At 44.0% G+C, this 57671-nt stretch carries 48 protein-coding genes, 10 tRNA genes and 1 riboswitch; of the genes, 44 read left to right on the top strand and 14 right to left on the bottom strand.

Annotated elements, in window-relative coordinates; translation table 11 throughout:
- Window positions 1-204: 204 nt before the first annotated feature.
- Together KHZ77_RS07870 and KHZ77_RS07865 are read left to right on the top strand one after the other, a co-directional pair.
- Window positions 205-1398, top strand: coding sequence for a hypothetical protein (locus KHZ77_RS07870; RefSeq protein WP_295197582.1), 1194 nt, complete (start codon window positions 205-207; stop codon window positions 1396-1398).
- A gap of 111 nt (window positions 1399-1509) precedes the next feature.
- Window positions 1510-2352: a hypothetical protein gene (locus tag KHZ77_RS07865; RefSeq protein WP_295197580.1), complete on the top strand. Its 843-nt coding sequence runs from the start codon at window positions 1510-1512 to the stop codon at window positions 2350-2352.
- A gap of 248 nt (window positions 2353-2600) precedes the next feature.
- Here the strand turns inward: KHZ77_RS07865 and KHZ77_RS07860 are convergent, their stop codons facing one another.
- From KHZ77_RS07860 to tadA, 7 genes are all read right to left on the bottom strand, one after another.
- Window positions 2601-3224, bottom strand: a complete 624-nt coding sequence (locus tag KHZ77_RS07860) for a methylated-DNA--[protein]-cysteine S-methyltransferase (RefSeq protein WP_295197579.1) — start codon at window positions 3222-3224, stop codon at window positions 2601-2603.
- Between the two features lie 68 nt (window positions 3225-3292).
- On the bottom strand, window positions 3293-4540 hold the full coding sequence (locus tag KHZ77_RS07855) for a hypothetical protein (protein WP_295197578.1): 1248 nt from the start codon (window positions 4538-4540) through the stop codon (window positions 3293-3295).
- A gap of 526 nt (window positions 4541-5066) precedes the next feature.
- Window positions 5067-5837 (bottom strand): hypothetical protein, encoded by a 771-nt coding sequence (locus KHZ77_RS07850; RefSeq protein ID WP_295197576.1) that lies wholly within the window; start codon window positions 5835-5837, stop codon window positions 5067-5069.
- A 54-nt stretch (window positions 5838-5891) separates the two neighbouring features.
- The gene (locus KHZ77_RS07845) at window positions 5892-6245 is read right to left on the bottom strand and encodes a hypothetical protein (protein WP_295197574.1); all 354 of its coding nucleotides are present in this window, start codon (window positions 6243-6245) and stop codon (window positions 5892-5894) included.
- Window positions 6246-6880: 635 nt separating this feature from the next.
- Entirely contained in the window at window positions 6881-7498 is a 618-nt protein-coding gene (locus tag KHZ77_RS07840; RefSeq protein ID WP_295197572.1) for an NUDIX hydrolase, read from the bottom strand.
- Between the two features lie 186 nt (window positions 7499-7684).
- Window positions 7685-7773: transfer RNA gene (locus tag KHZ77_RS07835), tRNA-Ser, on the bottom strand.
- Window positions 7774-8235, bottom strand: a complete 462-nt coding sequence (gene tadA / locus KHZ77_RS07830; protein WP_366664940.1) for a tRNA adenosine(34) deaminase TadA — start codon at window positions 8233-8235, stop codon at window positions 7774-7776.
- A gap of 337 nt (window positions 8236-8572) precedes the next feature.
- Here tadA and KHZ77_RS07825 point away from each other — a divergent pair, with 337 nt between their 5' ends.
- Entirely contained in the window at window positions 8573-9277 is a 705-nt protein-coding gene (locus KHZ77_RS07825) for an RraA family protein (RefSeq protein WP_295197570.1), read from the top strand.
- A 143-nt stretch (window positions 9278-9420) separates the two neighbouring features.
- Here KHZ77_RS07825 and pflA read toward each other — a convergent pair whose 3' ends face one another.
- From pflA to pflB, 3 genes are all read right to left on the bottom strand, one after another.
- Window positions 9421-10188: a pyruvate formate-lyase-activating protein gene (pflA, locus tag KHZ77_RS07820; protein ID WP_295197568.1), complete on the bottom strand. Its 768-nt coding sequence runs from the start codon at window positions 10186-10188 to the stop codon at window positions 9421-9423.
- Window positions 10189-10605: 417 nt separating this feature from the next.
- A complete protein-coding gene (grcA3, locus tag KHZ77_RS07815; RefSeq protein ID WP_295197566.1) occupies window positions 10606-10845 on the bottom strand; it encodes an autonomous glycyl radical cofactor GrcA3 in 240 nt (79 codons plus the stop codon).
- Window position 10846: 1 nt separating this feature from the next.
- Entirely contained in the window at window positions 10847-12991 is a 2145-nt protein-coding gene (gene pflB / locus KHZ77_RS07810; protein WP_295197563.1) for a formate C-acetyltransferase, read from the bottom strand.
- Between the two features lie 381 nt (window positions 12992-13372).
- Between pflB and KHZ77_RS07805 the strand changes: the two genes are divergently transcribed.
- From KHZ77_RS07805 to KHZ77_RS07755, 11 genes are all read left to right on the top strand, one after another.
- Window positions 13373-13984 (top strand): superoxide dismutase, encoded by a 612-nt coding sequence (locus tag KHZ77_RS07805; protein ID WP_295197560.1) that lies wholly within the window; start codon window positions 13373-13375, stop codon window positions 13982-13984.
- A 401-nt stretch (window positions 13985-14385) separates the two neighbouring features.
- On the top strand, window positions 14386-15192 hold the full coding sequence (locus KHZ77_RS07800) for a DUF4116 domain-containing protein (protein WP_295197557.1): 807 nt from the start codon (window positions 14386-14388) through the stop codon (window positions 15190-15192).
- A 100-nt stretch (window positions 15193-15292) separates the two neighbouring features.
- Window positions 15293-16414, top strand: a complete 1122-nt coding sequence (locus tag KHZ77_RS07795) for an AAA family ATPase (RefSeq protein WP_295197554.1) — start codon at window positions 15293-15295, stop codon at window positions 16412-16414.
- On the top strand, window positions 16414-17955 hold the full coding sequence (locus KHZ77_RS07790; protein WP_295197551.1) for a VWA-like domain-containing protein: 1542 nt from the start codon (window positions 16414-16416) through the stop codon (window positions 17953-17955). Before KHZ77_RS07795 ends, KHZ77_RS07790 begins: the two co-directional genes overlap by 1 nt.
- A gap of 774 nt (window positions 17956-18729) precedes the next feature.
- The gene (locus KHZ77_RS07785; protein WP_295197548.1) at window positions 18730-20124 is read left to right on the top strand and encodes an MFS transporter; all 1395 of its coding nucleotides are present in this window, start codon (window positions 18730-18732) and stop codon (window positions 20122-20124) included.
- 122 nt (window positions 20125-20246) lie between these two features.
- Complete coding sequence (locus KHZ77_RS07780; protein WP_295197545.1) at window positions 20247-21767, top strand: UxaA family hydrolase; 1521 nt, start codon at window positions 20247-20249, stop codon at window positions 21765-21767.
- 131 nt (window positions 21768-21898) lie between these two features.
- Window positions 21899-23239: an enolase C-terminal domain-like protein gene (locus KHZ77_RS07775; RefSeq protein ID WP_295197542.1), complete on the top strand. Its 1341-nt coding sequence runs from the start codon at window positions 21899-21901 to the stop codon at window positions 23237-23239.
- A 209-nt stretch (window positions 23240-23448) separates the two neighbouring features.
- On the top strand, window positions 23449-24384 hold the full coding sequence (garR, locus tag KHZ77_RS07770) for a 2-hydroxy-3-oxopropionate reductase (RefSeq protein ID WP_366664943.1): 936 nt from the start codon (window positions 23449-23451) through the stop codon (window positions 24382-24384).
- Between the two features lie 570 nt (window positions 24385-24954).
- Window positions 24955-26277: an enolase C-terminal domain-like protein gene (locus tag KHZ77_RS07765; protein WP_295197536.1), complete on the top strand. Its 1323-nt coding sequence runs from the start codon at window positions 24955-24957 to the stop codon at window positions 26275-26277.
- A gap of 173 nt (window positions 26278-26450) precedes the next feature.
- Window positions 26451-27362, top strand: a complete 912-nt coding sequence (locus KHZ77_RS07760) for a dihydrodipicolinate synthase family protein (protein WP_295197533.1) — start codon at window positions 26451-26453, stop codon at window positions 27360-27362.
- 23 nt (window positions 27363-27385) lie between these two features.
- Window positions 27386-28528 carry a glycerate kinase gene (locus KHZ77_RS07755; protein ID WP_295197530.1) on the top strand — a complete coding sequence of 381 codons (1143 nt, stop codon included), beginning with the start codon at window positions 27386-27388 and terminating at the stop codon, window positions 28526-28528.
- Window positions 28529-28962: 434 nt separating this feature from the next.
- Here KHZ77_RS07755 and KHZ77_RS07750 read toward each other — a convergent pair whose 3' ends face one another.
- Window positions 28963-30270, bottom strand: a complete 1308-nt coding sequence (locus tag KHZ77_RS07750) for a lactate racemase domain-containing protein (RefSeq protein ID WP_295197528.1) — start codon at window positions 30268-30270, stop codon at window positions 28963-28965.
- A 235-nt stretch (window positions 30271-30505) separates the two neighbouring features.
- On the opposite strand from KHZ77_RS07750, the gene KHZ77_RS07745 reads away from it, so the two are divergent.
- The 18 genes from KHZ77_RS07745 (at window position 30506) to KHZ77_RS07660 (ending at window position 45058) form a co-directional block, all read left to right on the top strand.
- Window positions 30506-31684 (top strand): sugar diacid recognition domain-containing protein, encoded by a 1179-nt coding sequence (locus KHZ77_RS07745; RefSeq protein WP_295197526.1) that lies wholly within the window; start codon window positions 30506-30508, stop codon window positions 31682-31684.
- A gap of 128 nt (window positions 31685-31812) precedes the next feature.
- A tRNA-Leu gene (locus tag KHZ77_RS07740) sits at window positions 31813-31896 on the top strand.
- A 293-nt stretch (window positions 31897-32189) separates the two neighbouring features.
- Window positions 32190-32265, top strand: a tRNA-Asp gene (locus KHZ77_RS07735).
- Window positions 32266-32321: 56 nt separating this feature from the next.
- Window positions 32322-32397: transfer RNA gene (locus KHZ77_RS07730), tRNA-Phe, on the top strand.
- A gap of 12 nt (window positions 32398-32409) precedes the next feature.
- Window positions 32410-32495 (top strand) — tRNA-Leu (locus KHZ77_RS07725).
- A gap of 210 nt (window positions 32496-32705) precedes the next feature.
- The gene (locus KHZ77_RS07720; RefSeq protein WP_295197523.1) at window positions 32706-33104 is read left to right on the top strand and encodes a hypothetical protein; all 399 of its coding nucleotides are present in this window, start codon (window positions 32706-32708) and stop codon (window positions 33102-33104) included.
- Window positions 33105-33216: 112 nt separating this feature from the next.
- Window positions 33217-33843, top strand: coding sequence for a trimeric intracellular cation channel family protein (locus tag KHZ77_RS07715; protein WP_295197520.1), 627 nt, complete (start codon window positions 33217-33219; stop codon window positions 33841-33843).
- A 167-nt stretch (window positions 33844-34010) separates the two neighbouring features.
- Window positions 34011-35762, top strand: a complete 1752-nt coding sequence (locus KHZ77_RS07710; RefSeq protein ID WP_295197517.1) for a DUF4127 family protein — start codon at window positions 34011-34013, stop codon at window positions 35760-35762.
- Window positions 35763-35821: 59 nt separating this feature from the next.
- Entirely contained in the window at window positions 35822-36925 is a 1104-nt protein-coding gene (locus KHZ77_RS07705) for an acyltransferase (protein WP_295197514.1), read from the top strand.
- A gap of 205 nt (window positions 36926-37130) precedes the next feature.
- On the top strand, window positions 37131-37988 hold the full coding sequence (gene dat / locus KHZ77_RS07700) for a D-amino-acid transaminase (protein ID WP_295197512.1): 858 nt from the start codon (window positions 37131-37133) through the stop codon (window positions 37986-37988).
- A 34-nt stretch (window positions 37989-38022) separates the two neighbouring features.
- Window positions 38023-38535, top strand: coding sequence for a hypothetical protein (locus tag KHZ77_RS07695; protein ID WP_295197510.1), 513 nt, complete (start codon window positions 38023-38025; stop codon window positions 38533-38535).
- 101 nt (window positions 38536-38636) lie between these two features.
- Window positions 38637-38739: riboswitch (SAM riboswitch) on the top strand.
- A 70-nt stretch (window positions 38740-38809) separates the two neighbouring features.
- The gene (locus KHZ77_RS07690; RefSeq protein WP_295197507.1) at window positions 38810-39856 is read left to right on the top strand and encodes a methionine ABC transporter ATP-binding protein; all 1047 of its coding nucleotides are present in this window, start codon (window positions 38810-38812) and stop codon (window positions 39854-39856) included.
- The gene (locus KHZ77_RS07685; RefSeq protein WP_295197504.1) at window positions 39837-40490 is read left to right on the top strand and encodes a methionine ABC transporter permease; all 654 of its coding nucleotides are present in this window, start codon (window positions 39837-39839) and stop codon (window positions 40488-40490) included. The genes KHZ77_RS07690 and KHZ77_RS07685 overlap by 20 nt, the downstream gene beginning before the upstream one ends.
- A gap of 101 nt (window positions 40491-40591) precedes the next feature.
- Complete coding sequence (locus KHZ77_RS07680; protein ID WP_295197501.1) at window positions 40592-40894, top strand: YerC/YecD family TrpR-related protein; 303 nt, start codon at window positions 40592-40594, stop codon at window positions 40892-40894.
- 53 nt (window positions 40895-40947) lie between these two features.
- Window positions 40948-41721, top strand: a complete 774-nt coding sequence (locus KHZ77_RS07675; protein ID WP_295197498.1) for a TSUP family transporter — start codon at window positions 40948-40950, stop codon at window positions 41719-41721.
- Between the two features lie 22 nt (window positions 41722-41743).
- The gene (locus KHZ77_RS07670; RefSeq protein WP_295197495.1) at window positions 41744-42511 is read left to right on the top strand and encodes an SDR family oxidoreductase; all 768 of its coding nucleotides are present in this window, start codon (window positions 41744-41746) and stop codon (window positions 42509-42511) included.
- Between the two features lie 339 nt (window positions 42512-42850).
- A complete protein-coding gene (locus KHZ77_RS07665) occupies window positions 42851-44665 on the top strand; it encodes a hypothetical protein (protein ID WP_295197492.1) in 1815 nt (604 codons plus the stop codon).
- Window positions 44666-44713: 48 nt separating this feature from the next.
- Complete coding sequence (locus KHZ77_RS07660) at window positions 44714-45058, top strand: YkvA family protein (protein ID WP_295197490.1); 345 nt, start codon at window positions 44714-44716, stop codon at window positions 45056-45058.
- 256 nt (window positions 45059-45314) lie between these two features.
- Here the strand turns inward: KHZ77_RS07660 and KHZ77_RS07655 are convergent, their stop codons facing one another.
- From KHZ77_RS07655 to KHZ77_RS07645, 3 genes are read right to left on the bottom strand one after another with little or no spacing between them, the layout of a single operon-like run.
- On the bottom strand, window positions 45315-45545 hold the full coding sequence (locus KHZ77_RS07655) for a hypothetical protein (protein ID WP_295197488.1): 231 nt from the start codon (window positions 45543-45545) through the stop codon (window positions 45315-45317).
- Complete coding sequence (locus KHZ77_RS07650) at window positions 45542-46264, bottom strand: metallophosphoesterase (protein ID WP_295197485.1); 723 nt, start codon at window positions 46262-46264, stop codon at window positions 45542-45544. The genes KHZ77_RS07655 and KHZ77_RS07650 overlap by 4 nt, the downstream gene beginning before the upstream one ends.
- A 9-nt stretch (window positions 46265-46273) precedes the next feature.
- The gene (locus KHZ77_RS07645; protein ID WP_295197483.1) at window positions 46274-47041 is read right to left on the bottom strand and encodes a DUF4931 domain-containing protein; all 768 of its coding nucleotides are present in this window, start codon (window positions 47039-47041) and stop codon (window positions 46274-46276) included.
- Window positions 47042-47239: 198 nt separating this feature from the next.
- Between KHZ77_RS07645 and KHZ77_RS07640 the strand changes: the two genes are divergently transcribed.
- From KHZ77_RS07640 to KHZ77_RS07585, 12 genes are all read left to right on the top strand, one after another.
- The gene (locus KHZ77_RS07640; protein ID WP_295197482.1) at window positions 47240-47761 is read left to right on the top strand and encodes an 8-oxo-dGTP diphosphatase; all 522 of its coding nucleotides are present in this window, start codon (window positions 47240-47242) and stop codon (window positions 47759-47761) included.
- 161 nt (window positions 47762-47922) lie between these two features.
- Window positions 47923-49092, top strand: a complete 1170-nt coding sequence (gene mutY, locus KHZ77_RS07635) for an A/G-specific adenine glycosylase (RefSeq protein WP_295197667.1) — start codon at window positions 47923-47925, stop codon at window positions 49090-49092.
- Between the two features lie 108 nt (window positions 49093-49200).
- Entirely contained in the window at window positions 49201-50400 is a 1200-nt protein-coding gene (locus KHZ77_RS07630) for a metallophosphoesterase (RefSeq protein ID WP_295197480.1), read from the top strand.
- Between the two features lie 244 nt (window positions 50401-50644).
- Window positions 50645-51448, top strand: coding sequence for an undecaprenyl-diphosphate phosphatase (locus KHZ77_RS07625; protein ID WP_295197478.1), 804 nt, complete (start codon window positions 50645-50647; stop codon window positions 51446-51448).
- A gap of 273 nt (window positions 51449-51721) precedes the next feature.
- On the top strand, window positions 51722-54778 hold the full coding sequence (locus KHZ77_RS07620) for a YadA-like family protein (RefSeq protein WP_295197476.1): 3057 nt from the start codon (window positions 51722-51724) through the stop codon (window positions 54776-54778).
- Window positions 54779-55233: 455 nt separating this feature from the next.
- Window positions 55234-55309: transfer RNA gene (locus KHZ77_RS07615), tRNA-Thr, on the top strand.
- Window positions 55310-55319: 10 nt separating this feature from the next.
- Window positions 55320-55404 (top strand) — tRNA-Tyr (locus KHZ77_RS07610).
- Window positions 55405-55409: 5 nt separating this feature from the next.
- Window positions 55410-55485: transfer RNA gene (locus KHZ77_RS07605), tRNA-Met, on the top strand.
- A gap of 15 nt (window positions 55486-55500) precedes the next feature.
- Window positions 55501-55576 (top strand) — tRNA-Thr (locus tag KHZ77_RS07600).
- 12 nt (window positions 55577-55588) lie between these two features.
- Window positions 55589-55665, top strand: a tRNA-Met gene (locus KHZ77_RS07595).
- An 81-nt stretch (window positions 55666-55746) separates the two neighbouring features.
- A complete protein-coding gene (locus KHZ77_RS07590; protein WP_295197474.1) occupies window positions 55747-57126 on the top strand; it encodes an amino acid permease in 1380 nt (459 codons plus the stop codon).
- A 197-nt stretch (window positions 57127-57323) separates the two neighbouring features.
- Window positions 57324-57671: GTP-binding protein (locus KHZ77_RS07585; protein WP_295195124.1), on the top strand; the 348-nt coding region annotated here is incomplete at its 3' end.

The following is a 57671-nucleotide window of genomic DNA, read 5'->3' as shown; positions in this document are numbered from 1 at the left end:
TACGAGGCCTAGCCGGTCTGCAATTAATAAGATGCTTATCTAGCATATAATTAGTAAAACGGAAATTTAGATTCGATAATAAATAGCGCATAATACATGGTTAAAGAAGCGTTAGGGGTGAGAAGGCATTTGCGTATTAGGATAGAGTGTTAGCATAGAGGATTAAAAAGCTTATAACTTATTTATAAAGAAAGGGAGTCATTTATGAAGTCACGTAAAATGAAGTTTGCTTTATTGGGGGTGCTCTGTGTTGCTTGTACATCATGGGCGGCAGCACAAGGAGAAACGACGGTTACGCCGGGGGATATGAATCCGTCGATATTTACTACCGTTAATAATCAGCAGGTCCTTATGCCGAAAGGCGTTACGGAGCGGGACCTTAAACATGTAAAGGTTTCTACAGGTGTTATCGACTCGCAGACCGGGGATTATCATAAAATTACATCCGGCACAGCGGATATGACGCCCGAGATTGATCTGAATACTCGAAAATTCAGCAACCAGATCCGTGAGTTGGCCGCACCGGATCGCTTGAATGTACCGGAATTGCAGAACTTTGAATTTAAGCAAGTTCGCGATTGGAATATTCACCAATGGACTACGCGACATGTATTGACTTGGCATTCGGCATATGTAGTGGAAGTCGGTATTGATAAGGATTATTTGCAAGGTGTCCGTGCAGTAGCTCAGCTGGACTTAAAGGCGAAAGAGTTGTATGGTCAGGATACTACATTTAGCGCGTCCGAGGAAATTCAAAAAGGAATACAGCGAGAGTTTGCCGATGAACTGACCGAGGCGAATCGAAATAATGAAGATGTGAAAGGACGCCGTGACGTACAACAGATGTTAAAGGATTTACAATATGTTTACGGGTATGAAGAACTTTCACCGGAAGAAATTTTAGCGAAATATCCTGCTGTGTATTCCGCTGACGAGGCCTATGCAAGAATGGCTAAGGATTTTGCCGAAAATAAGCGAACTAATACGGCGGCGGGACTGAATAAGGACATTCAAGCCGTTAGAGTAAAGCTAATGGATGCTGCGAATGCAGATATAAATAATCTGTTCAATGCGGTGAATAAAAAGGCATCGTTAAATAATTCGGATTTAACCAAGGAGAACCAACAGGAGCTATTGGTTGTGCTGAATAAATATATGGAAAATACCGATGTTATTGTGGATGATTATAGCGGATCTTTGGTAACCACTCGCTTCGGCAAAGGCCAATACAGTGAAACACGTTTAGCCCTGATCGTGGATGGTTTTGAAATGCCTATGGCTGTATTCACGCTCATTTACCTTACCGATGAAGGTCCTACGATTCAAATGATCTTCACAAGCGATAAGGACTATGCTCTGTGGAAACCGATTGTGAAAGAAGTGTTCCAGATTCGTTAATGTATACCGGTTAATACCGGATGCTTAATATTGATGAATTGAGTAGTACACAATTTTTACTGCGCGTTTTCAACAAAATAAAATGTTTTCAAGACAATAAGGAGAATTTTTATGAAACAATGGAAGCAATGGGCCATGGCCGCAGTTGTCGTGGCAGGCGCCTTCATGCCGGCCGCTTCATTTGCAGCGGACATGTCATCGGTTAAGGTTGATGTAATCGGTGGCAAAGCCATGTTGCCAAAGGCTGTAAACGTGGTAACCTTATCGAAGACCAATATGATTCCGTATGCGCTTAAAGAAGCGGAATCTAATATTAAAGAGGCAGCCAAGTATGATCCAAGTAAGGTGAGCGAGAAGACATCACAAAAGGATAGCAATATCTTTTTATCGGAACAGAATCGCCGTCAAGATATTATGGACTTTAATAATGCCAACAAAATACTAAATGTGATCAATTCATTCCGTTTAGGTGAATATACTGATGTATATCAATGGCAATTAAAGAATGAAGATGGTCGTCAAACAGCGGTGGTGGCAGCGGTGGCACTAGATCAGAACAATCCGCTCACACGTTTTGAAACACTTAACGAACCAACTATCGACTCGGCCCTGTTATTCGTAAATTATTCAATTAATAAGAAACTTCAGAACGGTGAACCTTTAGTGGAAGGACAAGGATTTTTAGGCGATAATCCTGACGGAACACACGTGGACTATACTATGAAAGTAACAGGCATGCAGCCGGTTGTTAAATTGACCGGTACAAAATATCCTACCTATGTGTCCGGCGCCGATATGAATTATGCAGTAGGTGGATTTGAACAGCTATTTCCTGTGTATGTGGCACTCGTGTTAGAGCCTAACTCAACCGTGGCATACATTATGACCACATCCGATTCAGAACGGGCTACATTTGCACCAATCTTTAGAAACTTTGTAAGCTCTATTAAGTAAAATTAAAGCGTAGACTTGTAAAGCTAATGCAGGCAAATGCGAATCTCAATAATAAAACAAAATAATAAAAGAAAACTGCGTGTCAGTTCGAATTTACTTTCGTTCCAACACGCAGCTTTTTTATATCCTTAACTTATTTTTATCGTTAGCACACTGTTATTTGTACCGTTAAGGCATGTATATTTTTCGCCTTGACGCACGATTAAGTTTTCATTTCAGTGAAACTTTTTATGTTCACTCATATAGACCTAATCTTTATATTCCGTTAAATCAACGCCTTCCATAGCAAGGAGTGTTTTCTTTACATCGAGACCACCGGTATAGCCGGTCAGTTGTTTTTGACTGCCTACAACTCGATGGCACGGAATCATAATCGGCAACGGATTGTGGCCGACCGCACCGCCTACAGCACGGGCCTGTATGCCCCGAATATCAGAGCTGTTGTAAACGGCTTTGGCAATGTCACCATAGGTAGTAAGTTTGCCATAGGGAATGGTGAGCAAATGACGCCATACCTTTTTGCGGAATTCTGTACCTTCCAGTTCAAATGGAGGGAGTGTGTCAGGTCGTTCACCGTTTATATAAGCGGTCAGCCATTCAAAGCCGGCCTTAAATTCAGGACGTTGAAGGCCTTCTGTATGGGACAGTTCGTTTAAAGAAGGTTGTTTAGATTTGCCGTTCATGGCCGGCAACACATATTTTTGGCTTGGCATTGTTAAACCGACTAAACGGTTATTGTGACTGTACAGGGTAACGGCGCCCAAGCGAGGAAATTCGCAGGTGCAACTGTAGTAAATATCCTGTGACGCGGTACTATTTTTAACTTCCGTATGTTGAGCTGTTACTTGGTGTTTAGTGCGTTGGCTGGTCATAAGCAATCCTTCCTTCCGTATGTTCCGGTAATATGTACCTTTAGTATAACTAGAAAGTATGTTCTTGTCTATAGATTTTTAATAGAACCTACGTTCGCATCAGGGTGAAGCCATTCACTCCAGGTTGTGGAGAAGTTGGAACTCTTATTCTGCTGAACATAGCGGTAGAATTTCTGAATCATCAGGGCCCGTTCCAACGTATATGGATCTTGCCAAGAGTCGTTTGAATCTGCATCATCGCCGTCTGTATTTGGTGTGTTAGCGGAGGATAAGTCAGTATTGGTGCGGTAAGGTGGCAATAAATCTTCATCAGGAACCAACTGAATGCCGCCGATCATATACTGACGATCCAAAATATCTTTTAGCGGAACTTGTGGATTATTTAATATATCATACAAGGTCATGAAGGTGGTAGTGCGGCCGTGACCGGCTTCGCAGTGGAAATGAATCCACGCATTGGAAGGAAGTTTTTTATAAAAAGCAATGAACTGGTCGATGTTTTCAGCACTGGGCCAAATGTGGTCGGTCGCGGTGATGCGCATGTAGTGCAGACCTAGTTCACGAGCTACCTGTTCTTCAGTTTGTACTTTGTTGACTACCATGGACTCCTGTTTTACAGGGCCTTTTTTACCGGACTTGGCGCCTGCAGGACGGGCAATTTCAGCCGTTTCAATCGTCGTTCCCGGCAATGTTTTAGTCAATTGACGCTCATTCTGTAAAATGGAAGTTCTACTTTCACCTACATTGCCCCAATCGCGGTCGCCGTAGAGACTGACAGGCATATCGTTTACATATAAGTGCGTTTCCTGTCGTAAATCCACTACGTAAATAGGACCGGATGCCTTAGTTTTTAATACTTGAGCCAATTCCTTGTATTGTTCCATCGTAGGCTGTGCGCTGCCTGACATTTGCAGTGTATTTAAACCGTCCCGGTCAGGCAATGACTCCGATGTACGGTTTGGTACATCTTTAAAATAACTTTGCGATGTACGGAACGCAGTAGGCAATGTGGCCTTTTGGTTATGAGCGGTTACATCACGGCGCCAAACATAGGCTTTATACGGATTAGGCAACCGTTTATCTGAATAGAGCGCATTCGGATCCACGGCTTTTGCTGATAACATTTGACCTTCCGAAGAGATTCTGGCACGTTCTACCCGTTCTTCCTCTTTAGTAATCTGAGTGGGCAATTTTAAATTAGGCACTGCATTGGCAGGGAGCATGCTTTCATTAGCAAGGGCGGAACTGCATAGAGCGGTTCCCAATATAGTCATCAAGGCGGCACGGCGCCACGTATTACGAGTTGTAGGCTTCATAGAAACCTCCTTTCACAGGCAGTTATAATATAGTTACCGTATACATTATTACAAACGTTAAAATTCATAGATAATAGTTATAGTTCATATAATAAGACTATATAAATACTATACCGTAAAATTTTAAAATAAGTATAAAAATTTGGACCTAAAATATAAACTATTTTAAAACCATGACATGGTTATACGCCCCTTGTATGGATAGATAATGAAAAAGGGAGAAGTATTAAAAGGGCGAATAAATAGAAGGGATACAGAGAGGATACAGAGAGGATACAGAGAGGATATAGAGAGGATACAGAGAGAATACAGAGAGGATATAGAGGGAAATGAATATGTGGGATAAATAGTAAAACCCGCAAGATTTACTTGCGGGATACTGTTACGGGACTTATAATCCCGTGTGTTGTGTGTTGTGTGTTGTGTGTTGTGTGTTGTGTGTTGTGTGTTGTGTGTTGTGTGTTGTGTGTTGTGTGTTGTGTGTTGTGTGTTGTGTGTTGTGTGGGAGTTTACTATTTAGTTAGAACTAAAAATCGTAATTAGGAGTTTCATTGTCCTGTGGAGTGTAAGGACGTTGTTCTGTGGAATGATGCTTACCATTCTTTGGGTGTTCACGATCCATTCGGGAATCTTCTTGCGGTGGCATCATAGGACCGTAACCATTTCGTTCTTCGGAATGACGTTTATGGTGTTTGTCACCTTTGTGGTGCTCACCATTCATATGGTTACCTTGAGGTGGCATCATAGGGCCATAGCCGTTTTCTTCGGAATACCCTTTATGATGTTTACCGTTCTTATGATGTTCACCGTTCATGCGAGGGCCGTCAGGAGGAGGCATCATATGACCGCCTTGTTGACCGTTCATGCGAGGGCCGTCAGGAGGAGGCATCATGTGACCGCCTTGTTGACCGTCCATACGAGGGCCGTCAGGAGGAGGCATCATGTGACCGCCTTGTTGACCGTCCATGCGAGGGCCGCCTTGAGGAGGCATCATGCGTTCACCTTGTTGACCGTCCATACGAGGGCCGTCAGGAGGAGGCATCATGCGTTCACCTTGTTGACCGTCCATACGAGGGCCGTCAGGAGGAGGCATCATGCGTTCGCCTTGTTGACCATCCATGCGAGGACCGCCTTGAGGAGGCATCATGTGAGCACCTTGTTGACCATCCATGCGAGGATCGCCTTGAGGAGGCATCATGCGTTCACCTTGTTGACCATCCATACGAAGGCCGCCTTGAGGAGGCATCATGCGTTCACCTTGCTGACCGTCCATGCGAGGACCGCCTTGCTGAGGCATGTTGGCTTCGCTATTATTTCTACCATGTGGACGTCTTTCGTTGCCATTATTTCCTTAAGCTTGTTGATCACGGTCGTTTCTCATATGTTCAGGGCGTTCACGCATCTGTTCTTGAGAGCCGTTTGTCTGTGGAGCAGTGCTTAGGAAAATGGCCGCATTGGCTTGTCCCTGGCTGTGAGCTCTTTGTCGTTGGCTTACTAAGTAATCGTAGTAAGTAAATTGTTGTTGGTCTTTATTTACTTGTCCTACTTGTGTATTTTCTGCTTGAGTGGTTTGTGTGGCTTGCATAGCTACCGGTACCGCCGTTGTTGATGTTGCGTCGGCCGCAAATGCGGAGCCCCAAATAACACCGCCGAATAGACTGAGCATTAACAGTCTTTTTAGATTTTTGTGGGTGCGGTGGTTCATAATAACACTCCTTTGCTTAAATAATCTTGTTTAGAATCGTGTATATTCACTTTGAATTGTTATGGTTTTCATACTTTACGAAATTATATAGCAATAAACAGCATATAAGCAGGTGGCCTTAGTATTGATGCTCCGGTTCACCGGATAGAATCCTTTTATTTGCCTTTGCGCGCAAAGTTGTTGCTGTCCCAGTCACCATATGTTGGTAATATAGTGTTCCTATGTGAACAGCACCTGTAATGCTGCATCGTTTTGCTATATGTATAGCTTACTGGGGAAAAATGAACCTCATGTGTGTAAACTCTGAAAGGTGAGTGAAGTTTCCTCATGATTGTTCACGATATATTCACCATAAGATGAACATAAAGTGATAAATAATGAAACGCTTGCTATCACTGACGTTTTAGGGCTATTAGTTCCTTTTAATATGCAAAAATGAAGAGAAAACTCGAAAATTCGAAGGTCGAAATAGCCTACTATTTATATTCGCAGCAAGGTGGAGCAATTGATTGAGGAATAAAAAACACCTTTCAGAGTCATCGGCGAAAGATGAACTTTGAAAGGTGTTGTATTTTGTTTTGAGTTAGCACCTAGATTCGTGAGGTACCTTAGCATGATATGGACTGTTAAAGACATTAATCAAACATTGTAGGTCGTTCAGGATTTTCATACGCATCAAAGCACATCAAGATTTGCTCGCGCGTACATTTTTCAACGGCTAAGTTTTCCGGCAGTTCGTTTCTGCTGAAAAAAGCGATTTCCGTAGTTTCGATATTTTCTTCAAAATGCCCGCTTTCGAATTTGCAGATAACGAAGGCTTTAAGGACGCCATAGATCAAGTTGGTCACATTATGTTGGCGCCAATCCTGCACGGCAACGAGTCGTTCAGCTTTTACATCGAGGCCCGCTTCCTCTTTGACTTCCTTTTCCGTATTGGTGGCGATGGTCTGATCCACATCACACCAACCGCCGGGGAGGGTCCATTTCCCGGATGTTTCGCGAACGAGAAGAACCTTGCCATTTACGAAAACAACGCCACGCGTATCAACCTTTGGCGTTTGGTAGCCCACTTCATTACAAAAGATGTCGTAAACCTTGTTGACCGGAATATCTGTTTTCAATGCCACCATTTCAGCGGCAATGTCGCGTAATTCCTGATAACGTTGCAAGTCATACTTATCTTTGCCGTACTCAAGCCCCGCTTGCGCTATACTTTGAATGCGAATTGCAAAATCAAGCCATTTATCGTTCATTTGTAGTACCCCGCATATAAAAAATAACCACTGACAATATCCCTATTTGAGGTCATTATATCACATGGGGAAAATCTTTTCCGCAGTAAGTAGGGCAGGTAGTATATAATAACTTGTCTACATAAAAGTATATATACATATAAGAAAGCCCCCAACCACAATGGTTGAGGGCTATTTTGGATTACTTGGCGGAGAAGGAGGGATTTGAACCCTCGCACCGTTTCCGGTCTGCCGCATTTCGAGTGCGGTCCCTTCAGCCTCTTGGGTACTTCTCCTTATTTTTTGCTGTTTTTACGTCGTTCTTTGAAAAAGTCTTTCATAATCTGTGAGCATTCGTCAGCGAGAACGCCACTTAAAATCTCCGGTTCGTGATTGAGTCCCGGATGAGTAAGAACATTAAACAAAGACTCGACGGCACCGCCTTTATAGTCGCTGCTGCCATAGACAACACGGTCAATCCGGCTGTTAATAATGGCACCGGCGCACATCGGACATGGCTCTATAGTAACATAAAGCGTGCAACCGGTCAACCGCCAACGCTCAAGGAGCTGACAGGCTTCGCGAATGACGAGAACCTCTGCATGAGCGGTCGCATCATGGTCACATTCACGGCGATTGTGATGACGGGAAATGATTTGGCCGTCGTGTACGAGCACGGCGCCGATTGGGATTTCTCCCATGTCATATGCCTTGCGGGCCTCTTTCAGCGCTTCCGCCATAAATTCCTTATCAGTCATTGTGTCACCTGCTTCCTGTTAATTACTTTCAATTAATATTTTGTCCAGTAGTTATTATTTAACTTATGTTTTGCTTAGTAGTTATTATTTGTAGTATATGTTATTTCCGTGCAACGTTTATTATACCATGGAATTTTACGAAGGCCTATTTGTTGCAATAAGTTAAATCGTTTATACTATATATAGAAGATTATCGTTATAATGCCAAACGTATGTAATAGTATCAATAGAATACAAACAGCATGTAATAGTGTCGTTATAATACAAAAAGCATGTAATCGCCGCATCAGGCTTTATATAAAAGTAAAAATAGTAATTAGCGTAAAGGAGGAATTCCATGTCAGTAGGAAATCGTGTGTTTTTGAAAAGACCAATGGTAAGTGATGCGTTGTTAGAAGAGTTTAAGCAGATTCCGACAGCCAATATTGCAGATTCTATGGGGCGTCTCAGTGCGCTGCATCCTCGTATTGAATTAAAATCAGCACCGACACAGCCGATTACGGTGGGCCGTGCGTTAACGGTGAAAGCCCGCAGCGGCGATAATCTTATGATTCACAAAGCGTTGAACATGGCCGGGGAAGGCGATGTGATTGTTATTGCGAATGATGGCGGCGATGATTACCGTTCCCTTATGGGGGAAATCATGTTCTGCTACGCTATTTTCAAGAAAGTGGCCGGCATTGTGCTGGATGGACCGATTCGTGACAGTGAAGCGGCGAAACAGATGAATTTACCGATTTATGCGACCGGCACGAATCCGGCAGGTCCATATAAAGATGGTACCGGTGAAATTAATACGCCGATTGCCTGTGGCGGTATTGCCGTAGATCCGGGCGATATTATCGTCATGGACCGCGACGGCGTGATTGTCATCCCACACCAAGATGCGGACGAAGTATTGGAAGGGGCTAAGAAGAAACAGGCCGTTGATGCAGAAAATGTTCATGCCGCACTGACCGGAACCGTTGACCGCCAGTGGGTGGAAGATGCTATTAAAGCGCAGGACACTGAAATTATCGATGGTTCGTACAATCGCGGATAATCTTGGTGAAGAAGTCTGAGAAAGTGCGTAAAAAGACAATTTAGAATAGATGTATATATAAAAGAAACAACGATTCCTATGAAATCGTTGTTTCTTTTGGCTTATAGCGTATTGTTAATACATTTATATTTTATATAGCCCTATTAAGCAGTTTGTCGCTTCATCGGACTCCACCAGCCGCGACGATAGGCTTTCAGCCCTTCAAGCACGACTTTGGTTGCTGCGGCGGCTAAGGATTTCGGTGCCGCCGGGATGCCCTCCAGGCGATAGGTAAGGCCCATTTCCTTATATTTTGACACGCCCATCACATGGTAGGGGAGGCAGTCGATATTTTCCAAATGTTTTAAAGAACCGAGGAAAAAGCCCAGACGATACCATTTGTCCGGATTGTCGGTTATGGTAGGGACGACTACGTGGCGAATCCAGATAGGCACGCCCATTTCATCGATAAAGCGGGCAAATTTAAAAATCTGCTTGTTGCTTTGACCGGTGAGGGCTATATGATCCGCTTCGTCGATTTCTTTAATGTCTAAAATGACGAGGCTCGTAACGGCCATAAGTTCTTTATACTCGTCCAATTGATCTTCTGTAAAGCAAATGCCGCTCGTATCAAGGCAAGTGTGAACGCCCCGTTCACGGAAGAAGCGGAAAAGCTCAATAATAAAGGGCAACTGCATTAGGGCTTCGCCGCCCGTTACGGTAAGGCCGCCATTTTTATAAAAGCTCAAATTGCGCTCGTAATGGTCCCACACTTCCTGTATAGTAATATTTTTCCCTTGCTGCCCGTCCCAAGTGTCGGGGTTGTGACAATAGGCACAACGGAGAGGACAGCCCTGCAAAAATAACACCATGCGCACGCCGGGGCCGTCTACGGTACCCATCGTTTCCAGTGAATGAATACGGCCGATCATAAAGGCCTCCTTTTCAAAAATATATAAAAAGACAACAGGCTCCTAGTATGAGGAGCCTGTTGTTGTATCGTTAACAAGCGCAGCTATGGACCTCATAGCTCAAGTTCAACATAGATTATGTGTACAAGTGTTATGTACAGTAAAGCCACACGATTTACCGAAGTCACAATCCGCAGGAGCGAACCATGGGGTAAAGCAGTTGGTGCACACATGATATATGAAGTGCCCAAGTCAGTGCGGCTCATAGCCGGCCCGCCAACAACTTGCCAATGTGCGAGGGATTTGTGAACATCGGCAAGGTACTACCGTTAAATGGTATGAGGCTATATATGCCTACATAATCGTAAGCGGCTAACTACCTGTTACAATTACATAAGGTAAAGAGACCAATTGTAATTGCACCGGTTAGTAAGTCTATTACATTTGTTCGTGGAAGGTACGGGAAATAACTTCGTCCTGTTGTTGTTTAGTTAATTTGCTGAAATGTACAGCATAACCGGATACACGAACTGTAAGTTGCGGATATTTTTCAGGATGTTTTTGTGCATCCAAAAGCATTTCGCGGTCGAATACATTTACGTTTAAATGATGGCCGCCTTTTTCAGAATAACCGTCCAATAATTGAACTAAATTGTCGACTTGTTGTTGGTTGCTCATGTTAGTTATCCTCCTTTTCGGAAACAGGTACATTAGGTTCACAGCATGCAAGGTTTTCATTGTTAACCGGCAAATCGGTCGGCATATTACTGTCTAAGATACTGTTTAAATCTAAATCCAAATCGCTCATGCGAATCATAGTTTCCCCGTTTTTACCTAATGCATCAGGAATGATGGAGAAGGTGTTGGAAATACCGTCGCTGCAGTCGCGCCAAGGCATTTTCGCTACGGAAGCCATGGAAGAAACGGCACCGTGAGTGTCGCGGCCATGCATCGGATTAGCGCCCGGTGCGAATGGAGTGCCCTGTTTACGGCCGTCCGGTGTAGAACCGGTAGCGTTGCCATATACTACGTTAGACGTAATGGTCAACAAGGACATGGTAGGGATACTCTCGCGGTACGTTGGGTGTTTGCGGATCTTGTTCATGAAGGCGGATACAACAGTAGCGGCCAAATCGTCAACGCGATCATCGTCGTTACCGTATTTAGGGAAGTCCCCTTCAATTTCAAAATCAACTGCAATACCGTTTTCGTCGCGAATCGGTTTAACTTTCGCATATTTAATAGCGGATAAGGAGTCGGCCACAACGGATAAGCCCGCAATACCGGTAGCGAACCAGCGTTTTACTTTGCGGTCGTGAAGGGCCATTTCCAATTTTTCATAAGCATATTTGTCGTGCATATAATGGATGATGTTGAGAGCGTTTACATATACGCCGGCCAACCATTCCATCATATCGTCGAAATGTTCCATAACTTCGTCGAAGTCAAGAATTTCGGACGTAATCGGACGATATTTAGGACCAACCTGTTTTTTCAGCTTTTCGTCAACGCCGCCGTTGATAGCGTAGAGAAGACATTTAGCCAAGTTACAACGGGCACCGAAGAACTGCATTTCTTTACCAATACGCATTGGAGATACGCAGCACGCAATCGCGTAGTCGTCGCCGCTGTTTGGACGCATCAATTCGTCGTTTTCGTACTGGATGGAGGACGTTTCGATGGAAAGTTTGGCGCAGAAGCGTTTGAAGCCTTCCGGTAAACGTGGAGACCAAAGTACGGTAAGGTTTGGTTCCGGAGCCGGACCAAGATTGGTCAACGTGTGGAGGTAACGGAATGCCATTTTAGAAACTAATGGACGACCGTCAGAGCCCATACCACCGATAGATTCGGTGGTCCATACAGGATCGCCGGTGAACAGATTGTTGTATTCCACGATGCGGGCGAAGCGAACCATGCGAAGTTTCATGATGAAATGGTCAACCATTTCCTGAATTTCAGATTCAGTGTAACGTCCGTTTTTCAAGTCACGTTCTGCGTAAATATCAAGGAATACGGTGTTGCGGCCGATAGACATGGCGGCACCGTTCTGTTCTTTAATGGCGCCCAGGTAACCGAAGTAGAGCCACTGAATGGCTTCTTTAGTATCTTCCGCCGGACGACTAATGTCGAAGCCGTAGGAAAGAGCCATTTCTTTTAACTCTTTTAAAGAACGGATCTGATCGCGTAATTCTTCGCGGTCGCGAATGATGGTAGCGGTCATATCACCCATGGTGATGTTGAATTCCTGTTCTTTTTCTTCAATTAAGCGGTCCACACCGTAGAGAGCTACGCGGCGATAGTCGCCGATGATGCGCCCGCGGCTGTAAGCGTCAGGCAAACCGGTAATGATGTGCGCCGAGCGGGCTGCACGCATTTCCGGCGTATATACATCGAATACACCGTCATTGTGGGTTTTGCGATGTTTCTTGAAGAAATCTTCCAGCTGTTCGTCCATTTCATAGCCGTATTCTTTTAAGGCCATTTTAGCCGTACGAAGACCGCCGTAAGGGAACATGGCGCGTTTTAAAGGTTTATCTGTCTGAAGACCGACGATTTGTTCCAAGTCTTTCATGATATAGCCCGGGCCATGGGAAGAAACAGAGGTGGCTACATGCGTATCTGCATCTAAAATGCCGCCTTTTTCTTTTTCTTCGTTATATAAACGTAATACTTCGTCCCAGAGCTTTAATGTGCGCTCTGTAGGACCTGCCAAGAATGAGTCGTCCCCAACATAGGGGTTATAGTTTCTTTGGATAAAGTCGCGTACATCGATGGCTTTATCCCATACACCTGTAATGAAGCCGTTCCATGCATTGTTTTGCATATTGGCACCTCCACTAAGGATAATAAAAATATAGAATGTACCCTAAGTGTATACTGAAACCTTGCATATTACAATACGCGTAATGATACTTATTTTCTATTGATGATATGCTAAAAGTAAAATGACTGTAAAGATAAAAATGTCGGAATGGAGTAGAAGTAGGTATAAAGAAGGTTTGTTGAGTATTGTTTGTAAAATTTAAAACGGAGCCTAAAAAAGTAGTAGACATAACAAATGAAATTTGTTATCATTAAAGCACAATAAATATTGAAATTATTCAATATAGATGATAAACGTAAAACATTACATTTAAGTAAATAGTTACAATATTTGAGCATAAATTTTTAATTACAGGTCCCGAAAGGGAGAAGGAGGCACATTATGGCTTACACATTACCGGAATTACCTTATGCTTATGACGCTTTAGAACCGCATATCGATGCAGAAACAATGCATTTTCATCATGATAAACACCACAATACTTACGTTGTGAATTTAAACGCAGCGATCGAAAAACATCCTGAATTGGGTGATAAAGATGTGGAAACTTTAATCACGGACTTGAACGCCGTGCCGGAAGATATTCGCACAGCCGTACGCAACAATGGCGGCGGTCATGCAAACCATACATTCTTCTGGAATATTTTAGCTCCTAACGCAGGCGGAGCACCTACCGGCGCAATCGCAGCGGCTATTGATGAAGCTTTCGGCAGCTTTGACAACTTCAAAGCTGAATTCGGTAAAGCTGCTACAGGTCGTTTCGGTTCCGGCTGGGCATGGCTTGTTGTAAATGGCGGCAAACTTGAAATTTTATCTACCGCTAACCAGGATTCTCCGTTAAGCGACGGCAAAACTCCGGTTCTCGGTCTTGATGTGTGGGAACATGCGTACTACTTGAAATACAAGAACGCTCGTCCTGACTACATCGCAGCATTCTGGAACTTAGTTAACTGGGACCAGGTAAATGCACACTACAACGGCGCTGTAAAATAAGCCGTTTAACGACGTTGAAATACGGTCAATCTAATTGGCCGTATGACATAAAAACACAATACACTTAGTACATGAGGAGATATTCCCGGCAACGGGGTATCTCCTTTTGTGCATGTATTCGTATGAGGAAGAGTTATATATAACATACGGAGAAGATACAGCAATTCAGCGAATAAACTCAGATTGGTGCGGACAAATGAACTGATAAATGGTATCATATACATGTAAATGAATTTATTCGATATAATAGAGTGCAATTGAAGTTATAACAGAATCTATAAAAGGTTATAATTTTATAATGGAAATAAAGTATTATAAGTAACGTGCTATAAGTTGCGTACGATGAGTAAGGCTCTATTAGTTTTATATAATAAGTAATGTGTTAGAGTAGAGGATTATATATGGATCAGGAAAAGCAGTTACGCATATTAAGTATTAACCCTTATGGACTGGCTCAAATTGACAATCCTACGGAAGAAATGAAGTTAACCGCCTTGCGCAAAAACGGCATGGTTTTACAATTTATTAAGGATCCGACACCGGAGATGGTGGATATTGCGCTGACCAATGCGCCACGCGCTATTCAGTATTTGAACAATCCGTCCCACGAAATTTTGGAGATGGTCGTTTCAAAAGCTTGGAATAATTTATCCCTCATTGATAATCCTGACGAATCGCTCATTCGCATTGCCTTGGAGCAGTCCGGCTGGGCCATTCAATATGTTAAAAATCCATCGGAAGAGTTTCAGCTTATGGCGGTAAAGTCCAATTACGACGCCATTAAGTTTTTATCGAATCCGTCGGAAGAAGTGCAGTTGGCCGCAGTGGCTCAGAACTATCAGGCCCTCAGCTATATTAAAAATCCGACACCTGCCGCTATTGATTTGGCAGTAACGCTGGATCCGCAGGCCGTACGCCTCTTGAGTGATGTTACGGTGGATCAGGCTTTGCATTTCCTTGGCATCAGCAGCTTGATTACAAAATACTTGCCGCCGGATTACATGATCCCCAATATTTATTTGGAAGAACGGTTGAAGGAAATTGTAAGCCGTGAAGATATTAGTGAACAGTATGTGCGTGACTTGGTGAACTGTACGTACATCGGCAAACACAACAAGGGCTTTGAAGTCGATGTGGTGGGTATTATCGATAAATTCGGCAGTCAGAAGGCACGACGTATTACCGTGGACGAACTGTTGAAGTTTTAGTATAAGATTGAGCGTTAACGTATAACTGTATCTTGGATTATAATTACATTTTAAGGATATTAAAATAAGACTGTATTAATTACTAGATAGGAAAAAGATAATGAACTTTGTAGAAACAATGAAAAGTGTGGAATTAGTATTAGAGGCCGGCCAGGTACCTTTGTTGGTTGGTGAAACAGGGATTGGTAAAACGTCCTTGGCTCACCGTTTGGCTGTGAAGAACGGCTGGTCTTTGGTTACGATTGATGGTAACTTGTTGAAAGAAGGGGAAATCGGCGGTTTGCCAACGGTGGACAGCTTCACGCGCCGTTTGGAAGACGGCTCCACAGTGACTGAAAAGGTGACTGTCTACGCAATCCACTATAAATTAAAGCAGATTGCAGATAAAATGGCGGCCGGTCATCAGGTTGTACTGTTCATCGACGAAATTAACCGCTGTGAACATGCAGTGCAGCAGGAATTAATGAACCTCATTTTGAACCGTGAAATCAACGGCTTCGTGTTGGGCTCCAAGGTACATATTGTAGCGGCCATGAACCCGACTAACAGCTATGACTATCAGACGGTTGAGATGGACGTGGCACAGCAGAACCGTTTCGTGTGGCTCCACATGGAACCGGACTACATGCAGTGGCTCGACTGGGCGGCGGAAGCGCATTTGGAACCGATGGTTATGGAATTCATCAGTACCTATCCGGAATATTTACATAAGATGAATGACGATGATATTTACGCCACACCACGTAGTTATGAACGTGTGTCCGCTTTATATGCTATGTATAAACGCAATCCGGAAGCAGTGGGTAAAGACGTATTCTTCAACGTTATTCGCGGTAATGTGGGCAAAGTCATTGCCCGCGAATTTATCAGCTTTGTAGAGGCGGATCATGCACCGCTCATCAGCTTCGACGATGTATTTAAGGGCGATGTGCTCAGTGATTCTGTAAAAGAACGCTTGGGCAAGGAAAGCCACACTCGTCTATATTTAACGGCGAAAAACTTGATGCGCGTTATTGAACTGCGTGCCAACCAGCTTTTCGTAGATACTAAGGCCGCTCAAAGCGTGGTAACACGCTTCATGGAATTCATGGCAAACTATCCGGAAGATTTGCAGATGGCCGTTATGAAGGACGTGCGTAATAACTTCCCACGTTTCTATGAGCAGGCCATTGAAAATGATAACTTTGTAAATGCATTTTTTGATTTACAGCGGAGTCTATAATGAAGGAAAACAAGATTGAAGCTACCCGCTTGGAGTTGTTGGACCTGACGAAAAAACTGGTAGCGGCTTGGAAAATTGAACGGGATGCGAAGCAGCGTGAGCAGGAAATCAAGGATAATGCGTACACGAACTCTTTAGGTTACGCCATTACTGAAGCGGCCGCTTTAGCTGCGGGTAATCGCGACCTGAAGGCCGGTACGGCGGAATTCGTGGTTGACGGGGACTATGAAAAACGCTTTTTCAAGCTTGTGTCCCAGCTGAACCTGCTTTTGTTGGAAGAAGATTCCTTTTACGGTTATTTCTTCCTGCAAGTAGGGCAGGAACTGCGATTCTCCATGACCAGTGCTACAGGGATCAACTTCAAAGGTAGCGGTTATGTAATGTATTTTAATCCTATTATCTTCTTGGATATGACGGCGGAGCAGATGATGAGCTCCATTAAGCATGAGATTCTCCATGTCATTTCCTTGCACTTGGTCCGCGCGAAACGCTTGTATAAACGGTACTCTCCATTGGCCATTAACTTGGCCATGGATATAGTGGTAAATAACTATATCAGTCCATTGCCGCCGGATGCGATCGATGTAAACTGGTTGAATAAGCATTTCGGCACTCGCGTAGTAGCGTTCAAACCATTGGAATACTATGTGGACGAAATTCAGGCCCACATCGATGTGGCCCGCGAAACAGAAGGAGCTACGGAGCTGGGAGATACAACGAGTGATGAAGCTATGAGCTCCATCGTGGCGGAAACGTTTAACGCCGCCCGCAGTCATGACATTTGGTCCGAATCGGACAATGTGGACGGTGATTCACAACAGCAGTTGACGAACAAGATGGTGGAAAGCTCTGAAAAAGGGGATATAGCCGGGTATTTGACAGGGCTATTAAGTGATTTTAAAAAGCATCAGACCACCATGTCCTGGTCGATTTATTTGAAGCGTTTAATCGGCTCTATCAGTGCAGGCTATCGCAAGACTACGACGCGTCGCAGTCGCCGACAGCCGGAGCGTTTGGAGTTGCGTGGGGAATTGCGCCGCCGCCGGGCCAACATTGTAGTCGCCTTGGACTGCAGCGGCAGTATCTCCGACAGTGCGTTCCGACAGGCGATGCTGGAAGTGCTGGAAATTACGAGAAACTATGACTTTGAAATTACCGTTGTAGAGTGTGACAGCGTCATTCGCCGTACCTATACGGTGAAAAAGTTAAAAGACGTAAAACCGCGTGTACAGGCTCGCGGCAGTACGCTCTTTTCGCCGGTCATCGACTTCGCCAACACGGAGCAGGCCGATTTGCTCGTCTACTTTACGGACGGCAAAGGGGAGAAGAAGCTGGATCCGATTCCAAAACACTATAAAATCCTTTGGGTTCTCGTGGGCGCTGAAGCACAGCTGTCCGTTGAAAATCCGTGGGGCCTGGTAAAACAGGTGGGCTTCATCGAAGAGGAAGAAGACGTTATGGTGGACGACGAACGCGTGGACGGATACTCTATGAATAACCAGGAAGGTTTCTCTATGGCCAACCAGGAGAAGACCTGGTAGTTTGTAAAGAGATTGTAAGATTGTTTACAGAAATGTAATAGATACAAAGAAAATAAGTAATATAGATATATATTAGATGTAAGGGTGTAATAGAAGGCTGTGTAGCGACAAAATTGTCTCTGCACAGCCTTCTTTTGGTATGGAGAACGCAAAGCGGATCAATGGTAAGGCTCTTTGGTATAGGGACCGCATAAGTCCGGCTAGCATAGAAAAGGGGCTTTTTTTGAAAATATAGTTTTATTACGTATGTAGAATTAAGCTCTTAACTGCAAGGTTACAGTCAGGTGGAGATACTATCGTTGTAGGGGAAGGTATTATAATAGTATATATAATAGACAATCGGAGAGACTTCTTTTTAGCGGGGAATGACAATAACTAAATACGATAAAGTTCATCAAAAGATATTCTGTTGTGAAGATGGATTTGATTTGTCTTATAGACTACATTGAAACCTGTGTAGGCAAAGTGGATCAAATTGATTTTTATAGAGGAATATCTTTTTTGGTTATAAAAGGAATGTAAAAACTTTGTAATATGCATTTGAGTAATATATAAGTTTCGATATACACATACCATACCTAAAACTGCTCCGAAATACATATGTTTATATGTTATAGATACTATATATCTAACGCATGCTCACAGTATATAATTAGGACAGTTAACAAGTACAGTGATAGAGAGAAAGCCTTAGATACAGAGTTGACCCGCAGTACAAAGGCTTACGATGCTGTACACGGAGATATAATAAGTATTAGTATGGAGGCTATGAAAATGGACACTCAAGGACAGAACAAAGGGAACACCACTCAGGGCTGCGGCTTCATGGATGTGGCGTGCAACGTAAAACGTAAAACATGGGTTCGTTGGGCGATCGTATGGCTGTTGTTTATCATCACAGCAATCAACTATGCTGACCGCGCGACAATTTCAATTGCAGGTACAGCAATTGCAGCAGAATTAGGATTTAGTAATGTTGACTTAGGTTATGTATTCTCCGCTTGGGGCTGGGCTTACGTAATCTGCCAATTACCTGGCGGCTGGTTACTTGATCGCTACGGTACAAAACGTGTATATGCCTATAGCTTATTCTTCTGGTCATTATTTACCATGCTACAAGGCGCAGTAGTATTCTTACACGGTTTCGTAGCAATGGCTACATTGTTCGCAATGCGTTTCTTATTAGGGGTTGCGGAAGCTCCTTCCTTCCCTGGTAACAGCCGTATCGTTGCAGCTTGGTTCCCATCTCAGGAACGTGGTACTGCATCGGCTATCTTCAACGCAGCACAGTACTTCGCATCTGTAATCTTCGTACCAATGATGGGCTGGATAGTTCATACTTTCGGTTGGCATCATGTATTCACCGTTATGGGTGCTATCGGTCTCTTGTTCGTAGTTGTTTGGAGACATTACATTCATGATCCTGCAGAACATCCACATGTTAATGCGGAAGAACTTGAATACATCAAAGCCGGCGGCGGTTTAGTAAGTATCGACAGCGGCAAGAAAAAAGAAGAAAACTCCGGTCCAAAACTTGGATATATCAAACAATTATTCTCCAACCGTATGTGTGTTGGTGTGTATGTAGCACAATATTGTATCAACGCTTTAACATTCTTCTTCATTACCTGGTTCCCTGTATACTTGGTACAGGCTCGTGGTATGACAATCTTAAAAGCAGGTTTCGTTGCATCCTTACCTGCAATCTGCGGTTTCTTAGGCGGTATCCTCGGCGGCTTGTTCTCCGACTTCCTCTTACATCGCGGTTATTCCTTATCCGTAGCACGTAAAGTGCCAATCGTAGTAGGTATGTTATTGGCTATGTCCATGATTATCTGTAACTACACAGACAACGACATGGTTGTAGTAGCTTTGATGGCTCTTGCATTCTTCGGTAAAGCTTTCGGTGCTCTTGGTTGGGCTGTTAACTCCGATATCGCTCCAAAACAAATCGTTGGTTTGAGCGGCGGCGTTATGAACATGTGCGGTAACCTTTCCAGTATCGTTACTCCAATCGTTATCGGCTACATCGTAAACACTACCGGTTCTTTCGACATGGCATTGCTCTTCGTTGGTATCCACGCATTCGTAGCTCTTGCAAGTTACCTTGTTGTGGTTGGCGATATCCATCGTTTCGAAATCAAACCTCTTGAGGCTGAAGCTAAATAATATATGATATACTCATATTAAGTAGCATATTGTTGAATCGTATATAAAATAATGGCAGCTATTAAACAGCGTGTAGCTGTTTGACAGCTGCCATTTGTTTTTAAAAGTTTAGGAGGATTCCTATGAGAGAAGTAATTAAAGTTAATCCTAATGACAACGTGGCCATTGCCGTTGTTGAAACAGGCTTGCCAAAAGGCCATGTAGTGGAAGAAGTAAATGTTACGACTCAGTCCGAAGTTCCTTTCGGTCACAAAGTAGCCTTAACATTAATTCCAAAAGATGCACCGGTTATCCGTTACGGCGTAGCAATCGGTTATGCTAAAGAAGATTTACCGGCCGGCACATGGGTTAATGAAAAGAACATTTACATTAAACCAAGTGATGAAATGAACACTACTGTAGCTCACAAGAAGTTGGACTACCGTTTCGCCGATCGCGAAAAACCTGAAACCCGTTATTTCATGGGCTATCGCAATTCCGACGGTTCTGCCGGTACACGCAATTTATTAACACTGAATACTACCGTACAATGTGTTGAAGGTGTTGTTAACTACGCAGTAGACAAAATTCGTCGTGAATTATTACCTAAGTTCCCTAATGTGGATGATGTAGTGGCAGTTAACCATATTTATGGTTGCGGCGTTGCTATCGACGGTAAAGGTTCCGATATTCCTCAACGTACAATTCGCCACATCAGCGAAAATCCTAATATGATCGAAGGCCGTATGGTTATCGGCTTAGGTTGTGAAAAGTTCAACCCTGAACGCGCATTCCCTGATTATCCTCGCGACAATGTAATTATGTTGCAAGACTGCCACGGTTTCGCTGCTATGGTTGACACAATCATGAAACAGGCCGAAGTAGTACTTGGTCAATTAAACAAACGTAAGAGAGAACCAATCCCTGTAAGCGAATTGGTTGTAGGCATGCAGTGCGGCGGCAGTGATGCGTTCTCCGGTTTAACTGCTAACCCTTCTATGGGTTATGCCAGTGACCTTCTCGTATTACACGGCGCAAAAGTTATTTTCTCTGAAATGTCCGAAGTTCGTGATGCGGTTCACATTATGAAAGACCGTATGTTGAACGAAGATGTAGTGAAAAAACTTGATGAAGAAGTGGCTTGGTACGATGATTACTTGGCACAAGGCCAGGTTGACCGTTCCGCTAACACGTCCTTAGGTAACAAAGCCGGCGGTTTATCTACTATTGTAGAAAAATCTATGGGTTCCGTTGCTAAATCCGGTACTTCTGAAATCGTGGACGTTATTTCCGTAGGCGAAAAAATTCGCAAACCGGGCTTAACATTCGCAGCTACTCCTGCGAGCGACTTTGTTTGCGGTACTGAACAGTTGGCTTCCGGCATTACGGTACAACTTTTCTCCTCCGGACGTGGTACAACTTACAACTTGCCATACATTCCTGTATTGAAAGTAAGTACAAACCCTGTATTGTCCGCTAAATGGCATGACATTATCGATGTGGACTGCGGCCGTGTATTAACCGGTGAAGAAACTATCGAAACTATGGGCGAAGCTATTTTCGAATTCATCATTAAAATCGCCAGCGGCGAAGTGAAGACGAAATCGGATACTTATGGCATTTACAATGCATTGTCCGTATTCAATCCGGCTCCTATAACCTGATTGGCAGGTTAATTTGAAATAATTCTGAATTAATACGCTGATACTCTCAGCGTATTAATTTTAGATAATTTTGTATGTCAATGTATCGATCCTAAGTTAAATTATGCATACGCATATGAAAGGACACACATATGAGTAAGACACCAAAAGTAGTTGAGATGACTGTAATTCCTGTGGCCGGTTATGACAGCATGGCCATGACATTGAGTGGCGCCCATGCACCGCATTTCACACGTAACCTGATTATTTTAAAAGATGAATTGGGTCACATCGGTGTAGGGGAAACTCACGGCGGCGAAGACATTGCTAAAAGTCTTGAAAGCTGCAAACCATTAGTAGTGGGTCAGGAAATCGGCCGTTACCGTAGCGTTGTTGAGTCTATGCGTCGCGGTGCCTGGCAGGCCGGCGGCAATGACGGCGAAGGTTTGCAAGGACTGGACTTGAAAAACTTGAAGTTCGTTGTACGCTCCGAAGGGGCTGTGGAATGTGCCATGCTCGACCTCTTAGGTCAGTATATGGACCTTCCTGTTTGCGAACTTTTAGGCGATGGCAAACAGCGCGACAGCGTACCTGTATTAGGTTACCTGTTCTATGTATCAGATAAGAACAAAACAGATTTACCTTATTTGGATGAATCTGACAGCACTGATCCTTGGTTCCGCATGCGCCGTCAGGAAATGCTCACACCGGAAGCTATCGTGGCTCAGGCGAAAGCATTGCAGGATAAATACGGTTTCACCAACTTTAAACTAAAAGGCGGTGTTCTTGAAGGGAAAGAAGAAATCAAAGCCATCAAGGCATTGAAGAAAGCCTTCCCTGAAGCTCGCATCAACATTGACCCTAACGGGGCCTGGTCCTTGAAGGAAGCCATCGAATTGACTGAAGATTTACATGGCATCCTTACCTATGCGGAAGATCCATGCGGTCCTGAAAAAGGTTTTTCCAGCCGTGAAATTATGTGCGAATACAAAAATGCCACACAGCATCGCGTAGCAACTAACATGATTGCCACCGACTGGCGTCAATTCTATCATGCCGTATCCTTACGCGCTGTAGATATTGTATTGGCGGATCCTCATTTCTGGACGATGAACGGTTCCGTTCGCATTGCGCAAGTGTTGAACGATTGGGGCTTAACTTGGGGTTCTCACTCCAATAACCATTTCGACATTTCCTTGGCTATCTTCGCACAATGTGCGGCTGCGGCTCCCGGCAATATTACGCCAATCGATACGCACTGGATTTGGCAGGACGGTCAGGAACTTACGAAAGCACCTTACAAGATTGAAAACGGTTTCATCCAGATTCCGGACAAACCTGGTTTAGGCTTCGAAGTTGACATGGATAAAGTCATGAAAGCTAATGAATTGTATAAATCCATGAAGAGCCATGACCGCGATGACAGCATTGCGATGCAATACTTAATCAAAGATTGGAAATTTGATTCCAAGAAACCTTGCTTAGTACGCTAATTTATACGTAGGTTGTTATTAACATCTCATTGGTCAGTTAGAATTGAGATATTGGTCTCTGATTAGCTCGAAATTAGTTCTCTAATTCATAATTTATTCCTCATATCATAGGCTTTGACCGCTGAAAGAGGTTGTAATATGTTACGGAGAACATAGCAAGGATGACTGTAACACATTATAATATAACTATATTAGATTGTTAGACTTAGATAATCTTAAACACAAATATTAAGTTCTGTAAGAAGAAAGGGTGTTATTCAATGAAAGTCGGTTTTATCGGATTAGGCATCATGGGTAAACCAATGTGTGCCAACTTATTGAAAAAAGGTTATGACGTTGTAGTAAATACATTGAATGTAGAAACTATTAAAGAAATGGAAGCTCTTGGTGCTAAAGGCGCAGCTACTGCTAAAGAAGTAGGCGAACAAGTTGACGTTCTTATCACTATGGTTCCAAACTCCCCACAAGTTGACGAAGTATTGTTCGGCGAAAATGGTGCTGCTGAAGGTCTTAAAAAAGGCGCAACTGTAATCGACATGAGCTCCATCAACCCTGTAGAAAGCCAACGTTTTGCTAAACAATTAGCTGAACAAGGCGTAGAATTCATGGATGCTCCTGTATCCGGTGGCGAACCTGGCGCTATTGCCGGTACTATTTCCGTAATGGTTGGCGGCAAACAAGAAACTTTCGACAAATTCTATGATTTGTTAAAAGCTATGGCCGGTTCCGTAGTACGTGTTGGTGATGTTGGTGCCGGTAACGTAACTAAATTATCCAACCAGATCATCGTAGCAGTTAACATTGCCGCAGTAAGCGAAGCTTTCGTTCTTGCTAAAAACGCCAATGTTGATCCTGCATTAGTATTCGAAGCTATCAAAGGCGGCTTGGCAGGCAGCAATGTTATGAACGCTAAAGCTCCAATGATGCTTGATCGCAACTTCAACCCTGGTTTCCGTATCGACCTTCACATCAAAGACTTACAGAACGCTCTTGATGCAGCTCATTCCTTACACACTGCAGTTCCATTCTGTGCACAAGTTATGGAAATGATGCAAGCTGTTAAGAACGACGGTTTCGGTGACCGCGATCACTCCAAACTTCTTCATTACTTCGAAAAAATGAACAACACTACTTTGGACAAATAATCCGATTTGTTCTGTATCACGTAAATAATATTTAATCGTTAGAGTGTAAATAGTATTTGCAAAATTGTGTGCGAATGCGCAAGCATTTGTTATATGGCTGTATTCAGTCCAAACATGTATCCCTTTAGAAGTAAGCCCTCCGCCTCGGCGGGGGGCTTGCTTTTTTGTCTGTAACGATGAAAGCCATCTTCGGTTGCTGTAATGAAGAGGGACGTGTTAACATGATTAATTGGGGGAGTGATTACTTTTTGTTGCACGTAATTATGCTATAGAACTAGGGTAGAACGAAGATTTTAGTTTTAATCGGAGTTAATTAGATAATTTATTGTTACAGGTAACAGTCTTTGGTATACCAATCATCAGTTTTTTGTATTGGTGAATGTATCACCTAGGACATAGGAAGTATATAATAAAGTCATAGGTCAACTCGTAGTACTGTTGATGCACCGGTGACAACCTGTTAACTAAGTCACCGGGATGCGTCAACAATCGAAAGACTGCCGGAGGAGCAGTCTTAATACAACTTCATTCTTTAAGATGTACACGTAATTGTACAGAAGGGAAATAACTATGACTAAGATTGTAAAAATGGATGTATATCCTGTCGCAGGTTACGACAGCATGTTGTTAAACTTAAGTGGTGCTCATGGAGCATTTTTTACAAGAAATATCGTAGTACTTACATCTGATAAAGATGAAATCGGTGTTGGCGAAGTACCGGGCGGTAAAAAAATCACCGACACTTTGGAAGAAGCTAAAAAATTCGTAGTAGGCAGCACATTGGGCGAATACAAAAACGTATTGTCCCGCATTCAGCATGAATTCGCTGACCGCGATAAAGGCGGCCGCGGCTTGCAGACATTCGACCTTCGCACTACAGTACATGCTGTAACAGCTATCGAATCCTGCTACCTCGATTTATTGGGTAAAGAATTTAAAGTGCCTGTAGCTGCATTACTTGGCAATGGCCAACAACGTGAATATGTAACTATGCTTGGTTACTTGTTCTATGTAGGCAACAAAGATTTAACTGATATGCCTTATATCGACAACGACGACAACAGCGATGACTGGGGCCGTATTCGTCGTAAAGAAGCAGTTACTCCTGAAGCAGTTGTAGCACTTGCTAAAGCAGCTCAAAAACGCTACGGTTTCAAAGATTTCAAATTAAAAGGCGGCGTATTCTCCGGTGCAGAAGAAATGAAAGCTATCGTAGCGCTTCACGAAGAGTTCCCTGATGCACGCATTACGCTTGATCCTAACGGTGCATGGTCTTTAGAAGAAGCTGTTGAACTTTGTAAAGATAAACATGGTATCTTGGCATACTGCGAAGATCCATGCGGTGCTGAAAACGGTTTCTCCGGTCGTGAAATCATGGCTGAGTTCCGCCGTCGTACCGGCTTACCAACAGCAACTAACATGATTGCCACTGATTGGCGTCAAATGCAACACTCCGTAATTTTACAAAGTGTATCTATTCCTTTGGCTGACCCTCATTTCTGGACAATGTCCGGTTCTGTGCGCGTATCTCAAATGTGCCATGAATTCAACTTAACTTGGGGTTGCCATTCCAATAACCATTTCGACATTTCCTTGGCTATGGTTGCTAACGTAGCGGCTGCAGCGCCTGGTGAAATCACTGCTATCGACTCCCACTGGATCTGGCAGGATGGTCAGGACCTCACTAAGAACGCTCACAAAATCGTGGACGGCAAAATTCATGTAAAACCTACCGACATCGGTCTTGGTATCGAAGTTGATATGAAACGCGTTGAAGATGCTCACAGATTATATGTAGAAAACAACTGTGGCGCTCGCGACGATGCAAAAGGCATGCAGTACTACATTAAAGATTGGAAATTCGATCCTAAGAAACCTTGTATGGTTCGCTAATCCATAATTCATAGACGAACGAATATTCATAATCCGCAAGAATTGAATATATCCTCCTACGCAACCATGCATGATCTAAGGGAACCGTCAGACAAAGCTGCGGTGGTAAGTGTGCCTGGTTGCGGAAAGGATATTTGATGCCTCCGGGCAATAATAGAAAAGAAGGTATAATCATGGAAAATTTAGATAAAATCAGAGGTATAATGGTACCGATTATTACACCGGTAGATAAAAACGAAGAAATCGATCTTCCAAAATTGGATGAAATTATCGATCGTTGTATTAATGGCGGCGTAAGCGGCATCTTGTTATTCGGCAGTAATGGCGAATTCTACATGTTCAGCGAAGAAGAAATGGAATCTACTTTGAAACATGTATTGGAATACGTAAACGGCCGTGTACCTGTACTCTTCGGTATCGGTGCTATCCGTACTAAAACTTGCGTACGCTTGGCTAAAATGGCAGAACGTCATAAAGCATTCGGCATTTCCATTTTACAGCCAATGTTCTTAAAATTAACTGAACAGGAATTGACTTTACACTTTGATACAATCGCTAAAGCAGTAAGCAAAGATTTCCCTGTTCTTCTTTACAACAATCCGGGCCGTACAGGTTACTTCATTTCTCCAAATGTAGTTGAAACTGTAGCTCGCAACAACGAAAACATCGTTGGTATGAAAGACTCCAGCGGCGATATTTCCTTGTTACAGGAATTCCTTCGTCGTACGAAATTCAAACCATTCAAAATCTTCGGCGGCAAAGACACTTTGGTATATGCCAGCCTTTGCGTAGGTGCTGACGGCGGCGTTTGCTCCATCGCACAAGTTATGCCTGAAGAAACAGTTCGCATTTTCAAAGAATTCGAAGCAGGCAACATGCAGGCTGCTCGCGAAGCTCAGGAATTTATCAACCCAATTCGCTTGAGCCAGGATAAAGCCAGCTTCCCGGTTGCAACTAAAGTAATGTGCAACATGATTGGCCTTGAAGTAGGCGACTCTGTTCGTCCAAGCTTGCCATCTCCGGAAGCCGTTGTAAGCATCTTTGATAAAGAATTGACTGATGCAGGTATTTTACCTAAAAAATAAAATTTGTACAGGAGACGATGTGAATGAAAAAGAAAGTAGTATTAGCCATTGACTCCTTCAAGGGAAGTGCTTCCAGTGTTGATATTGCCGCAGCCGTACAAACGGGTATTTCCACAGTAGTGCCGAACGTTGAATTCACCACCATTCCCATTGCGGATGGCGGTGAAGGCACTGTGGATGCTATTGTAACTGCTCGTGACGGAGTGTACCATACATCGAAAGTGTCAGGCCCTCTAGGGGATGAAGTCGATGCAAAGTATGGTATGATTGATGGCGATATAGCCATCCTTGAAATGTCGGCAGCATCAGGGATCACCTTGGTGCCGAAAGAAAAATTGAATCCTTTAAAAGCATCCACTTACGGTACAGGCCAGCTTGTACTGGATGCCATCGATAAAGGGGCCCGCGAAATCTATATGGGTATTGGCGGCAGTGCCACCAATGACGGCGGTATGGGCCTTGCCTGTGCATGGGGCGTGAAGTTCCTCGACAAAGACGGCAAGGAATTACCTCCTGCAGCGGAATCATTGGGACAATTGGATAAAATCGACGTATCCCAAATGGACCCTCGTATCGGCAAAGTGAAATTTACTATTTTGTGTGACGTAAATAACCCGCTTTGCGGACCTAACGGTGCTTCCTACATCTTCGGCGGCCAAAAAGGTGCCGATGAAGATATGAAAGCACAACTGGATTCTTATTTGCATCATTATGCGGATTGTCTGCTTCGCGACTTGGGCGTCGATGTACTCGATGTACCGGGTGCAGGTGCGGCAGGCGGCTTAGGCGCCGGTATGATGGCGTTCGCAAAAGCTCATAAGAAAAGCGGTATTGATGCGGTTATGGAATTAATCCGCATGGAAGAAAATATTAAAGGCGCATCCCTCGTCATTACCGGCGAAGGTCGCATGGACAACCAGACGGCGTTCGGAAAAGCACCTATCGGTGTGGCCCTGGCTGCTCAGAAATATGAAATTCCGGTTATCGCTGTTGTGGGCGGTGTGGCCTTAGGCACAGAAACCGTATATGAAAAAGGTATTTCCCTTGTATTGGATATCGTCAATGAGCCAATGCAGTTGGACTATGCTATGAAAGAAGTAATTCCGTTGGCTCAGGGCGCAGGTCGCTCCATCGGCCGTATCATGAAATTAGCTGCCTTAGCTTAATTAACGGATTATATCAGATTATATCTTATACACGAACACGAGATGCATCGTACATCGTACGAACCTCGTAAACTCGATTTGTTAATGAAACCATTGTTAATAGAATCATTTGTTAACTAAAACCTACTCAAATCCTAAACTTACCTACAAATTACCTGAAACGAATCTTTAACTAAATCCTGCAAGTCATGGAAAGTGAATTACGGAGTAATACCTATACACGGCTCAGTGAGTCGCTAAGATGGCATCTATTACGGGATACACCAAGTGCAATACATGAGATATAACCTCTATAATAATAAGTGCAAAAAAGAAATCCTTAGTAACAACTAGGGATTTCTTTTTTTAGGGGCTTGTAACTGGAAATAAAAAGGCAGGTGCCCCGAGGAGCTCCTGCTCATATAGTTGATTTAATTGGAACGTTACGGACGACTTTACTCTAACGGTGTGGTCAATTCGCCATCTTCGTTGAAGGTCAGTTCCATTGGTTCGCTCAATGCTTCCAGATGTTCGTAACGACCGTTTTTAACGTCTTCGTAGTACGCTTCGGATAACATAATCTTGCCGATGTGAAGGCTGTTCGGAATGCGGATAACGCGCGCATGTTCCTTGTCCACTTTGTTCAAGGTGCGGATGCAGCCCTGAATAGTTTCCTTGTCGGTGCGCAAGATAATTGGAATCACAGCGGAGCGCAGTACGGTGCTCGTTAAGCAGTTCGGATACATGGCGTCCAGATCCAGTTTATCGAAGAGGCGTTTCGTAATAATGTCGGCCAAGCCGATGCCGAGACCGTTGCCGTGAGACTGCGGTGTTAAATCGAGCATGCAGGTGCGCTGTACTTTTACGCCGCCTGTTGCATAAGGGGTGGAGAAGGTACCTGTAATGTTAGGATCCACGCCGGTGCCACTGAAGTTCTTGCCAATCATATCGACGATGAGCACATCACCTTCGTTGACGAGGATTTTTGGCATATTGCCGGCAGCATATTTTAGAAGCTCCGGTTCGCGCGTAAGAATATCGTCGTGGTGAATGGCTTCAATTTTACAAGTTTCATCGTAAGCATTTTCCATACAAGGAATGGCTAGCAGAATCGGTGCTTTCTCTAAAATCACTTTAGCATTGGCCGGAAGATTCTGCGCGATGCGGTCCATGCCGTCCGCATGAACGCTTTCGGCGCCCATCTGTTTACCCAGACCGACTACCATCATTTTACAAGGACCGCTTTCATAAGGTCCGCGGAAGGCGTTGTGCATTTTCAAGCGGCACGATACGATGATACCGTCCGATTCGTAGGCAATCTTGTCCAGATATACAGGGCGGTTGAATTCGGAGTAGCCCAGTAAAACGGTTTCCATGGAGGAACGGATCGGGCAACCCATAGTGGCGTCCGTAATGTTGTAGCCGGCCAAGAGTTCTACCTGACCTTCGGCGGTAGCGCCGCCGTGACTGCCCATAGCGGGTACGATGAATGGTTTGGCGCCGCGGGATTTACAATAATCTACAATGGCTTTCGTAATAATATCTACGTTGGCAATGCCACGGCTGCCGGCTGTAATGGCCAGGTTGGCACCTTCTTTGATGAGGGGCGCAATATTCGGCTTGCTCAGTTCCTCGAAGACGACCTTCGGAATATCTTCCTTGGCGATTAGAGGACGAGGAAATGTTTGTTTTGCATAGAACATGCGTGGAATTTTTATGTCTTTCAATAAGTCGGAAATGATAGACGTACGTCCCAGGTTCATATAATCAAGTCCTTTCTGATGAATTACAATAACTCAATATAACTATACCACTGGCGCAATATAGGGGCTATTTTACAAGGACTAAGAATTTTGACTATTTCTTACAGACTTATAGTCTATATACTAAATAAAATACATTAAATACGGATACAGATTTGTATTTCTTTGTGTCCTAGTCTATAATTAAGGAGAAATCCACGTTACACTTGACCTGAAGTGGGAAAGGAAGTTACTCATGAAAGTATCGATTCAATTAGCGCAAAATATAGTTGAAAGTATGAAGTCTATTATAAAACAGGACATTAACTTTATTGACACGGACTGTGTCATTATTGCCAGCACGGACCCTAAGCGTGTTGGGACTTTCCATGCAGGGGCTAAGACGGTTGTCGAAAAGAATCAGATGCTCATAGTATCTCCGGAAGACTCCTATGAAGGCACCCGGCCGGGCATCAATGTGCCGGTCCATGTAAATGGTGAAATGATTGCGGTTATCGGCATTACAGGTGATCCGCAACAGGTAACTATTTACGGTAACATTTTGCGTAAAATGACGGAAATTCTGGTTCTGGAAGATGAAGTCAGTGCGTTGCGCCAACGTGAAGTGGACCGCAGCCGCATGCTCTTGGAAGACTTGATTTTCTATCCGGAAAACTTTAAGGAACGTTGGGAAGAAAATACGCTGGAAAACTGGCGTTCTGAAGATGATTACAAGCGCATTGTTTCCATCCGTCCTACAGGGAATTACTTTGCTTTCTTTAAAGACTTGCGCCGCCATTTGGAAATGAAGTTTGAAACGCTGGCCGCTCAAAGTCTTAGAAAATCAGTGATTTGGATGGAACATGAGCAACAGTTTGTTATTCTTTATAAGAGTAAAATCGAAAGCCTTATTAACGGCTGTTTAGAAGACTGCCTTAATATTGCGGCACAGCATGATGTATTTGTTACCGTCGCCGTAGGCAGCAAAGTACATCGTAATTTTAAAAAGTCCTATAAAGACGCCTTGTTGGTGCTGGAAAATAGTCAAAGTGGTGAAGACCAGACTGAAAGTACGATCATTCACTATGACGATTTGACGATTGAATTGCTGTTTAATACAGAAAATACCTATCGCCAGGAATTGTTCTGTCATAAAGTACTTCAAAACTTATCCAAGAAGGAAATTCAGGAATTCCATCATATTTTGGAATTGTTTGGCGAACATAACGGGTCCATCGTGGCCATTGCAGGGGCTCTGTTTATTCACAAAAATACCTTGCAATACCAGTTGCAGAAACTGAAACGCCTCACAGGCTATGACATGAGACGCTACGAAGACTTCATGATCTTGCGCCTCGCCTTCTCGTTGTATGAAAAATATAATTACGAAATGATCACCACTGAACCTGACTTGGACGATGATCAGGTACATTGATAGAAATAGACCTGCCGTATAATGATTTAAGTTGTCATTATACGGTAAGGTCTATGAATTTTTTCATAGATGTGTTAAAATCCTTATTGTGGGAATTTGAGCTGTGGCTCAAAGGTCCCGTCGAACATGCGGTTGTGGTGGAATGGCAGACACGCTGTCTTCAGGCGGCAGTGCTTTCGGGCGTGCGGGTTCAACTCCCGCCAACCGCACCAGATAAATCAATACAGCACCTTGTGAACTTCACAAGGTGTTTTTTGATTGTTAAAGCGATGTAGGAATAAGAGGTTATAAGAGCCTACAATCCCGATACTATAAGAGCCTATAACGATGAGGTTAGAAACCTTTATAACAAGTGTTAAGAAACGTCTATAGCAAGCGTTGAAAGGCGTCTATAACAAGCATTGATAAGAGTCTATAAATTAATTATATAATTTTTATAAAAAATGCTTGACTGAAATTTTACAATCATGGTATTATATGTGAGTACCTGTTATTCAGGTAACGCGGCCCCGTGGTGTAGCGGTTAACATGTCGCCCTGTCACGGCGAAGATCGTCAGTTCAAATCTGATCGGGGTCGCCATTTTTTTTACTTAATTTTAGAAAATTACCGAATTAAGTAATCCCTCAATAACATTTGCCTCGGTAGCTCAGTCGGTAGAGCAAAGGACTGAAAATCCTTGTGTCGGCAGTTCGATTCTGCCCTGAGGCACCAGTTATATAACATGCGGTTGTGGTGGAATGGCAGACACGCCATCTTGAGGGGGTGGTGAGCGTACGCTCGTATGGGTTCAAGTCCCATCAACCGCACCATATCAGTAAATAAGCGCCTTGCGAGACTTTCGCAGGGCGCTATTTTTTGTCTTGCATGCCCATGGAGCACACTATGAGTGGACAAATCTGTGAAAACTATATTGCTCTTATCTGGAGATTAAGGATAAAATAGAGGGGAATCTGTCATATGTTTTAAAACACTATGTGACATACTATCGTGGGGATGTAATATAAGGGGAGCAGACTAAGATGAATGTGCATGAGAATAAAGTTTACACAACAAAAATCGATTATGACGAAATTCAAAAAAGTATAGAACGGTATAGAAAAGAAACAGGATATGAAGGACCGACCTTATACAAGGCGATTACGGTGCCGGCAGGTTTTTCAGATATAGCCAGCTTAGTCTACCGTTTTTGTGAAGGTGGTACGGGGGAACTTGATTTTCATGGAGATGACGATTACGAATGCTATATTATTGACGACAGTGTAAATGTACCTAGTCATTATGACGAATTTGTCAGTGGTGAAACTTGGGTTTGGATTTATGATGATATTGGCAAGGTTATCAGTATAAGAGCTCCATATATATCAATTTACCGATCCGGTGGCTATAGCTTGCTTATTCAAGTAAGAAAGAGCAATTGAGCTACGCAATTATGTTATAATAAACCTGATATTCATTGAGATATAAAGAAACATAGTGAGATAGAGAGAGGCCATTATTTTATTTTGTACAACAAATTAAGGAGTAAACATCTTGGAACTTTTATGGCTAACCTTTGATTTAATCGGTACAATTGCCTTTGCTATTTCCGGCACATTGGTGGGAATCGGCAAACGTATGGATATATTCGGCATGACGGTACTCGCATTGGCCACAGCTATTGGCGGCGGGATTATGCGTGATGTCATAGTAGGCAATATTCCGCCTAATTCCTTTAAATCGGGCCTGTATGTGTCATTGGTGTTGGGCACTGTGTTTATTATGTTTTTTATTTACCGCATGCGCCACAATCGCTACATCGCCACGCGCTGGGTTCGCCGCGTATATTTGGGGTCCGATACAGTGGGGTTGGCATCTTTTACCGTGACCGGCACGTCCATCGGGGTGACTATGTATCCTGAGTTGCCCGTGCTGGCTGTTACGCTTGGCCTGTTGACGGCCGTTGGAGGCGGTGTAATCCGCGACGTATTGGCACAGCGGGTGCCGTCCGTATTGCGCGAAGAAGTATATGCCTTGCCGGCTATTATCGGCGGTATCGTATATTACTATTTATATACGGCAGGCTATTGGGAAATTGCATCTTACAGCGCTTTCATGGTGGTACTGGTAATACGCACCTTGGCCATCTATTATAATTGGAGCTTGCCGCGCATTCGCTAGAAGCTTTAAAGCATATAGTTGAAGCATATGCATAACGCAGAAAACGCAAGCTGTAGGGATAAAAAATAGAAATATGTATTAAAATTTATGATATAATAAAGAGATGAAGTATTGTATACAATGAGGCCGATTGAGACGGCCCTGTTTCGGATAAAGGAGTGAAGACAGTGGGCAAACGTTATGCCTGGTTTGCAGGTGCTTTGGCAGCTGCTATTTTATGGAGTACTTCGCCGGTTGAGGCGGAGACAATTTTGTTGGTTCCCCAAGACGACCGACCTGTAAGTCTGGCCTATACGGTAGATACGGCGGAAGGTGCCGGTTATACGGTGATTACACCACCTGCTTATATGATTTCCGGTAGAAACTATCATGGTGAACCGGATGCAATCTGGCAGTGGGTTAAGGAAAATGCCAATCGTGCAGATATTATGGTGCTCAGCACAGATACGCTCGTATATGGCGGTTTGGTTGACTCCCGTAAACACGATTTACCGGTAAATACTTTATTGCGCCGTACTCAGGAGTTAAGACAGCTCCATGAAAATAATCCGAATGTGCCTATTTACGCGTTCGGTACAGTAATGCGTTCCCCACGTGCCAGCGGTGGCGGTGTAGAACCTCCATACTATGACACCTTCGGTCCTACTATATTCCAGATTGCCGCCTTGCAGGATAAACTGGACGCAGGACAGCTTACTACAGAAGAACAGACACAATTGTTCCAATTACAGGCATCGGTGCCTATCGAATACTTACAGGACTGGTTCACACGCCGTCAGAAAAATATGGAAGTGAATCGTGCCCTCATCGATGAAACACGCAATGGCGTATTCCGATATTTCGCATTAGGTCATGATGATACAAGCACATTGTCTCAGTCAGCGTTGGAAAGCCGTTACTTGAAGCAGTACAGCAAAGGCTTGTCGGATCGCACTTACGGAAGTTTCCCTGGTGCTGACCAGCTGGCATTGCTCCTCATTGCGCGAGCTCATGTGGACTTGAATCATTTAAAACCATCCTTTCAAACGATTTATCCATTAGGTGGTGCCGGCGATACAGTGCCTCACTACGAAGATCAGTCGGTAGCGAAGACTATTGCCGAACACGTGATCGCCGTGGGCGGCACGATGGAAGTGAAGGGGAAACCGGATATTCTCCTGGCGGTCAACACACCGCTTGGAACTGTAACCGGTGAATCGGAAGCGTTCGAAAACTTCCCGATGATTTCTGCCAGCACCAATGCATTCCTCGACCAGATTGAAACTGCAATTAATCAGAATGTGCCTGTAACTATTGCAGACATTTCCTATTCAAACGGCGCAGATAATACCTTTGTATACGGCCTCTACAAACGTGGCTTGTTGTACAAAGTAGACGCTTATAACGGCTGGAATACAGCCAGCAACACCGTAGGCTATGCCATTGCCCAAGGCGTTCTCGGTAAGAACATGCCGGAACAGGCACACCGCGATATGTTGACTCAGCAATATTTGGATAACTGGGCATACCAGGCAAATATCCGCAAGGATATTTACCGTATGCAGGACTCCATTCGCGTAGACAATGTACGTTACACCGGTACTTTGAATGAAAAACTGGAAGAGTACATGGGCGAACGCGTTCAGGATTTTGCTGAAAAATATCTCCAAATCGATCCGCGCACAGTATCGGCCCGATTCCCATGGGGACGTTTGTTTGAAACTGAAATTACAGTATATGATCAACCGGTAGCACCGCTTCAAAAAGAATTGCGCTTACAGCGTGAAGCGGAAGCAAAGGCTAAAGCTGAGGCGGAAGCTAAGGCTAAGGCGGAAGCGGAAGCCAAGGCAAAAGCTCAGGCCGCCAATCCGGCAGCTGCACAGACAGCACCGGCGGCACAACCTGCAGCAGGAACCGTTCCGGTTACAAAAGAGCAATAGTATGATGATGCGGACGAAGGGGAACCTTCGTCCGTTTATTTGAAGAGAGGAGCTATGTTGTGAGACAAGGCTTAATACCGGAGATTACCTATATGCGAGGCCTCTGTATGCTGGGTGTTATCGGCATTCACGTAGGCTCGTTCGCCCTCGGTAATCCTCAGGCTAATCCTATGTTGATTGCCCTGTTGGAAATATTGTCGCGCTTTACGGTGCCGGCATTTTTCTTTTTATCCGCATTCGGATTGTTTTATCATACGCCGGCGGACGGCCCGTTTTCCTATAAGGATTTCATGCTCAGACGATCCCGCGTAGTTGTACTGCCATATATTTTCTGGTCCTTATTCTACATTATCTATACAGGCTTCGCAGTACATAACTTCGCCGGACTTTCGCCGCGTTATTTAATACCGACCTTGGTGTTCGGCAACGGATACTATCACTTGTATTTTATGGTTATCCTCATTTGGTTTTACCTGTTAATGCCTCTATGGCGCGCCATGACGCGGATGATTTTAAAAAGCCCGGTAGTGTGGCTCACCGTAATTTTCCTGCTTCAGACTGCATTTAACTTCTGGTCATCCTATTACGCAGGTCAGATTACCTTTGAAAATCACTGGATTCAATATGCCTATTCCATGCGCCTAAATTACTGGGTGCTGCACTACGTATGGATTTTCCTTCTCGGTGCGGTGGTGGCGGAGCGTTACGAGCAGGTCGTGGAACTTCTTTGGAAATACCGCGTGCTTATTACTTTAGTGTTCGCTCTTTCCGTAACACTCATGTTGGGCAGCTATTATTACGTGTTGGATGAACGCCATTACACATTGCTCGAAGCGATTTACACGATTCATCAACTCAGTCCGATGGGGATGCTTTATACGGGGGCGGCTACTATATTCTTCCTGCTGTTCTTCCTCAGCAGTCCCATGAGCAGCGGTACAAAAGCCTTTTGGGAACAAATCGGGGAAACTTCGTACGGCATTTACCTGATTCATCCCCTCATGCTCATTGTTTTGACTGCCTTTATGCACTTGGCTCAATTGCAGTTCAGCGCAATCATCGTGATCGGATTATATATCTGCACCGTGTGCGCGTCCTACTTGGGCACTTTGGCACTGAATCGTCTGCCGAAACCAATTCGTCGATTCCTTCTTGGAAAATAAAGGTAAAACGAAGTCCTTTGTTGAAGTTATATATAAGCGCCGGTTTTTGGTTTGCCTTTTTCAGGGCAGGTGAGGCCGGCGCATAGTATTGTTTCTTATAAAATGTAACAAATAGATGTACAGTCAGTTTAAAATGTAAACGATGATTTACAGCCATTTTAAATGTAGCTGATTATGTACAATTTCCGGAAAGAGAGTGATACAGATGAAAGAACTAACCTATTTTAACGGACAGTTTGTGGAACCCGGTGCAGCCTGTGTAAGTATTGACGACCGCGGCTATGTATTTGGCGACGGCGTGTATGAAGTAACGCGTGTTTACAACGGACAGCTGTTTGGATTTTCCTATCACCAGGACCGTCTGTATCGCTCCCTTCGCGCCATGGATATACCTGTAACCATGATGCCGGACGATTTAAAAGATTTGCATGAAATCATGATCGAACGCAGTGAAATTATGAACGGTTATATTTATATGCAAATTACACGCGGCGTTGCGCCACGTCATCATGCATATGACCGCAGTTCCTTGGAACCAACCATGTTGATGTATATTAAACCGGTAGAGCAGTCCATGATTGACGGCTTGGCCAAAGGTGTAAAAGCCATCGGCGTTCCTGATGAACGGTGGCTTCGCGCAGATATTAAAACATTGAATTTGATTCCAAACATTTTGGCTCAAACAAAGGCGGAAAAAGCGGGTGCCTACACAGCCGTGCTTTACCGTGACGGCATTTGTACCGAAGGGGCTCATTCCAATCTGTTTGCCGTTAAAGGCGGCATTTTATATACCCATCCGGCAACAAATCTGATTTTGAAGGGCATTACCCGTCAGATTATTCTTAATAAATTAGTTCCATCCCTCAGCATTACGGCCATTGAACGGGAGTTCGATGAAGACTTCGTAAAAAATGCGGATGAATTGATTTTCACTGATACCGTAGGCGGCATTGTACCAATCTTGACATATGAAGATCAACCGGTAAATGGCGGACAGGTAGGGCCTGTAGCCACTAAACTTCTGAATGCTTACAATAAGCTCATGGGAGAAGGCTTGGCTTAAAACGAAAGTTTTTCCATAGGAGGCATTGAGGATTATGGATGTTCAACGATTGACGGGGACGGCGCTCCTGCTGGGGCTGGCCCTATTGAGTCAAAGTCTGCGCCTGCTGTTGCCGATTCCTATGGGAATCAGCATGTTTCTCATCGGTACGCTGGTAGGCATCTGTTTGTTAGTTGCCACCTGGCGTTACGGCTTGCGGAGCAGTATAATCATTGCGTGGATAACACCGGTGGTGGCATTTTTCCAAAGTATGCTGCCCATGTTCCCGTTCATTTTCGTCGTAGGCTTGGGGAATACGGTGTTTGTCGTGCTGGCTCACATATTAAAAAACAGAGCCTTGCTTTGGCAGGTTATTGTATGTGCTTTAGGGAAGACCGTCGTGCTCTACGGCGGCTTCCAGCTTTTGTTCCTAAGTATAACCGTGCCGGCGGCGGTGAAGGTGTCCATTTTAACGGCCATGTCCATACCGCAGCTCATAACGAGCACCTTGGCCATTCTGATTACGCGCTTGGCATTGCGGCGATTGATTTATTATAAGAGTCACTAAGTTTTGTCACGAGCAAACGGCAAACTATACATATGTAGTTATGGTTATCCTATTGACAGTATAACCATAGAATGATATGATTTTATCACGAAAAAAACATAAGTTCATCAAGAGTTGACTGAGGGAATGGCCCAATGAAGTCGCGGCAACCATCTATATGAAACGGTGCCAATTCCAACGAAGAATACCTTCGGCAGATGAAGAACGGATAACTCTTCATGTGCTGTGAAGAGTTTTTTTCTTTTGTAGTTATATTGAAAAAGGAGAGATATACATGATTGAGCTGACGCACATAAGTAAGGTCTATGACGGCCCGAACCGCGTGGAAGCCTTGAAAGATATAAGCCTTTCTGTTAAAGAAGGTGAAATCTTCGGTATTATCGGCCAAAGCGGCGCTGGTAAATCCACGTTAATTCGCTGTATTAACATGTTGGAACACCCTACATCCGGCTCCGTAGTGATTGACGGTGTAGACATGACAAAACTCACTGACAAAGAGTTGCGTGTACAGCGCAAGAAAATCGGCATGATTTTCCAGCACTTTAATTTGCTTTCATCCCGCACCGTTTATGATAACGTAGCATTTCCATTGGAACTGCAGGGCATGAGCAAAGCGGAAATTAAAGAACGAATTTTACCAATTTTGGACATTGTAAAATTGGGTGACCGTTTGGACAACTATCCGTCACAGCTTTCCGGGGGACAAAAGCAGCGTGTCGGTATTGCCCGTGCTTTGGCAAGTAATCCGAAAGTATTACTTTGCGACGAAGCTACATCCGCATTGGATCCGCAAACAACAAAATCCATTTTGGAATTGTTGAAAGATATTAATCAGAAGTTAAAGATTACCATCGTTCTGATTACACATGAAATGCAGGTAATCAAAGAGATTTGCGACCGCGTAGCTGTTATTGAAGGCGGCGTCATTCTCGAAGAAGGCCCTGTATTGGACGTATTTACAAGTCCGAAAGAAAAAACTACGAAAGAATTCGTTAGCGCAATTATTAGCCGTAAGCTTCCGGAAGAAGCTTGGCGCCATCTCAATGTGCAAACTGAATGGCATGAAGGCTTGCATCCGCTCATTCGTTTACAGTTCACCGGTAATGTTACGGACGAACCGATTGTGGCGGGAATGATTCGTCATTTCGGTTTGGACGTAAGTATTTTATTCGGCGGCGTGGACTACATTCAGGACATCAGCTTTGGTCACTTGATCATCGTTGTGTCCGGTGAACGAGACAAAGAAAGAGAAGGTATTGAATACCTGAAATCATTAAATATCGGAAGTGAGGTGATTGGCTATGTCAGAACAGATAATTAAGATTCTTATCGAAGGGCTTGGCCAAACAGTCCTCATGACATTGGTATCTACCGTTATGGCTTGTATCATCGGTATCCCATTGGGCGTTATCCTCGTAATTACCGGCAAAGGCCATATTATGGAAAATAAGGCGGTTAACCATGTGCTTTCCGTATTGGTTAATATTTTCCGCTCCGTTCCATTCATCATTTTAATGGTAGCGATTATTCCGCTCACCCGTCTTATTGCAGGTACATCCATCGGTACGACGGCGGCTTGTGTGCCGTTGACTTTGGCGGCCATTCCTTTCTTGGCGCGCTTGGTGGAAACGTCAATCCGCGAAATTAACAGCGGCGTTATTGAAGCGGCCCAGTCCATGGGGGCTTCGCCAATGCAGATTATCTGGAAAGTATTACTTCCTGAAGCATTGCCTACTATAGTAGATAATATTACAGTACTTATCGTTAACCTTATCGGATTCTCCGCTATGGCCGGTACAATCGGCGGCGGCGGTCTCGGGGACATCGCCATTCGCTACGGTTATCAGCGATTCCAGGCCGATGTAATGATGGCTACAATCATCATTTTGATTATTTTAGTACAGCTCATCCAAATGATCGGCGACTACATTTCCCGTCGTGTAAATAAGCGATAAGAAATAGACAGAAGACTTTCACACTTTTTTGTGTGAAAGTCTTTTTCTTTTTTTCCGCCTGTAATATAATTAAGGAAAAGCGTTAAGTTAGGAGGATTTTTATGAGTGTAAATGAAAAATTGCGCAACCCGCTGAATGATCAGTTATTTAGAGCTATCCTGACACTCAAGAATATTGATGAGTGTTACGAATTCTTTGAAGACATTTGCACGATTAATGAACTCAAAGCATTGGCACAGCGTTTGGAAGTGGCAAATATGCTGGAAAATGGCGAAAGTTACGATGCCATCGTGGAAACTACGGGGGCCAGCACGGCTACCATCAGTCGCGTAAAACGTTGCTTAGTATATGGTGCAGACGGCTATAAAATTGTCCTTGGCCGCTTGAAAAAGAAAGAAAAATAATCAGAAATTAGCTCGTTGAGAGAAAAGGGAATATCCCGGTGGGAGGATTGTATATGTTTGAAGCTGATTTCTCCGTCGCACTGATTCTGCTCCTAGCCGGGTCGTTGGCGGGTTTTGTGGATTCGATTGTAGGTGGGGGCGGACTCATTTCCGTACCGGCATTTTTTCTAACCAATTTACCGCCCAGTGTGGCCTTGGGGAGTAATAAACTGTCCGCCGTATTTGGTGCGCTAACAGCGGCCATTGCCTATGCCCGTTCCGGCAAAGTGGAATGGAATCTAGTAAAAAAATTATTGCCCGCTACCTTTATAGGGGCTATTTTAGGTACCGGGCTGGTGGTGCGTATACCGCCTTTATATTTGAAACCAATAATTATCGTGCTTCTCGTAGCCGTATTGCTCTTTGTAGTCTTTAAAAAAGACTGGGGCGAAGTGAGCACGTATGGGGGAGCTTCGAAAAAGAAAATGCTCCTCCTCGTGTTCGGTGCTCTCGGTATCGGATTTTACGACGGATTCGTAGGCCCCGGGACCGGTACATTTTTAATCTTTATGTTTATTTATGGCGGTTTTAATTTCCTCTTTGCATCGGGGAATGCGAAGTTTTTAAACTTTACCAGTAATGTGGCATCGCTGGTTATTTTCATCGGTATGGGGCACGTAAATTATATTTACGGCCTGTCAGCAGCGGCAGGGCAGATTATCGGTGCCACTTTTGGCGCACGGTTAGCCATCCGAAAAGGATCCGGTTTGGTGCGCGTTGTATTTATCCTTACGACCACAAGCATGTTGGCGAAAATGATATACGATTATATAGTGACTCATTTTTAATAGATCTAAGGTAGGTGATAATATGCCACTACATGGAGATAATCCTGTAGCATTAATTAGTGGCGGTACGTCCGGCATCGGATTTGCGACAGCACAATTACTGTTGAAGGACGGTTGGAGCGTCGTGATTAATGGGCGCAATGAACACGTAGGCCAGGAGGCCGTTGTAAAATTACGACGCATATCCTCAAAAGTACGCTTTGTGCAAGGGGATGTGAGCAAGGTCATGAACTGCCGGCGTATTGTAGATGAGACAGTGCGACTCTTCGGCGGTCTCAGCGCGTTGGTTACAGCAGCGGGATTTTACAAAGAGGAGCTTCTCGATGATGTGACGGAAGAAGCCTTTGATGAAATGATCGGGACCAATGTAAAAGGTACCGTATTTCTTTGCCAGGCGGCGGCACCATATTTGCGCCGTACGAAGGGAAGCATCGTAACCGTGTCCAGTGATGCGGGCCTGCAGGGCAATGTATCCTGTACCGTATACGGAGCGACAAAGGGGGCCATCGTAAGCTTTACGAAGTCGCTCGCTCTTGAAATGGCCGTTCACGATGTGCGCGTTAACTGTGTGTGCCCGGGCGATGTGGACACATCCATTGTGGCGAAACAGCTGGCGGAAAGTAACCAGACCTTTGAAGAAGCCTTGGAAGAAATGGCCATGCATTACCCGTTGGGGCGCATTGCGAAGCCGAAAGAAATCGGTGAAGTTATCGCATTTTTATTAAGTGACAAAGCTTCTTTTGTTACCGGAGCGGCTTGGACGATTGACGGCGGACTTACCAGCTGGTAAGAGGCGTTAATCGAAAAATTTATACATTTTAAAAGAGGAAAAAATAGATTTATATCGAATTATTTATAATAGGACCTTTTTTGTTTATTGTAGAATTGTTAAAATAAATATAGGACCTAATCGACTGTAAGCACTGTTTTAATGGGGAAAATGAAGCAGATGCAATATAATACAGATTAATACGGTAACTATGCATAGTTTTTATTTGAATATACAGAATAAAAGCGTTATAGTGAAAGTATTAGAAGAAATTTATTACAGAGGTTTTTATTTTAAAATAGTAAGACAAATGTATTGTAAATAATAGGGATTGCGTTAGAGAGACAAGGAGCGGTATAAATGGAAGAAACTAAGAAGTTATTACCTCATGAAGAAGTGATGGCACAGGTAGAGGCTGAATTGGCGGCCAGAGATGCGGAAATCGAATCGATTTGTCGCTGGGCGGCAGCTCGTGCGGGCGTTTTGGTAATGGCACCGAAATTAAGCACAACTGCACTGATTGCCAATGATGTATATATGGTAAGCAAAATCGCTGAAGTATATGGACACAGCGCTTCTGCAGGAGCTATTATCGGCTTCCTCGGCGGCTTGGGCGGCAGTGTGGTAAGCGCATTGTTGACTTCCGTATTCCCTAATCCTAAAGTGAAGATTCCTTTGGCTGTTGCTCTTACTTATGCAGTGGGCAAAGTGGCAAAACTTTGGGTGGAAAGCGGCATGCCAATGCCGAGCGACTTCTCTGAATACAGAGAAAAAATGTTGGCTATTTTCGATCACATTAAAACAACTGCAATGACATTGATGGACAACCCTAAGAAGACACAGCCATTAGGTAATGAAGAAAAAGACTTCTTGGCTGCGTCCGGTGTAGACACTTCCGAATTCCTCGGCTTAAGCAATGGCTTCCTGGATGGCGATTTGGGCGCTCGTATCAGCTCCGTTGCCGGTACAGTAATTGGCGCTGTGGCTTCCGTAGTGGGCGGTCTTCTCGGCAAGTCTTCTGAATCTCAAAGCGAATTCGTAGACAATGCAAAACATGCATTGAGCGGTATCGGTGCTTTATTATTGAGCATCGGCAATACGGCTGTTGAATTGGCCGGCGATGCTGCATCCTCTGCAGCAGGTACTGTTAGCGAAGCTCGTGAAATCGTCGTAGAAAAAGTAACCGGCGCTTCTGAAAAAGTGTCCGACAAAGTGAGCGATGTGAAGGACGCCTTCAATAACAGCAGTGTTAGTGATCATGTGGAAAGTGTTAAGAGTAATGTTGCAGGTTTTACATCAACTGCAAGTGATAAGGTGAATGAAGTTAAAGACGTAGTTACATCCAAAGTAGGGGAGGCAAAAGAAGTGGCACTTGATAAGGTAAACGAATTAAAAGACACAGTAGTAACTAAAGTAGGCGAAGTTAAAGAACAATTGTCTGATAAAGTAGATGAGTTAAAAGACCAGGCGGCAGATTTAAAAGATCAAGCTGTAGATAAAGTAAACGAGTTGAAAGAACAGGCTTCTGATACATTTGAAAACTTAAAAGACCAAGCTGCTGATAAAGTGGAAGAATTAAAAGACCAGGCAGCCGATTTAGCAGAACAGGCTTCTGATAAAGTAGATGAACTTAAGGCACAGGCTGCTGATAAAGTGGAAGAATTAAAAGGTCAGGCAGCCGATTTAGCAGAACAGGCTTCCGACAAAGTGGAAGAACTTAAAGGACAAGCTGCAGATAAAGTAGACGAATTAACAGGAAAAGCTGAAGACTTGAAAGACCAGGCTGCTGACAAAGTAGACGAATTAAAAGATAAAGCTGGAGACTTGAAAGATCAGGCTGCTGACAAAGTGGAAGATTTAAAAGACCAAGCTTCCGATAAAGTAGATGAATTAAAAGATAAAGCAGAAGATTTGAAAGATCAGGCTGCTGATAAAGTAGAAGATTTAAAAGACCAAGCTTCCGATAAAGTAGATGAATTAAAAGACAAAGCAGAAGATTTGAAAGACCAAGCTTCTGATAAAGTAGATGAATTGAAAGATAAAGCAGAAGATTTGAAAGATCAAGCTGCAGATAAAGCCGAAGAATTAAAAGGCCAAGCAGAGCGCAAAGCTGACGAAGTGAAAAACGAAGTAGCAAATAAAGCTGACGAAGTACAGTCCGCTTTGAAAAAATAAGAAGAGATTACTTGGTATAAGTATATCTAGCGTATTGGAGTGTAGAGTATGAATCCATTAAAACTTATTAAATTTGCAAGGTTTTTTTCGTCCGATAAATTTATGCGCTTCACAACCGGTGTAGGCAAAAACGTAGTATTTTTACGTCGTGCCTGTGTGTTGTTCTATTGCTTTAAAGATGCAGATACCCCTAAATACGTTAAGGCTATTATTGCCGGTGCGTTGGGCTATCTGATCTTGCCGATAGACCTTGTATCTGACCGTATTCCGTTTATCGGTTGGGTCGATGATGCGGCTGTTATCGCTTTGGCTTTCAAAGTGGCCAATCGCTTTATCAAACCTATGCACCGTGAACAAGCTCAGAAATTGATTCCATTCGGTTCTGAAGACTAATTTAGCTTTTGAAGCTTAGTTAGAATCCGAAGGCTGATTTTAATGGATGGTTTTGAAGGCTAATTTCGGCGAAGAGAAACAAAACTGCATAAATGCACCTGAAATATTGACTGATGATTCAATATTGGTACCATAAAAAATGCTCACCCCGCTAGGGGTGAGACATGTATAAGCGTATTAAGGTGTTAAAAAAGAGACTACTGTACCGAATCGGTTGCAGTAGTCTCTTTGCGTATAAACGCTAAGTGATATAATCTTAAAACGATTTTTTTCCCAATGAAGGATGAGCACAAGGGCGCAAGCTCAATTTATCGATTAAGTGAGCCGCTTCGTCAAGGCTGATATCTTCATAGGATTTGTGGCGTTCCAATACGCACATCGGCGAATCGGTGCCTACTTCGCCGGCAGGCAGGTAAATGTATTCTTCGTTGTCAATGTCTCCGAAGATATAGCCGGCCTCTAAATGTTCTTTATGGATTCGACTCATAGAATCTCCTTTATCGTAAAATTCATATAATCTGCAGATACCAGGTGCAACTCCGTAGAACCGAATTGTTTCGGAATTCGTTGGAACGATGATTTATCGTGGAGATGACCGAATATGCAATGATCTACATTGTATGCGGCCAACAGATCCGTAAAGCCGCTGGCTTCATTTTTATCATTAAATGGAGGATAATGGAGCAGTAAAATGCGTACAGCCTCATCACTGTCTTTGTATCCGTTCGCTTCGAGCGCTTTTTCCATTTCCTGAAGAGATGCTTCCGTGCGGAGCAGTTCTCGTGCATAAATAGACGTGTCGTGCTCGGCATCAAAGGCTGTATCGTTAGGGCAAAGATAACCGCGCGTGCCGCCGAACGCAATAGGTCCGATGGCGGTGCCGTGCCCCTGGAGAAAATGAAGCGCATTGTTCATGGCTTTATTCATTTTCGAAAGGCTGCTCCACCAATAGTCGTGGTTTCCCCGTATTAAATAAATAGAGCCGGGCAAATTGGCAATGGCTGTAAGATCGTCCACGGCCACATCGAGGCGCATGGCCCACGATGTATCGCCTACTACAAAGACAAGATCTTCGTCCTGCACCTGCTCTTGCCAGGCTTTACATAATTTGTCCCGATGATTTTCCCAGTGAGACCCGAAAATCTCCATAGGTTTAGTGGGAGGCAGACCTGAAAAATGAAGATCGCCGATTGCAAAAACTTTCAAGGGACCTCCTTACATTAAATAGTCGTTGATTAATTCCTTTTTAATTTGTTCCAGTCGTTCGTTATTACTGATTTGACTGATTTTGTATCCCACATAGAGCGGGGACGTTACATAACGAGGCACTATTTTAGCATAATAGGAGCCTGTTTGTAAATTATAAAAGAACAAATTATAGGACGCGCTGTACTTGGAGAAATCCGTCAGCAAGTAGCGCACAATTTGTTGTAAACGGCGACTTAGGAGTTTTATATCCGTAAAATCGTCAAACTCTAAATTGAACTCGAAGAAGCCGATGATTGGCTGGTTCGAAATGGTCAATGTAAGATGAGGTTCCGATTTTATCACAGGCCCTTCGAAATGATAAGGCTTAATGTCTTCCCGGTAGTCATAATCATAGAGCCCGATAATCTGGCTATGAGGATGACGGATAGAACCGCCGGACATGGGGCCGTAATTTTTGAAATACAAAACAGAGGCGAACTCAGGTCGGGCCATAGTTTCCTTCCATTTTTCCAAAGAAAACGCCAAGACCTTTTCCGCCATAGGTGCCGGGTAGTGGGAGAACTCGCTGAAACAGTCGTCGTTCTCGATAATTACCGTAGGCCATGTATTTTCAAGAACCGGATATTTGTTCATAAGCCAAATAATATGGCCGTCCTTGTCTAATATATTAGTTAAATGTTGTACATCGCAAAATGGACAAGCCGCCTCGCGGTGCCGAATGTTTTCAGGCTTTGAGCGGCCCATTGCTATATTAAATACTAATGGATTGTTCATAACACACCTCACTCTTTTATACTATCACAGGTTGTTCCTTTTTGGCAGTGTGCTTTATAAGATTTTTATAATCATAATTAATATATTCTATTAAAATTATGAGAAGCAAGTGATGTGGCATTACGAACAGGGCGGGGAGAATATGATATAATAATATAGATAAAAATAGATGAGTTCTTCTGAAAGGAAGCGACATAGATGAAACCAACAACGTTGTGCTTTATAGTTAATGAAAAGAATCAGGTGCTCCTGGGACGCAAGAAGCGCGGCTTCGGAGCCGGTAAGTATAATGGCTTCGGCGGTAAGAAGCAGGACAATGAAACATTTAGGCAGTGCGCTGTTCGCGAGATTCGCGAAGAAGTGTCATTGCTGGTTAAGCCGGAAGATTTGGAACCGGTAGCTATTATGAACTTCCAGTTTCCTTATGACGAAGATTTGAACCATCTGAACTATACATATATTGTGAGACATTACGAAGGCCTTCCTTTGGAAAGCGAAGAGATGGAGCCTTTTTGGTTTGACTTCGATAAAATTCCGTACGATGAAATGTGGAAAGGCGATGCGGACTGGATTCCGAAAGTCTTGGACGGTCAATTGCTCCACGCCATGCTTATTTTCGATAAAGCCAACGACGGTGTGCTCTATTCCGACTTTGAGCAAGTGCCTCGCATAGAAGAATTTGAAACAGTGGAGGAAATCAGAGCGTGCCTCAGAAAGTAACGAATAAATTAGTGGATAATTTAGCAGATAATATAATAGATAATATAGTAGACAATTCAGTAGCCGGTGAGACAGACATTAAAACAGATATTAAGACAGACATCAAAACAGATATTAAGACAGACATCAAAATAGATATTAAGACAGATATTAAGACAGATATCAGAACAGATTCCGCCTGGACCGGTGAGCTGTTAGACTGGTATGACCGCAACAAGCGGGAGCTGCCATGGCGTGAAACGAAGGATCCCTATAAAATCTGGGTTTCTGAAATCATGTCCCAGCAGACTCGCATTGAAGCCATGCGTCCATACTATGAAAACTGGATGCGCCTCTTTCCAACCAAAGAAGCGTTGGCCCGCGCATCGGAAGATGACGTAGTGAAAGCCTGGCAGGGCCTGGGCTACTACTCACGGGCTCGCAATCTTCGTTTAGGCGTTCAGGAAGTGATGGAGCGCTACGGCGGTGAAATTCCTCGCAACCGTAAAGACATGGAATCTCTGAAAGGGGTAGGTGCCTATACGGCCGGTGCTGTATTGTCCATCGCGTACAACCTGAAAGAGCCGGCCATTGACGGCAACGTGCTCCGCGTGTATGCGCGGCTTTATAACATTCACGACGACATAATGCGCACGGCGGGCAAGAAGAAAATTACCGCTCTTGCAGAAGAAACCATGCCACCGGATCGACCGGGCGATTTTAACCAGTCCCTAATGGACTTCGGCGCTCGTGTTTGCATTCCGAAAAGTCCGCGCTGCGGCGAGTGCCCTATAGTTCCGTGGTGTGCCGCTAAAGCGGCCGGCACGGAGACAGAGTTACCGGTGCGCATTGTAAATAAGAAAGTACCTGTAATTTCGGTTATAGTGGGAATGATACGCAATGAAAAGGGCGAATATTTGCTCCATCGACGCCCTGACAGCGGATTATTGCGCTCCATGTGGGAATTCCCTTCCGTTGAAGTGGATCGCGAACTCCATATGATTGCAAAACAGGAAGTAGCTGTTGTAGGCAGTGAACCGTTGGCAACACTGCTTGAAGAGTTAGGCTTGCAGGGGCAAATTGATCCGGCCTGTATTAAACGCCTTCGCCACGTGTTCTCTCACCGCTGCTGGGAAATGGAAGCTTATGAGGTGGAAGTGACCGGGCAGGCGAGTGGCATAACTACTGCTGCGGCACAGTCGGAGGCAGGAAAAACGGCGGCAGCAAAGCTGAATACGGCAAATGCAGAAGCGGTAGAATGCAGCGCTGACTGGCGCTGGGTGAAACCGGAAGAGTTTACAGACTTGCCTTGGGCAGGACCGCATGGGAAGCTGACCGTGCTGTGCCGATAGTCTTAAATAGTTGTTATATATAAAGACCTTTAGAAGTTATACATTATAAGATAGCGTTTAATTTTTATTTAATGATACGGGAGATAGCATACCGGGAGAGGCTGATATATGAGCGATCGCATGATATTTTTAACCATTACAGCTTGTTTGCTGGTGGGTATCGTATTCATAAATTCATATTTATTGGTAAAACTGACGAAAACGAAGCGTGCCACTTCCGTATTCTGGGGCCTCGTGGGCGTTCAGCTACTGGCCATGGCGGGAACGACGTACTATTCCATGGGCCAGGTGAACCTGTTTGATACGAAGATGTATCCGTTTTGGCGCAGCTGGGCCACCGGAACATATGGTCTCATGCTTGGCTTGGGCATCTGTTTTATCATCATGATTGTGTTGGCCGTCGTTGTAGGTCTCGTAAATCTGACCAGCAAAAAGGTATCCATCGAAGATCAGGAAGGGCGGCGAAACTTCTTGCGCACTGCTATTTGGGCGGTGCCGGCTGTTACGGCCGGTGGCGGTGTAGTTCGCGCCTATGAAGGAGCCAAACAGGTAGAGGTTACGCATATTGATTTGTGGTTCGACACTTTGCCTGAGTATTTAAAGAATTATAAAATGGCGCAAATTACGGATGTGCATATAGGACCATTTATCGACCTTAATGATTTTGACCGGATTGTTAAAACGGTGCTGGATGAAAAGCCGAATCGCCTGGTAATAACCGGTGACTTAATTGATGAAGTAAACTGGGTAAACGAGTTATGCGGCAGATTGGAAGAGTTGTTTCCGAAAATTCCTGACGGCATTGATTATATTTTGGGAAATCACGAGTATTTTCATAACTTACCGTTACTCTTAGAGGCCTTCGGTAAAATATCCATGCGTGTTCACCGCAATTCATCGCTGCGATTGAGCGGCGGACCTTGGCCGGTGTACTTGGTAGGGGTTGATTATCCTTTCGACAAGACGAACGAGCAGCGGGAAGCCTATTTGAAAGCGGCCTTGTCCATGGTACCTGCCGAAGCATTTACTATTTTGCTGGCCCATCATCCTGATTTTATTAAAAATGCCTTTGAGCATGACATTCCGGTTACATTGGCAGGTCATACCCATGGGGGTCAAATCGTCGTGGGCGGCGAGTCTTTAGTTCCGGTGGGAACAGAATATTGGAAGGGTATGTACCGCCACAGCTGGAAGTATGGCTACGTAAGCAATGGCACAGGTCACTGGTTCCCGGTGCGTTATAACTGCCCTCGGGAAATTACGATTTTTACATTTAAAGAAGGCAAGTCACCGAAGAGTGATGTTTAATGTACCTCAATTTGTAACATAGAGTGCGGAATTGTGAAAATGTTGCAATAAAATTTAAAAATAATTTATAAATAGGGACTAAAATGGATTGAGAAAAAAACATAAACAGTCTATAATAAGTAAGTCATTGTTGGCCCGGTCTGTGATGCGGAGGGCCTTCATATAACAATTATATAGATATGTAAAAATGTTTTTGGAAATGTATGTGAAATCTAGATATTGAAAAAGGTGCAGAGGTGAAACTATGAATCTAGATCAAAATATTATAGCGCTTTTGCTTGGTATCCTGGAGGGGGCCACTGAATTCTTGCCTGTTTCCAGTACAGGGCATATGATCATTGCCGGTGATGCCATGGGATTTACAGGTGAAAAAGCCAGTGTATTTGAAGTATTTATCCAGTTAGGTGCTATTTTAGCCGTATTTATTTATTATCGTGAAAAATTCATGTCCATGTTACGCCGTGAAAACTGGGTGCGTCAGGACCGTTTGTCCTTGGCTCACATTTTCTTCGGCATGTTGCCGGCTATGGCTATCGGCTTCTTGGGACATTCCTTCATTAAGAACTTTTTATTCTCCCCGGGAACTGTTATTATCGGCCTTGTCGTAGGCGGTCTCTTCATGTTATGGGCTGAAAAACGTCATAAACCGATTACCGTTCATCATGTGGATCAATTGTCCATGCTGCAATGTTTGCAAATCGGTTTCTTCCAGGTGCTGGCCCTCTGGCCGGGCTTCTCCCGTTCCGGTTCTACAATCGCCGGCGGTCTTTACATGGGCGTAAGCCGTAAAGCGGCAGCTGATTTCTCCTTCATCATGGCTGTGCCAATCATGTTGATTGCCTGCATCTATGACTTGTTGAAGATTATCGACCAGTTGCAAATGTCCGACTTCATTATGTTCACTATCGGCTTCGTAACGGCCTTCATATTTGCATACTTGTCCATCGTTTGGTTCTTGAAGTTCTTAAACAAATCTTCCTTGGCAGGCTTCGCATATTACCGCTTCGTAGTTGCTGCTGTAGCACTTCTTTACTTCTTCGTTTTCTAATAAAAACTTGTTAAATATAGTAGTTAGTAAGACTAATGAATAGAAGTTTAGAAGTTAGATGAACTTAAAAATAAAAGATAAATAAATGTGTAAACCTCAACGCTGTACGTGTTGCTTACTTAAAGCTCACGTACAGCGTTTTTTCGCGTTAGTGATTATTGTAATTAGTGAAGGGAATATGAACATGATATAATTTAATCAAGTAACTATAAGGGAAACTTAAGGTGAAAAGGGTATGTGTTAAAAAAGGTATATGTAGAACGGGGGAATTTTATGAAGAAGACGTGTAGTGTAACAAATTGGATGATGGGGAAAAGCAAGACTATGAAATGGTCTACAGTTCTAACTGTATTGGCATTAGGCATAAGCGTTACTAATGTGGCTTTCGCCGAAGTAAATAAAGCAGGTACCGATAGCTCAGGAACTGAAAGTGGGATTGTTTTTGGTGAAGGTAGTACGGTAAATGGAGCTAAGAGTATAGCTATCGGTAATAATAGTCAAGCCACAGTGAAAGGTGGCAAAGTTGAAGATGCTGTAGCTATAGGTTCAGATAGTGTGGCAAATGGAAGTAGAAGTATTGCAATCGGTAAAGGCAGTAAAGCTCAATCTGTAGGTCTTCCAGGCACTCCCTATGAAGGACAAGTGCTAACCAAAACTGCCGTTGTAGATGCCATAGCTATAGGAACCGGTGCTACGGCTCTTTCTTCAAATACTATCGCTATAGGCACATCCAGTGTTGGCACAGGAAGGTATGAATATACGTATCATTCGTCAGGTCTTAAAAGAACGAGTTACTCTATAGGCATTGGTTATAATAGTAAAGGGCAAAGCGGTGGTATAGCCATTGGCTCCAATAATATTACTTACGAGAATGCAGGCATCGCCATTGGTAGCGGTAATCAGGCCGCCGATCATAGTGTCATTGTAGGTAGTGAAAACTCAGTGCCCACCTTTCGCACCGGGAATGTAGTTATATTAGGTAATAAGTCAAAAGCACTTCAAGATGCTAGAAACTCTGTGATTCTTGGAACCCAAGCAACGGCTTTACAGTTCAATGCCATCGCGGTTGGTCAAAAAGCAGTAGCCAATAAATATGGCATAGCCATAGGGACGAATGCAGTGGCGGTAGGTAAATCGGATACGGGGGGCATGGGACCAGGTGGCATAGGCCAAGGCCCTACGGCAATCGAGGATTTTGCTAATATTGCGATCGGCCAAGATGCTTACAGTTATTATGCAGGTTTAGCCATGGGCTCCAGTGCCGGCTCTATGAAGATGGGCGTAGCTCTAGGCTATTTAACTAAAGGCGGAGTAGAGGGCGTATCTATCGGTAACCGTGCCTATGCAAACGATGCTAACGTAGCTATCGGTAGTGAAGCTAAGAGCTATAGCCTATATGGTACTGCTTTAGGGTATAAAGCAGTTGCTAATAGCATTGCGGCCACAACAATCGGCTCTTATGCTACTGTTGCTACAAGTGCCGATAAGGGAACTGCCGTAGGTAGCTCAAGTTATGTAACGGCCGAAGGCGGTAGTGCCATCGGCGCCAATACGATTGCTAATCGAGATGGACAAACAGTAGGTTATTTGCCAACCTTAGCGGTGGATTCACAGCTTAATCGGGCAAGTAGCGATGTAACTATTGCAGCTACTAATGACAGTGATTTATTGGCGTCTATTGCAAAAATCAATGAAGGGGACTCCTCATTTGCTGCGAAATGGGATTCAGCCTTAAAGTTTTATGATACTGAAGCGAATGCAACTAAGGAAGCGGAGTATAACAATTTGACAACAGCGTACGATAATGCCTTAAAAGACTATGAACAAAAAACGGCGGCATTATCGGCTGTAAAACAGGCTGAATCGGCTAAGGTCATGGATGCGTATGTCAAGGATGCGAATAAGGTATATGATTACTATGACTTCAGATTAGCCGAAAATACGAATCTTGAAGCGGCTAGTCAAGCGAAAGAGAGAGCCAAGCAAGCATTGGATGCAGCCCAAAATGCACTCGGTCAATTTATATCCGATAACGATGATTTCGTACAAGCCAAAAAACTGAAAGATAATCTCGTATCTATCTACAAATCCACAACCGGCGCTTTCAGTGTGGGTGCTTCCGCTTATGTAGATCAAAATGGCGCTTATCATGGTGCGGTTACACGCCAAATCACAAACTTGGCAGCCGGCACGACCGATACGGATGCGGTCAACGTGGCGCAGTTAAAAGCGGTAGCTAATCACATCGTGCCTATTTATAGCGGCAGCACCAAGAAGGATGGTACCTATGCCGTTGGCGGTTCGACGTTTTCACCGACTTTAAGCAATTTGGCATTGTCCTTTGGTAATGGCTTGAAAGCGGAAGAAGTAACATCCGACGATAATGCAAAACACATTTTTGTATCTTTAGATAAAGATGCCCTAAAAGGCGACGATGCGTTCAAGGGTGACAAAGGGGATAAAGGCGACAAGGGCGATGCCGGTGCTGACGGACCTGCAGGTCCACAGGGACCACAAGGCCCAGCCGGTCCGCAAGGGCCTAAAGGTGATAAGGGTGAAAAAGGCGATACCGGTCACAGCGTTGTGTGGTCTGATTCGGTTATTCATTTAGATGACAAGGGCAATCAGGTTGTATATGTGGATGGCAAACCGTTCTTGGCAACCGATATTACGGAATCCGGTGAAGTGAAAGCCGGTGCCACTGAATTTACCGGTAAATCCAATGTAAGCACCTTGGCCGGCATGAACCGAGATACGTCTGAATCAATTACATTGACGAATGTAGGGGCCGGCAAAGTGTCCGCTGATTCTACAGAGGCTATTAACGGTTCCCAGTTATATGCGGTGAATGAACGAATTAACGCCCAAGGCAACAACATCCAAACGATTAACAATAATTTGAATCGTTTGGATAAACGAGTGAATCAGGCTGTAGCCGGTGCGGCAGCTCTGGCCGGTTTAAATCCGCTCGAATTTGACTCCAATGATAAAATATCCTTTGCCGTTGGCATGGGTGGTTATAAGGGTGAACAGGCTTACGCGTTAGGTACATTCTATCGTCCAAATCGAAATACCATGGTTAATGCGGCAGCTACTATTGGCGATGAAACGATGTACAATGTAGGCGTGTCCTTTAAGTTCGGCTCTGAGTCGGAATATAGCCAATATTCTAAGTCTGAGTTGGCCGGATACGTTGAAAGCCAGGCCGGTGCATTGAACGAGATGCAGGCTAAGTACGATGCGCAAACCAATACAGTAGCTGAATTGCAGTCCCAAGTGAGCACTTTGGAAACTCGATTGGCACAATTGGAAGCGGCTCTAAAGAAGTAAGATCAGCTTAACGCTACTTTTATAATATCTATTGTGGATATACTTGGAAGTGGATATGCTTGGAGAGCAATGTTAGAGGCTCAACGTAAAGGATATATTTAAAGGGTATGTTCATAGGTATATAATATATAAGATTATAAGACTATAGGACGTGTACATTGTGTGAGATAGCAATGTACACGTTTTTTCATGCCAAGATTTTCGGCCGATTAGAGAAAGATTATTAGAATCAGCATTCAGGTTTACCTGTTAATAGGGCATTTTCAGGCAAAATAAAACTTTGTCAAAAAAATGTAAATATTTTTGTAAAAAATACTTGCGCAAATATTAGGGGTATGCTATTATAATAAAGCACTAATGCGGAAGACGTGTTAGTAACAATTTGTCAAAAATGAGCTGAAAAAAAGTGTTGACAAGTTGTTAAGGGATGTGTATAATATTCCTTGTTGTGGTATGCTGGCGTAGCTCAATCGGTAGAGCAGCTGACTTGTAATCAGCAGGTTGTGGGTTCAATTCCTATCGCCAGCTCCATTTTTTATCTGGAGGGATTCCCGAGCGGCCAAAGGGAGCAGACTGTAAATCTGCCGTCTTCGACTTCGAAGGTTCGAATCCTTCTCCCTCCACCATGTATCGCGGGGTGGAGCAGTTGGTAGCTCGTCGGGCTCATAACCCGAAGGTCGCAGGTTCAAGTCCTGTCCCCGCAACCATTTTTTTATACGTATGCTGGTGTAGCTCAGTCGGCAGAGCGTATCCTTGGTAAGGATAAGGTCACCGGTTCAATCCCGGTCACTAGCTCCATATACTTTTCATGGCGGCATAGCTCAGTTGGCTAGAGCAATCGGTTCATACCCGGTGTGTCCGCGGTTCAAATCCGTGTGCCGCCACCATTATTCCTTACAAGGAATATCACTCATGTTCTCACGAACGTGGGTTATTTTTTTTAAGAGTTTTGAGAGGAGGACATTTGTATGTCTCAAAAGGGCGAATTAGCTAGGGGACTAAAAAATCGACATGTGCAATTGTTGGCTATCGGGGGAGCCATCGGTACCGGGTTATTCCTGGGCTCAGGTCGATCGATTCACTTAGCCGGGCCGTCCATCCTGCTGGCGTATGTAATTACAGGTCTTATTTCATTTTTCATGATGCGCGCCTTGGGTGAACTGCTTTTGTCTAATACGGAATACCATTCCTTTGTAGACTTCGTACATGAGTATATGGGGCCGGGAGCGGCGTTCATTACCGGCTGGACTTATTGGTTTTGCTGGATTTCACTGGCCATGGCGGACGTAACCGCCGCCGGTTTGTACATTCAGTACTGGCTACCGGGCGTAGAACGGTGGATACCGAGCCTCGTCATTTTGCTGGTCCTGTTTGCCATGAACTTGATGGCTGTAAAGGTGTTCGGTGAATTGGAATTCTGGTTTGCTCTTATTAAAGTACTAGCTATTCTAGGTCTTATCGGCGGTGGCGCTTACTTAATTTTCAGCGGCTACATGACCGACGTGGGCCCCATGACATTTGCGAATTTGTGGAATCACGGTGGATGGTTCCCGAACGGTGCAGAAGGCTTTATCCTCTCGTTCCAAATGGTCGTATTCGCCTTTACCGGCATTGAGCTCGTAGGCTTGACGGCCGGTGAAACGGAAGATCCTGAAAAAGTAATTCCGCAGGCTATCAACAACATTCCTATCCGCATTATTATTTTCTATGTTGGCGCCTTGGCAATTATTATGAGTATTTACCCATGGACTTCCGTAAGCCCTGATTCCAGTCCGTTCGTGCAGATCTTCACGGCCGCCGGCATCGTGGCGGCTGCGGCGATTGTAAACTTTATCGTGCTTACATCGGCCGCATCAGCTTGTAACAGCGGTATTTTCAGTACAAGCCGCATGGTGTACACCTTGGCTCGTGAAGGCAATGCACCACGCCGTATGTTCCGCTTGCGCTCCAACAAGGTGCCTATGAATGCGGTTATTTTCTCCGCGTTGGTTATCTTCGTGGCCGTTATCATGCAGTATGTAATGCCGGAAAGCGTATTCGTACTGATCACCAGCGTGTCCACATTCTGCTTCATTTTCATCTGGGGCATCATTACTGTATGCCATATGAAATATCGTCGTCAGAAACCGGAAGAAGCGGCTAAACATACCTTTAAAATGCCATTGTATCCGGTTATCAACTACTTGATTCTCGCATTCTATGCGTTTGTGCTCATCACGTTGGCGTTCAACGATGAAACGCGCGTAGCCCTCTTCTTCACACCGGCCTGGTTCGGTATGCTCTGGTGTTTCTACAAACTTCAGAACATGCGCAGCATGGGTGACGAAGATTCGGAAACAGCAGAGTAGGGCGTTCGACTGCGAATTAATATTCTGAAAAGTAAGAAAAAATTGCATAAATAATTTTTAATAATCCTGCGGGCAAGTCAAACATGCTCGCAGGATTTGCTGTATTATGCCTATAAAGTATTGTTGATAAATGTATAGCGGGTGTATTATAATAAACATATAGGTTTTTATTTTTGTGAAGGAGGCTCTTTACTTAAATGGCAAAAGCAAAATTTGAACGTACAAAACCACATGTTAACATTGGTACAATTGGTCACGTTGACCATGGTAAAACTACTCTAACGGCAGCTATCACTAAAGTGCTTGCTGAACAGGGTAAAGCCCAGTTCCAAGACTACAGCATGATCGATAAAGCTCCGGAAGAACGCGAACGCGGTATTACTATCAACACAGCTCACGTAGAATACGAAACTGACAAACGTCACTACGCACACGTTGACTGCCCGGGCCATGCTGACTATGTTAAAAACATGATCACCGGTGCTGCTCAGATGGACGGCGCTATCTTGGTTATCGCTGCAACTGACGGCCCTATGGCTCAGACT

The organism is Veillonella sp., from assembly GCF_018364065.1.
Classification (GTDB): domain Bacteria; phylum Bacillota; class Negativicutes; order Veillonellales; family Veillonellaceae; genus Veillonella_A.
Note: the sequence above shows the minus strand (reverse complement) of the source record. Positions and strands in the feature narration are given on the sequence as shown.

Excerpts from the sequence above, each read along its gene's own strand:
- KHZ77_RS07805 (WP_295197560.1), top strand. The coding sequence starts at position 13,373 with ATGGCTTACACATTACCGGAATTACCTTATGCTTATGACGCTTTAGAA.
- KHZ77_RS07775 (WP_295197542.1), top strand. The coding sequence starts at position 21,899 with ATGAGTAAGACACCAAAAGTAGTTGAGATGACTGTAATTCCTGTGGCC.
- KHZ77_RS07590 (WP_295197474.1), top strand. The coding sequence starts at position 55,747 with ATGTCTCAAAAGGGCGAATTAGCTAGGGGACTAAAAAATCGACATGTG.
- KHZ77_RS07755 (WP_295197530.1), top strand. The coding sequence starts at position 27,386 with ATGAAAAAGAAAGTAGTATTAGCCATTGACTCCTTCAAGGGAAGTGCT.
- dat (WP_295197512.1), top strand. The coding sequence starts at position 37,131 with ATGAAAGAACTAACCTATTTTAACGGACAGTTTGTGGAACCCGGTGCA.
- KHZ77_RS07765 (WP_295197536.1), top strand. The coding sequence starts at position 24,955 with ATGACTAAGATTGTAAAAATGGATGTATATCCTGTCGCAGGTTACGAC.
- pflA (WP_295197568.1), bottom strand. The coding sequence starts at position 10,188 with ATGATCGGCCGTATTCATTCACTGGAAACGATGGGTACCGTAGACGGC.
- KHZ77_RS07630 (WP_295197480.1), top strand. The coding sequence starts at position 49,201 with ATGAGCGATCGCATGATATTTTTAACCATTACAGCTTGTTTGCTGGTG.
- KHZ77_RS07850 (WP_295197576.1), bottom strand. The coding sequence starts at position 5,837 with ATGCCTCAGCAAGGCGGTCCTCGCATGGACGGTCAGCAAGGTGAACGC.
- KHZ77_RS07825 (WP_295197570.1), top strand. The coding sequence starts at position 8,573 with ATGTCAGTAGGAAATCGTGTGTTTTTGAAAAGACCAATGGTAAGTGAT.
- KHZ77_RS07855 (WP_295197578.1), bottom strand. The coding sequence starts at position 4,540 with ATGAAGCCTACAACTCGTAATACGTGGCGCCGTGCCGCCTTGATGACT.
- KHZ77_RS07670 (WP_295197495.1), top strand. The coding sequence starts at position 41,744 with ATGCCACTACATGGAGATAATCCTGTAGCATTAATTAGTGGCGGTACG.
- KHZ77_RS07785 (WP_295197548.1), top strand. The coding sequence starts at position 18,730 with ATGGACACTCAAGGACAGAACAAAGGGAACACCACTCAGGGCTGCGGC.
- KHZ77_RS07745 (WP_295197526.1), top strand. The coding sequence starts at position 30,506 with ATGAAAGTATCGATTCAATTAGCGCAAAATATAGTTGAAAGTATGAAG.
- KHZ77_RS07620 (WP_295197476.1), top strand. The coding sequence starts at position 51,722 with ATGAAGAAGACGTGTAGTGTAACAAATTGGATGATGGGGAAAAGCAAG.
- KHZ77_RS07640 (WP_295197482.1), top strand. The coding sequence starts at position 47,240 with ATGAAACCAACAACGTTGTGCTTTATAGTTAATGAAAAGAATCAGGTG.
- KHZ77_RS07870 (WP_295197582.1), top strand. The coding sequence starts at position 205 with ATGAAGTCACGTAAAATGAAGTTTGCTTTATTGGGGGTGCTCTGTGTT.
- KHZ77_RS07840 (WP_295197572.1), bottom strand. The coding sequence starts at position 7,498 with ATGAACGATAAATGGCTTGATTTTGCAATTCGCATTCAAAGTATAGCG.
- KHZ77_RS07680 (WP_295197501.1), top strand. The coding sequence starts at position 40,592 with ATGAGTGTAAATGAAAAATTGCGCAACCCGCTGAATGATCAGTTATTT.
- KHZ77_RS07660 (WP_295197490.1), top strand. The coding sequence starts at position 44,714 with ATGAATCCATTAAAACTTATTAAATTTGCAAGGTTTTTTTCGTCCGAT.
- KHZ77_RS07625 (WP_295197478.1), top strand. The coding sequence starts at position 50,645 with ATGAATCTAGATCAAAATATTATAGCGCTTTTGCTTGGTATCCTGGAG.
- KHZ77_RS07780 (WP_295197545.1), top strand. The coding sequence starts at position 20,247 with ATGAGAGAAGTAATTAAAGTTAATCCTAATGACAACGTGGCCATTGCC.
- KHZ77_RS07665 (WP_295197492.1), top strand. The coding sequence starts at position 42,851 with ATGGAAGAAACTAAGAAGTTATTACCTCATGAAGAAGTGATGGCACAG.
- KHZ77_RS07720 (WP_295197523.1), top strand. The coding sequence starts at position 32,706 with ATGAATGTGCATGAGAATAAAGTTTACACAACAAAAATCGATTATGAC.
- tadA (WP_366664940.1), bottom strand. The coding sequence starts at position 8,235 with ATGACTGATAAGGAATTTATGGCGGAAGCGCTGAAAGAGGCCCGCAAG.
- KHZ77_RS07860 (WP_295197579.1), bottom strand. The coding sequence starts at position 3,224 with ATGACCAGCCAACGCACTAAACACCAAGTAACAGCTCAACATACGGAA.
- KHZ77_RS07685 (WP_295197504.1), top strand. The coding sequence starts at position 39,837 with ATGTCAGAACAGATAATTAAGATTCTTATCGAAGGGCTTGGCCAAACA.
- KHZ77_RS07760 (WP_295197533.1), top strand. The coding sequence starts at position 26,451 with ATGGAAAATTTAGATAAAATCAGAGGTATAATGGTACCGATTATTACA.
- pflB (WP_295197563.1), bottom strand. The coding sequence starts at position 12,991 with ATGCAAAACAATGCATGGAACGGCTTCATTACAGGTGTATGGGATAAA.
- KHZ77_RS07795 (WP_295197554.1), top strand. The coding sequence starts at position 15,293 with ATGAACTTTGTAGAAACAATGAAAAGTGTGGAATTAGTATTAGAGGCC.
- KHZ77_RS07690 (WP_295197507.1), top strand. The coding sequence starts at position 38,810 with ATGATTGAGCTGACGCACATAAGTAAGGTCTATGACGGCCCGAACCGC.
- KHZ77_RS07845 (WP_295197574.1), bottom strand. The coding sequence starts at position 6,245 with ATGAACCACCGCACCCACAAAAATCTAAAAAGACTGTTAATGCTCAGT.
- grcA3 (WP_295197566.1), bottom strand. The coding sequence starts at position 10,845 with ATGAGCAACCAACAACAAGTCGACAATTTAGTTCAATTATTGGACGGT.
- KHZ77_RS07865 (WP_295197580.1), top strand. The coding sequence starts at position 1,510 with ATGAAACAATGGAAGCAATGGGCCATGGCCGCAGTTGTCGTGGCAGGC.
- KHZ77_RS07790 (WP_295197551.1), top strand. The coding sequence starts at position 16,414 with ATGAAGGAAAACAAGATTGAAGCTACCCGCTTGGAGTTGTTGGACCTG.
- KHZ77_RS07750 (WP_295197528.1), bottom strand. The coding sequence starts at position 30,270 with ATGAACCTGGGACGTACGTCTATCATTTCCGACTTATTGAAAGACATA.
- KHZ77_RS07645 (WP_295197483.1), bottom strand. The coding sequence starts at position 47,041 with ATGAACAATCCATTAGTATTTAATATAGCAATGGGCCGCTCAAAGCCT.
- KHZ77_RS07675 (WP_295197498.1), top strand. The coding sequence starts at position 40,948 with ATGTTTGAAGCTGATTTCTCCGTCGCACTGATTCTGCTCCTAGCCGGG.
- KHZ77_RS07800 (WP_295197557.1), top strand. The coding sequence starts at position 14,386 with ATGGATCAGGAAAAGCAGTTACGCATATTAAGTATTAACCCTTATGGA.
- KHZ77_RS07695 (WP_295197510.1), top strand. The coding sequence starts at position 38,023 with ATGGATGTTCAACGATTGACGGGGACGGCGCTCCTGCTGGGGCTGGCC.
- KHZ77_RS07655 (WP_295197488.1), bottom strand. The coding sequence starts at position 45,545 with ATGAGTCGAATCCATAAAGAACATTTAGAGGCCGGCTATATCTTCGGA.